Here is a 56,940-nt window from a genome sequence, read left to right as displayed (position 1 = left end):
GCTGGCCTTCCTCAAAGAGCCCGAGCCACCCAAGGGACTGAAAGACGCCTGGTCCAAGCTGCCGATCTTCAGAAAAGTCATCGCCATGGCGCCCAAGGTCGTGAAAGACGCGCCTTGCCAGGAAATCGTCATCGAAGGTGACGACGTTGATCTGGGCATGCTGCCCGTACAAACCTGCTGGCCCGGCGACGTTGGCCCGCTGATTACCTGGGGCCTGACCGTCACCCGTGGTCCGAACAAAGAACGGCAAAACCTGGGCATTTATCGTCAACAGGTCATTGGCCGCAACAAAGTCATCATGCGCTGGTTGAGCCATCGTGGCGGCGCGCTGGACTTCAAGGAATGGTGCATCAAGCATCCGGGCGAACCCTTCCCGGTCTCTGTGGCATTGGGCGCGGACCCGGCAACCATTCTCGGCGCGGTTACGCCGGTCCCCGACAGCCTCTCCGAATACGCTTTCGCCGGTTTGCTGCGCGGCAATCGCACCGAGTTGATCAAGTGCCGTGGCAATAACCTGCAAGTCCCGGCAAGTGCCGAAATCGTCCTGGAAGGCGTGATTCATCCCGGCGAAATGGCCGATGAAGGTCCGTACGGCGACCACACCGGTTATTACAACGAAGTCGACAGCTTCCCGGTCTTCACCGTCGAGCGCATCACCCACCGTATCAAGCCGATCTATCACAGCACCTACACTGGCCGTCCGCCTGACGAACCGGCGATTCTGGGCGTGGCATTGAACGAAGTATTCGTGCCGATCCTCCAAAAGCAGTTCCCGGAGATCACTGACTTCTACCTGCCACCGGAAGGTTGCTCGTACCGCATGGCCGTCGTGACCATGAAGAAGCAGTACCCCGGCCACGCCAAGCGCGTGATGCTAGGCGTGTGGTCGTTTTTGCGACAGTTCATGTACACCAAGTTCGTTATCGTCACGGATGACGACATCAATGCCCGTGACTGGAACGACGTGATCTGGGCCATCACTACGCGCATGGACCCCAAGCGCGACACGGTGATGATCGAAAACACGCCAATCGACTATCTGGATTTCGCCTCGCCGGTTTCCGGGCTGGGCTCGAAGATGGGGCTGGATGCAACGCACAAATGGCCGGGCGAGACCACGCGCGAGTGGGGTCGGGTTATCGTCAAGGACGAAGCCACCACACGTCGGGTCGACGAAATCTGGCATGAGTTGGGAATAGATTGATGCGCGTAACTTTGCAGCCTTCGGGTGCAGTGCTGGAAACGTTGCCAGGCGAGCGGATCCTCGATGCCGCGCAGCGTCTGGGCTACGAATGCCCACAAAGCTGTCGCAACGGCAATTGCCATGTGTGCTCGGCATTGTTGGTGACTGGCCGCGTCAAACAGGCCAACGACGAGCTGACTCACGGCGAAATCTATACCTGCCTGGCTGAACCCCTGGAGGACTGCGAAGTACTCTGGGACGGCGTGCTCGCCCTGGGCGAGTTGCCGGTTCGCACCTTAGCCTGCCAATTGAGCGAATGCACGCCGGTAGGCGGTGATGTCTGGCGTGTCGGCCTGCGTGCGCCTGCGGGCAAGCCGCCGCGTTATCACGCCGGTCAGTATTTGATGATCCACAAGGACAGCGGCGAGAAGTCGGCGTTTTCTCTGGCTTCAGCGCCACACAGCGGCCGCGATCTGGAAATGCATGTGCTGGTTCGTGAAGACAGCGCGCAAGCCTTGATCGAGCAGTTGCAGCGTAATCAGATGGCGCGTGTCGAATTGCCATTTGGTGATACGCATCTTGCAGAGCTGCCTGATGCTCCTCTGGTGCTGATCGCCGCAGGCACGGGCATGGCACAAATGCATAGCCTGATTGAACATTGCCGCGCCAAGGGCTTTGCTCATCCCGTGCATCTGTACTGGGGCGCGCGTCGCCCGGATGATTTCTACGAGATCAAACACTGGGAAGAATGGAAGAAACTCCCCAATCTGTTTCTGCACAAAGTCGTCAGTGATCTGTGTGGCTGGGAAGGCCGCTGCGGCATGCTGCATGAAGCCGTGTGTGAAGACATTGCCGACCTGTCGGGCGTGCATGTTTACGCCAGCGGTTCTCCAGCCATGATCTACGGCACCCTGGACGCTCTGGTCAGCGCCGGCATGGACGCCCATCAGATGCGTGCGGACGTTTTCGCCTACGCGCCACGGCCTTAACAAGCTGCGTTGTCAGAAACGTACACCCACATTGAGCATCGCAGCAGAGGCGCCCAGCAGGATCGCCTCTGCGTTGACCGGGCCCAGCTTCACGCCAACGCCCGGGATGATCACCGGCGCAATACCTAGGCTGTTGAGCGGAATCTTGTCGCGATACTCGCCCTTATACCCCTTCAACAGCCCCCCTGTGATTTTGAAATAGAACGGATAAGCGCTGCTGTCGAAGCGCTTGCCTGCGTAACCGTAGAACGAGCGCTGGCCAAACGAGTTGCGGAATGTCGCCCCGCCATAAACCATCCCGGACGCCTCGTTGTATTCAAGGCCCAGCAAGTCCTGGCGATTGTTGTGCTCCGGGTCTGGGGAAAAATGCTGGGTATACACACTCGTCTGCACCAGCCAGAACCCCTCGTCATTCCCACTTGAGTCCTGGGTTGCTGCCACTCTGGAAGCCATCAGCAATAGCGCCGCAAACACTGCCACCTTCGAAACTTTGCCGACCTTCATACCCTGTTCTTCCGCTGCTTAATCCGTAGCCGGCGTTTATACAGAGCGACGTCCAAAGGCCGTAAGTTGAACGGTCCGAAGTAGTTGTAGGACTTGTCCTTAATTAACGTCCTGCAACCACGACGCCCATCGGAACAGCGGGCGAGACCCGCCTGGATTGGATTGTTAATTGCATCAGTTATGTGCAATGGTTTCAGCAGTGCAAGGTGACCGCAGAGCTGCGCGACCAGTCTGATTAGCAAGTTTTACGTTGGCGAATACCTTTTTTCGCCCATGGCACACGCTCAATTCATCCAGCACTACTTGCTGCAACTGGCAGTCATTCGCCAGGGGGGCCAAATGGGGAATCAAATCAACAGCTTGTCGGCCGCTGTACATGACGGCCTGGGATTGGCCTATCCGCCAGTCATCGATCTCGGGCCACAGCTGACCCGCGAACAACTGATCAGTTCGAGGGACGCAACCATGCAGCGCCACCAAGGTGGCCCGGTGTGGTTGTTCGCTTACGGATCATTAATCTGGCGCCCGGAGTGCACCGCCATTGAACGTCAACGCGGGCGCATTCATGGTTATCACCGTGGCCTGTACCTGTGGTCTCACGAACATCGCGGGACGCCGGAAATGCCGGGCCTTGTATTCGGCCTGGATCGCGGCGGCTCGTGCAGCGGTTTCGCCTATCGCTTGCCGGAAGAAAACCTCGATGAATCGCTGCTCGCTCTCTGGCAAAGGGAAATGCCCTTCCCTTCCTATCGCCCACACTGGTTGAGCTGCCGTCTTGCAGATGGGCGGAGGGTTCAGGCTTTGGGGTTTGTGCTGGAACGACATCTGCCCAGCTATGCGGGCAACCTGCCGGATAACGTGCTTAGCCAGGTGCTGGCCAGCGCCAGCGGTCGCTATGGAACGACACGCGATTACGTCGAACAGACCGCCAACGCCTTGCGCAGCCACGCCATGCCGGATTTGAATCTGGAGGCGCGATTAAGGCGTTGCGGAGCTGATTGCCAAGTGATCTAAAGCATAACCCTGTAGGTGCTGCCGCAGGCTGCGAAGCGGCCAATCATAGATATCGCCATTCGCAGCCTGAGGCAGCTCGTAAAGATTTAGATTAAGCCCTCACTTCACGCGACGTACTCGCCACCTGCTTGTGCCACAACGTCGGCAGCAGGAAGACGATGGACAGCACGCAAGCACCGATCAACAAGACAAACCCGCCATCCCAGCCGAAGTGGTCAACGGTGTAGCCCATTGCCGCACTGGCCGCCACCGAGCCACCCAGGTAACCGAACAAACCGGTAAAGCCCGCAGCGGTACCAGCGGCTTTTTTCGGTACCAGTTCCAGCGCCTGAAGGCCGATCAGCATCACCGGGCCATAGATCAGGAAGCCGATGGAAACAAGCGCGATCATGTCTACCGTCGGGTTGCCTGGCGGATTAAGCCAGTAAACCAGGGTCGCGATGGTCACCAAGACCATGAACACCACACCGGTAAGGCCACGGTTACCCTTGAAGATCTTGTCCGACATCCAGCCGCACAACAGCGTGCCCGGAATACCAGCCCACTCGTACAGGAAGTAAGCCCATGAAGTCTTGTCGACCGAAAAGCCCTTGGCTTCTTTCAGGTAGGTCGGCGCCCAGTCCAATACGCCGTAGCGCAGTAGGTAGACGAACACGTTAGCCAACGCGATATACCAGAGCATTTTGTTACGCAGCACGTATTTGACGAAGATTTCCTTGGCACTGAATTCTTCTTCATGGCTGGCATCGTAGCCTTCAGGGTAATCGTTCTTGTAAAGCTCGATCGGCGGCAAGCCTACCGATTGCGGGGTGTCGCGCATGGTTGCAAAGGCAAACACCGCCACCAGCAGCGCCACAGCAGCCGGCACATAAAACGCCGCGTGCCAGTCGTTGGTCCAGCCCAGACCCAACAGGAACAACGGACCGATCAGACCGCCGCCCACGTTGTGCGCCACGTTCCACACCGACACCACGCCGCCGCGCTCTTTCTGCGACCACCAGTGGACCATGGTCCGCCCGCTTGGCGGCCAGCCCATGCCCTGGGCCCAGCCGTTGATAAACAGCAGGATAAACATAATGGTCACACTGGACGTCGCCCAAGGCGCGAATCCGAACACGAACATCACGCCCGCCGACACCAGCAAGCCAAAAGGCAGGAAGTAACGAGGATTGGAACGGTCGGACACGATGCCCATCAGGAACTTGGACAAGCCGTAAGCAATCGCAATCGCCGACATCGCCACGCCCAGTTGCCCACGGGTGTAGCCCTCATCAATCAGATAAGGCATGGCCAGGGAAAAGTTTTTACGAAGCAGGTAGTAACCCGCATATCCAATGAAAATGCCTGCGAAGATCTGCCAGCGAAGCCGCCGGTAAGTGCTGTCGATTTTCTCTTCAGGCAGGGGCGCCTGATGTGCTGCGGGGCGGAAGAAAGCAAACATCCTGGACTCCATTTATTGTTTTTCTGCGCGAAAGCGAATATTACATTTTCGTTACAGAAAAAAGCAGTGCCTTCTACCTGTGAATTTCAATAAAGAGCGCACCAACGGCCGCAACGTGTTGTTTTCTGAACATTCGGCTCATGTGTAACAAAATGCGCCACGATTAGGACCATTCCTACAACCACATCAGACCCGACAGGCTTCTGGTCCTACAAACTCGCCACGTACCATCGCTCGCACGCTGGGCGATCAGCCCGCGATGAGCATTCGAGGTCCGTGGTGAAATTTTTCGCGTTTATCGTGCTGTGCTGTTTGCCGACGCTCGCCCTGGCGAACGACGCCTTTCTGAGCCTGATGACGGGGCTGAAACCGACTTACCCCCGGGAGCTGCTGAAAAGTGCTCATCCGGGCAAAGTGTTGGTGGAGATGACCATCAATGCCTCGGGCCAGGTCGAGAAAACCCGAATCGTCGAAAGCAGCCACCCGAAGTTTGCCGAAGCCGCGCAACACACCCTGAGCAAGTGGCGCTATCAACCGTGGAGCACAACACAAGGCAGGCCAGAGAAAGTCGACATCACGGTGCCGATTATCTTTGGCGCCCACGGGCTGGAGCCGTTTTCCAAAGAAATCAGCGTAGGGCTGGAAAACACCCGGTGCAGCTACCTCTACCAGGAGGTGGAATTGAGTGAGCGCAATTTTCCGCTGGAACCCTTGAGCAAAGTCGACGTGTTCTGGCAAACACGAAAATACCTCGCCAGCAGTTATGTCACCCATCAGGTAACGAACAAAGCCAAACGCTCAGCCCTGCTCACCGAGTTGGATCAAGCGGTGCCCGCGATTGTTAAAGCCTGCAAACAAAATCCCGATGCCCGATATGGCAATTACCTGCCCCACGAGATTCGCGGCGTTCTGGTGTCGCACCAGTAGGGACGATCTGTTTTTGAAAGAAGGAGCTTCACCATGAAACGCTGGCTGCTTGCACTCTGCTTGAGTGTGTCGTTTTCGGCATTTGCCGATAACGTAACGCTGATTCCTGTTTACACCCCCAAACCGAAATTCCCGCAAGAGCTCAGAGATTCCGGGATCGCTGGTGCAACCCGAATGCAGTTCGTCGTGCATTCCAATGGATCGGTTACCGATATCAAGATTCTGAAAAGCGATAATCCGCTTTTTTCGAAGGCCTCCAAAAAAGCCGTCAGGCAATGGAAGTTCAAGCCTTGGGAAGTCACAGCCGAGCGCCCCGCCAGCGTGGAAGTCGTCGCGCCGATGATCTTCGCCTTCGGCAACCGCACTCAACTGCCGATGGACATCAACGCCGTCCTGAGCAGGCTGCCCTGCACACGGGTCAACGCTCAGGTTGCCGAGCGAAACCGGCATCAACCAGCAAAACAACTCCATGAACTGAGCGTGTTTTCCTACGTATTGCGCTACCTGTCGGAAGGAGTTTTGACCACGCAACTGTCGGAATCCGACCGCATGGCTCTACACATCGAGTTCGCCCAGGCGATCCCGCAAATCGTCGCGCGCTGCGACGCCAGTCCCGGGGCTTTTTATGCGGATCAGATGCCTGAGCGGGTTCGGGCGTTGTTGTAGTGCTGACGACTACGGAGATACAAATGCGTTTTTTACTGCTCGTCTCTACGTTGCTTTTGTCATCACTTGCCCAGGCAACCAACTCCTACCCTAAACCCATCTATTTGCCAGACCCCGATTACCCCGAGGAGATGCTGCGTGACCGGCAAAAAGGTACGGCGACGGTTCGAATATTTATCCACGCCAATGGCACGGTTTCTCTCAGAGAGGTTGTCAAGACTTCTGATCCCCGTCTGGGGACGGCACTGAGTAAAGTCGTCTCAAGCTGGCGCTTCGAACCCTGGACACCTCCAACTGACAAATCCGAAGGCGAGAGCACGCTCATCACGTATCGGTTTAATGGCAGAACTGTAAACAACGCCCATCTAACCCTAAATGTTGATCTGAAAAAACTGCGTTGTAGCCAGCTGAATAACGAACTTATCTGGGGTCGACACCGCCAAGACCCCGCAGAAACAAAAATATTTAACGACACCAAACACTACCTGTTTGAGGGCGCCGTCATCAGCGTGTTTTTCTCTCAGGACGAAAGACAAGCATTAGTCGATGATTTCATCAACGCGATCCCGCAAATAACCGAGCGCTGCAAGGCTGATCCGAAGGCTCATTATGCGGATCAATTGCCTACTCGTGTAAGGGCTTTGTTGTAGATGCAAAAACCCCGCTGTTGCTAGCGGGGTAGCTAAGGATCAACTTAGGTAGTCTGACGCACTACCACACGCATGTTGTCCATGTCATAGACACCCCCTCCTATTTCAGGGGCTACCACATGGTTTATGTCAAATAATCCTGCTTTTCCATTCGCAGAAGTGGGGCGAACAAACGGTGCCTTACCGCTCTTCATGACGACCAAGTCTTCTGCTGAAAACTGTGCGGAAAATTCCGCTTTTTTCGCAACCGCTTTCCAAAAATCCTCCGTGAACAGATCAAAACGCTTGAAGATCTTGCCGCGTAGTTGATCAGCAATTTTGGCGGGAATAGCCGCTCCGCCATCGACCAAACAACGTGTTCGCCAATCGGTGGTCACTGGCTGTCCAGCGCCACTTGTCAAGCCGGCGTATTCCCTACAGCCTTGAACATCACATAGACTGGGTCAATTCCTGTGCTTGGTGGAAATACGACAATGCAGTCATCGAAGTTTAGCTGAGCCGAGTTGTCGATTGTCTCGACCACCGGGGTAGCCACCGGCGCTTTATAACCCGAGGCATTGATCCGGTTGGTCGTAGGAGGCCAGTTGCTTTCGATCTTAGGCAACGAATCTGAAGACCAGTAAACTCTGTTACCGGGAGAGCTTGGGCTGTCAAAATAGTAGGCGTTTTTCGCACGATCCCATTGGGCTGCACGGACGCTTACTTTTGCGGACGGAGACAGCTGATCTACATGCACCACTGCCAGATACGCAAATTCGGTGACTTCCTTCAAGCCCCAATGAACCTTAACGCTTACCCCTGACACCCCCGAGCAAAGACGAAATTTCAAAGGAACATCTGTGCGTTGCCCCGCCATTTCACTCCAGTCAACCCCTTCAATCGGCATCAGCTCCGATAGAGGTGTCGTCAAAGCAAATGGCAACCCGCAACCACGCCGGCTGAATTCAAATGAGAAAATATTCGCCCAGCCTATTGTTTTCCCATCCGCGGCCGGGGTTAACCACGAAAGACCCGCCACTGCCGAACGTATAGATTTTTTCAGATCGATAGCCACCCTTTCAAATGACGCCGACGTTTCTGGAATAGTGGTTAATATACGCGGGGTTGAACCTACATCTTCCAAAGGCACGATAAACGTATTAGCCGCTATGGCTGGCCCAGATTTCAGGATCGTCGCGGCCGAAACAAGCGATTCTTCTAGACGACTCAACACAGCTTCCGCCCGGGGGAAAATAGCGTGCTGACGCTGCTTGAATTGAGCTAATCGCGACTGGTACTTGCCGCCCGCTTCATTCGCTAGCCGGTGAATGGACACTTGTAGATCTTTATGGAGATACGGGCTGGATAATGAGCGTTGAGCGTCTTGCCTAGCAAATTCAAAACCCGACTTATGATAAGCGTGACTTTGAAGCGCAGTAATTAACCAGTGGTCTGCTGCTTCGAGCTGCTCCAGTATTTTTTCAAGATTTGCGTAGGTTTGTTGATCGCTTGCGCGACCGGCCTCTTTCTTCAGGATACTTTCAGCCGAGTTTAACAATGCCTCAAGGCTAACGAATGCGCGATCTACCACTTCGTCAGCCTGACTTGCTTTTGAAATTAAAGCTTGCAGCTTGTTCATATTTGCAGAAGATGCCTTCCAGGCTTGCTCTTGACTGCTAAGCTTCGGGGGTCTTTGCGGAAGCGCGTCATCTTTGAAAGCTGCTTGCCCTTTATTGTTATGCCATTGCTTGACCTGTGAAACAATCACACCCTCTGCAGGGAGATAACTGTCGTATTCACTTAGCTCCGGATAGAAGATCAGATCAGCGCCTTTAGGATGGCCAACAATCGCATCAAAGTGCGAAATCATTCGGTTGTGCGCTTTTTCTGAAACAGCAACTGTTGTGATTTGGCTAACAAAGTCACCAAACTCTGCCTGCGTGTAATCCTGCAACTTTTGTTTAAGTTCCATCTTTACTATTCCATAGCATGGAAAAGGCTGAACCGTCCTTGGGTGAAAGGAGGGTTCAGCTTTTTATTAATCGTGGCCTTTGTCTATTAATCCAAAAGCAATGTAATCAACTTGGGTAGTTTTGAGGTAGTGAAAAACCACTTCGACATTAGGGTACATCGACTGATCGAGCGGGTAAGAATCCCATCCACCGGTCGATCCGGTTGGATGGGGAATTTTTGCCGGACCAGCTGATTTGTACGGTAAACCGAATAAATCATGAACCCCTAATTTATTCATATTAGTATTGTACGGAGTTGGCAACTCCCCCTTGTACTCGTGCTCTTCAGGAAAAAGCTTAACCAGCGTGATGGTGAAGGACTCAAACCTGCCGTCGTCATCACAAAACTTCATACTGATGCCTTTCTCAGGCTCTAAATAAACATCGTCGTCACCAGGAAACACCTCCACAACTTCATCCCCAGGGATCAGTGATTCTGACAACAGATACTCATGGGTTTGACCTAGATGCTTGATCCAGCTTTCAATCGTCGACGCACTCATTCATACCACCCCTGCTCTTTGTTTAACTCATGCAATTCTTCACGGGCTTTCTCGATTTGCGCTTCCTCAAAACCCATTTCCAGCAAACCAGTTTTGATCGCATCAAAATTGCTATTAACAGCAGCCCTCAAGTCCTTCGCGTCCTGCGCCTGTTTTTCCTTCGTGTTTCTACCCTTGTAGGTTTCACTGAATCTTCGGTGAACCTCATGAGGGATTGCAATGCTGGGTCCTCTAGCCAGATAGCCTTCCAACATTTTTCCAGGCATCTCTGGATAAACTCGTACGATGTGCCTCTTCAACGCCTGCTTCGATACGATGTGATCGATATCCAAACCAAGCGCAGCGGCTGCGCCTTCGGCAACCAGAACCCCGGTTCTGCCCCACACTACAGCGCCCGTAGCCATCGTCGCGGCGGGTGCTTGAAGCGTATTTGCGGCTTTGACTAACTCCCGGCGTGACTCTTCATCGACGCGGGTCTTGTGCTTGATTTGCTCTTCGCGCCGCTCCGCATACTGGCGGCGCGACTCATGCAGCGCATCAATTTCCCGCCATCTAACCGCTTGTTCTGCGTGATAAGCAGACAAGGCCCGTGACTTATCACCCAGTGTTTTTATTGATTCCGAAAGTATCCTGGCCTCATGCGCCGCACTGTAGGCATGCTCCCATTTCTCATGTGCTTGTTGGGTGAGTTCCGGGCTGTTAGCGCTGTTTTGAGCCAAGCCATCTTTGTAATCCTGAACCCCTTGCGTCAGCGGGTTACGCCCATTGAACGAGTTGGCCTGAGCTAACTTTGTTTGTAGCTCGGCATTTTTTTGGGCGATCAGCCCTTCGAGTTCGGACTTTTCTTTTGAAACCAAATACAGCTGCCAGCGCTCATTCCCTGGGGAATTGGGCGGTTTTCTAGCAGCCAGTATTTCTGATTCAAGTGCTTGAGCCAGTGTTGCTGCTTTTGAAGCATATGTCTGATCTAACGCAATTATCTTTTCTGGATAGCTTTGACCCAGAGTTTCGATGGACTGCCTGTGAGCAGCTTCGCGCAGTGTTTGTGCATGCGCTTTGGCTTCGGCCTTCGCTCGAGCCTCGGCCTCAGCACGCTGCCGGGCACGTTCGCGCTTCCTCGCCTTGGCGCGTTTCTTGGCTTTCTTGCGACTCGAACCGCCGAAACCGCCACTGAAAAAGCCACTTCCACCGCCCGAACCGAAACCAATATTCCAGTTGCTGCCCGAACCATTGGAGCCTCCTGGCCTACCATCTGGCGCAGGCTTATCCGGTTTATCAGTAACATCAATGGGTGGAAGCTCTAAATATCCTTAAGTATCGCTCATACAGTTTCTCCTTTTCTGTATGGCGACAAGTTACTTAAACTTAAAGCATAAATGAGGTAAATAATTACCGCATGTGCACAGCTATGTAATTATTTAATTCAGCCCTCGGAGACCCGTAAAAATGATATATCTTCATAGAGCAGCAATTAGTAAAAAGTTGTAATGCCCGGCTTAGAACGCAGGGCACCCCCTAATTACTTGATACTAACCACCACCTTCCCCACCGCCCTACGTTTACCCAACGAATCAATCGCCTCACCCGCCTCACTCAACGGATAAACCTGCGAAACCAGCGGCTTTAATTTGCCCTCGTCAAACCAGGCAAACAGTTGCTGGAAGTTGGCGGCGTTGTCTTCGGGTTGTCGTTGGGCGAACGAGCCCCAGAATACGCCGACGACTGAGGCGCCTTTTAGCAGGGCGAGGTTTACGGGGAGTTCGGGGATGCGGCCGCTGGCGAAACCCACGACCAGCAGGCGGCCGTTCCAGGCGATGGAGCGGATGGCCTGGTCGAAAAGGTCGCCGCCGACCGGGTCGTAGATCACGTCGACGCCGTTGCCATTGGTGAGGCGTTTTATTTCGTCTTTTAAGTTGCTCTCGCTGTAGTTGATGAGTTCGTCGGCGCCAGCGTTTTTCGCAACTTCCAGTTTCTCCGCAGAACTGGCGGCGGCGATGACGCGCGCGCCCATGGCTTTGCCGATCTCCACCGCAGCCAAGCCGACGCCGCCGGATGCGCCGAGCACCAGCAGGGTTTCGCCCGGTTGCAGGTGCGCGCGTTGTTTGAGGGCGTGCATTGAGGTGCCGTAGGTCATGCTGAAGGCGGCGGCGGTATTGAAGTCCATGGTTTTGGGCATGGGCAACGCGTTGTAGGCCGGCACCGCGACTTGCTCGGCAAAGCTGCCCCAGCCGGTGAGGGCCATGACGCGATCGCCGACTTTCAGGTGGGTGACTTTCTCGCCGACTTGCGCCACCACGCCGGACGCTTCGCCACCCGGAGAAAACGGGAATGGCGGCTTGAACTGGTATTTGCCTTCGATGATCAGCGTGTCGGGGAAGTTGACGCCAGCGGCGTGGACGTCCAGCAGGATTTCGTTCTTCTTGATCTGCGGACTGGGGATGTCTTCGATCACCAGGGTTTCGGCGGGGCCAAACGCTTTGCACAGCAAGGCTTTCATCGGACTATTCCTTTTGGATTTGTGGCCGATACGTTCAGGTATGTGTATTTTTCGGTCAATCAGCATGACCCGGCCTGATGAGCCTGTATAAGCTAGATGGCTAAACGATGAAGGAGTGGACTGTGAAAGCGTGGATCTTGATGTTGTTGGCCCTGTCGATGCCCGGTATCGCTCTGGCGCAGGAAGAAGCCAAAGAGGGCGAAGCGCCGAAGGCTATTTATGTGTCCCTGACGCCTCCGTTCGTGGGCAACTACGCGCTGGATGGCGGCCCGAAGCTGCGCGTCTATAAAGCCGACATCGCGCTGCGCGTAACCGGTCCGGAAGCTCAGGCGGCAGTGAAACGTAACGACCCGCTGATTCGCAACCAACTGGTGGCGCTGTTCTCCCAGCAAACCGTAGACACCATGAGCAGCGCGGAAGCCAAAGAGAAGATCCGTCAGGAAGCGCTCAAGCAGGTTCAGCAGGTCATGACCGACGAGGAAGGCAAGCCAGTGGTTGAAGATCTGCTGTTCAACAACTTCATCGTTCAGTAAGCGTTAACGCAGCGCCATGATCGCCGACCACTGTTCGGCGGTCACCGGCATGACGGATAAGCGGCTGCCCTTTTGCACGAGGGGCAACTGCTCAAGCGCCGTCTGCTGCTTGAGATAGCCCAGGCTCAGCACTTTCTTGAAGGCCTCGACAAACTCGACGTCGATGGCCGTCCATGGGTTTTTATCTGAATTGGCCTTGGCGTCGAAGTAGTGACTTTGCGGATCCAGTGCTGTCGGGTCGGGGTAGCCAGCCTGGCTGATGCGGCCGATGCCGGCGATTCCAGGCTCTGGGCAACTGGAGTGATAAAAGAAAAACTCGTCGCCGACCTCCATCGTTCGCAGAAAATTACGCGCCTGATAGTTGCGAACACCGTCCCAGCGCGCCTTTCCAAGGCCTTGCAACGAGGTGATGGAAAACTCATCGGGCTCGGATTTCATCAGCCAATAGGCCATTGTTGTTACCCCTGAAAGGTTGAACGGGCAAGTTGTCGGACAGTTTCATGACAAACCGACGGTTGGCTCACATGATCGTTTGCGTGTCTGTGATCGTTGTCGCAGAATGCCGGGATTTTAAGCTCCACGCTGCTGCACGGCCGATACGGAAACCGCTGCTGACAACGTATTGATTCGCCTAAGGAGGGCAATCAATGAAACGCAAACCGGATTTACTTTGGATTTTGGTTATTTTGTTCGGTTTGGGTGTCGTCACTACGGGTTACGCGCAGAGTCTGTGGGCCAACAAGACTGATGCGCCAGTTGAAATTACTCAACAGCAGCAGAAATATCCTTCGAGGCATTGATTTTCTAATACCCGGATCGCTCGAAAAACAATCTTTTGAATTGAAATGCGCTTTTCTGTGGGAGCGGTGCTTGCCCGCGATAAGGTTTAGGCGATCTAACCGAACCGCGCTAGCCTCATCGCGGGCAAGCACCGCTCCCACAGGGGTCATGCGTTTTCCGCGCGACACACCAGATACCAACGCCTGTCCGACACCGTGCCATCCAGCGGCACGTCCCAACTGGCCTGCGCCAGACGCTCGACCTTCTGACATTCATGAGCAAGCCCCAGCAATGTGGGTTTCTGCCAAGCGTTTCTGCGTGATCGATAAGCCAGGCTGCGGTCGTAGAAACCGCCGCCCATGCCCAGCCGCCCGCCTTCATCGTCGAAACCCACCAGCGGCATCAGGATCAGATCCAGCGCCCAGATCTTGCGTTGTTTCGCCGGGTTGATGCGCGGTTCCGGAATACGAAAACGATTAGGTTTGAATTTCTCGCCGGGCATGACGCGCTGAAAGACCATTTTGGTTCGCGGCCAGGCGCTGAGCACCGGCAGGTAGGTCGCCTTGCCTCGACGTTGAGCGGCGCGCAGCAACAGGCGCGGATCGATTTCACCGTCCATGGGCAGGTATAGCGAGATGTGGCGGGCGCGGCGAAATAACGGATGTTGTGCCAGCTGCCTATAGAGGCCGCGGGCGGCTGCGCGCTGCTCGCGGGCGCTCAGGGCGCGACGAGCCTTGCGTAGCTTACGGCGCAATTGCTGACGGGTGAGCGGAACATCACAGGTCATGAGCGCGGGCTGATCCATAAAGGTTGAACCAGATCGAGAGCGCCATGGCGGCGACCTCGTGATGACTGTTGTCGGCCTAGACCGGCAACGAACAGAATTGAGACTCCCCGACGAACCGCTGTCGGTGTAGCCCTTGAACCCGAAAGTTCAAGGTGGAGATTGCAGGAGGTTTTAAGGCTTTCCGTCGAGCGGACATGCACACCAACCCCAACGTGCAACCCCCGTGGTTGTGCGTATCGGCTCAGGGACATGACCGACTGGCAAGCACTCCAGGGAGCGGCGCAAGTATAACGAAACTTGCCGCAAGATTCAGCCCCGAGGTGCATCCGGTGGCGAATCGGCGTCTGTGGCGAGCACAAGATCAACGCGATCGAGCAAATCCCGGACCTGCTCGCGGGTCGAGCCACTGGCCTGCACGTCAGGCAGATCCTGACGATGCAGCAAATCGTGGGTAATGTTCAAAGCCGCCATCACGGCGATGCGGTCGGCACCAATTACTTTGCCGCTGCTGCGGATCTCACGCATCTTGCCGTCCAGATAACGAGCGGCGCTGACCAGATTGGTGCGCTCTTCCTGGGGGCAGATGATGGAATATTCTTTGTCTAGAATCTGTACGGTGACGCTGTTGCCATTGCTCATGAGTCTTGCTCCAGGGCTTTGAGGCGCGAAATCATTGTCTCGACCTTTTGCCGGGCGATTTCGTTTTTTTCAATCAAATGAGCGCGTTCGTCGCGCCACGACTTTTCCTGAGCTAATAGGAGTCCGTTTTGACGTTTTAGTTGCTCGACACGAGTGATCAGTAATTCCAGTCGGGCCATCAACGCTTGCAGGTCGGTGTCTTCCATTGTTTCCCACTGAATACTTTCTGATGAGTGGCACAGGAACTGGCTTTAAGCCATGGCCGCGAATAGACGCCTTGGTGATCTTGCGGTCTGGATAGTCTACGATACAAGGCCTTCATTCTAGACATTGAGCCGATTGGCGACTAGCTACCCATGCCCATTCAGAATTCCCCGTACAAAGCATTCGCCACCCTGCTCAGCAGCAGCGGTCATCCTGTCTCTCCTGCCGAACTGCACGGCCTGTTATTGGGCCGCAGCTGTGCGGGTTCCGGCTTCGATGCCGATGGCTGGTTGATCGATGCGACCGAAATTCTTGGCTCCGCGCCAGAAGACAACGTGCGTCAGGCGTTGATTGGCCTGCAAGAGATGGTCAAAGGCGAGCTCACCAGCGACGACATGACTGTTGTCCTGCTGCTGCCCGGCGACGAAGAGCCACTGGGCGAACGCGCTATCGCGCTGGGCCAATGGTGTCAGGGCTTCCTTGCCGGCTTCGGCTTGACCGCTGGCGACAACGCCATCAGTGGCGAAGCCATGGAAGTGCTGCAGGACTTGGCAGCCATCGCTCAGGTTCAGGACGCTCTGGAAGAGTCCGAAGACGGCGAGAGCGATTACATGGAAGTCATGGAATACCTGCGCGTCGCACCTCTGCTGCTGTTCACCGAATGCAACAAGCCTGCAGCGCCAGCGCCAAAACCTTCCTTGCATTGATTGTTAAGCAACGGCGAAACCGGTCGTGGTCTACGCAGAGCATGACCGGTGCGCTCAAAAGGAAATCCACCTGCCTATGATCCAGATCCCGAAGTCGGAATACGCTCGGCGACGCAAAGCCTTGATGGCGCAGATGGAACCCAACAGCATCGCCATCCTGCCTGCTGCTGCAGTCGCAATTCGAAATCGCGACGTTGAGCATGTCTATCGCCAGGACAGCGACTTCCAGTACCTGAGCGGTTTCCCCGAGCCTGAAGCGGTCGTGGTTTTGATGCCCGGTCGTGAACACGGCGAGTACGTGTTGTTCTGCCGCGAGCGCAATCCCGAGCGTGAGTTATGGGACGGCCTGCGTGCCGGTCAGGAAGGCGCAATTCGGGATTTCGGCGCGGATGATGCGTTCCCGATCAACGATATCGATGAAATCCTGCCGGGTCTGATCGAAGGCCGCGACCGGGTGTACTCGAACATGGGCAGCAACCCGGAGTTCGATCGGCATTTGATGGACTGGATCAACGTGATCCGTTCCAAGGCGCATCTGGGTGCGCAGCCGCCGAATGAATTCGTTGCGCTGGATCATCTGCTTCACGACATGCGGCTGTATAAATCAGCGGCAGAAGTGAAGGTCATGCGTGAAGCGGCGCAGATTTCCGCCCGCGCCCATGTGCGAGCCATGCAAGCCTGCCGTCCCGGCCTGCACGAGTTCAGCCTGGAAGCCGAGCTGGATTACGAATTCCGCAAAGGCGGCGCGAAGATGCCGGCTTATGGTTCCATCGTCGCCTCGGGTCGTAACGCCTGCATCCTGCACTACCAACAGAATGACGCCGTGCTCAAGGACGGTGATGTTGTGCTGATCGATGCCGGTTGCGAGATTGATTGCTATGCCAGCGATATCACTCGCACCTTTCCGGTCAGCGGCAAGTTCTCGCCCGAGCAGAAAGCTATTTACGAGTTGGTGCTCAAATCCCAGGAAGCTGCGTTCGAAGCCATCGGCCCGGACAAACACTGGAATCAGGCCCACGAAGCGACGGTTCGGGTGATCACCACGGGATTAGTGGAACTGGGCCTGTTGCAGGGCGATGTGGACGAACTCATCGCCAACGAGACCTACAAGACTTTTTACATGCACCGCGCTGGCCATTGGCTGGGTATGGATGTGCATGATGTCGGCGACTACAAGGTTGGCGGCGAATGGCGAGTGCTGGAAGTCGGCATGGCGCTGACCGTAGAGCCGGGCATTTATATTTCCCCGGACAACCAGCAGGTCGCCAAGAAATGGCGCGGTATTGGTGTGCGAATCGAGGATGACGTCGTGGTAACCAAACAAGGCTGTGAAATTCTGTCTCGCGATGTACCCAAGTCCGTCGCTGAAATCGAAGCACTGATGGCCGCGGCCCGCAATCAATCGGAATACGCTGCATGAGCCGTTTCAATCTAGCGATCGTCGGTGGTGGTCTGGTCGGCGCAAGCCTGGCGCTGGCCTTGCAGGCTGGGGCTAAAGAACGTGGCTGGAAGATCTTACTGATCGAACCGTTCGCGCCGGGTGATACTTATCAGCCGAGTTACGACGCCCGCTCCTCGGCGCTGTCGTTCGGCGCCCGACAAATCTACGAACGTCTTGGCCTGTGGCAAGCCATTGCCCGCCGCGCCGAGCCGATCCTGCAAATTCAGGTGTCTGACCGCGGGCGCTTCGGTGCCGCGCGTTTGTCAGCACTGGACGAAGGCGTGCCTGCCTTGGGTTATGTGGTGGAAAACGCCTGGCTGGGCCAGTGCCTCTGGCAAGGTCTGGACAAGGATGTGGTCACTTGGCGCGTCCCGGCAGAAGTCAAAAAGATGCAGGCGCTGCCGGATGGCTACCGGCTTTTGCTGGACGACGAAACCGAAGTGGAATGCGATCTTGCCGTGCTGGCTGATGGCGGGCGCTCCAGTCTGCGCGAGCAGTTGGGGATCGGCGTTCGCCAGCGCCCCTACAACCAGAGTGCGTTGATCGCCAACATCACACCGAGCGAAGCCCATTGCGGTCAGGCATTCGAGCGCTTCACTGATGAAGGCCCGATGGCTTTGCTGCCACTGCCGGAGAACCGTTGCGCGCTGGTCTGGACCCGCACCGGCGCTGACACACAGCGCCTGGCCGCCCTGGACGATCGCAGTTTCCTGAGCGAATTGCAGAATGTGTTCGGCTATCGCCTTGGCACTTTGCAGCAGGTCGGCGCGCGGCATGTGTACCCGCTGAACCTGATCGAAGCCGAAGAACAAGTGCGCTCACATCTGGTCGTACTGGGTAACGCGGCTCACAGCCTGCACCCGATAGCCGGTCAGGGTTTCAACCTGTCACTACGTGATGCTCACGCACTTGCGCACACCTTGCTGACCAGCGACACGTTGCCCGGTGATCTGCCGACCTTGCAGCGCTATCGCGAACAGCAGCGTCTGGATCAGCAACTGACCGTGGGCTTTTCCGATCAGGTCACACGCCTGTTCGGCAGTAATCAGCCTCTGGTTGCCGCTGGCCGCAATATCGGTTTGCTGGGACTCGACTTGCTGCCACCGGCCAAACGCTGGTTTGCCCGGCAGGCCATGGGGCTGGGGACTCGGCCCAATGTTTAATCCACTGTTTCGTATTCACCGGCTCACGCCCTCAGCGAGAACGATTTAAAGCATGGAAACCCGCGCAGATCTGCTGATTGTCGGAGCCGGAATGGTCGGTAGCGCCCTGGCGCTGGCACTGCAAGGCAGTGGCCTGAATATCATCGTGGTCGACGGCGGCCCGCTGAGCGTCAAACCGTTTGACACTCAGGCGCCCTTCGAGCCCCGGGTCAGCGCGCTGTCTGCTGCCAGCCAGCGCATCCTGCAACGCCTGAACGTGTGGGATGGCATCGCCAGTCGCCGCGCCAGCCCCTATGGGGAAATGCAGGTCTGGGACGGCAGCGGCACCGGGCAGATCCACTTTTCTGCCGCGAGCGTGCATGCCGATGTGCTCGGTCATATCGTCGAAAACCGGGTGGTTCAGGACGCTTTGCTGGAGCGCCTGCATGATTGCGATGTGGGCTTGCTGGCCAATGCGCGACTGGAGCAGATGCGTCGCTCAGGCGATGACTGGCTGCTGACCCTGGCCGACGGCCGCCAACTGCGTGCGCCGCTAGTTGTGGCCGCAGATGGCGCCAACTCTGCCGTGCGTAAACTCACCGGCACAGCCACTCGCGAATGGGATTACCTGCACCACGCCATCGTCACCAGCGTGCGCACTGAACAATCGCATCACAAAACCGCCTGGCAGCGCTTCACCGATAACGGCCCGCTGGCGTTCCTGCCACTGGAACGCGCTGGCGAGCACTGGTGCTCAATCGTCTGGTCGGTCACCCCCAAAGAGGCCGAGCGCCTTACCGCGCTGGACGATGAGACCTTCTGCCGCGAGCTTGAGCAGGCCTTTGAAGGCCGACTCGGTCCTGTCATAGCAGCCGACCCGCGTCTATGCGTGCCGTTGCGCCAGCGTCACGCCAAGCGCTATGTGGCCGAAGGTCTGGCCCTGATCGGGGATGCCGCACACACCATCCACCCGCTGGCCGGGCAAGGGGTGAATCTGGGCTTCCTTGACGCAGCGGTGCTGGCCGAAGTGCTGTTGTACGCCGCCGAGCGTGGCGAGCGGCTGGCGGATATTCGCGTACTGAGCCGCTTCGAGCGACGCCGCATGCCGCACAACCTGGCGTTGATGGCTGCCATGGAAGGTTTCGAGCGCTTGTTCCAGGCAGATCAACTGCCCTTGCGCTGGCTGCGAAACACGGGGCTGAAGCTGGTTAACCAGATACCGGAAGCCAAGGCGACATTTGTGAGGCAGGCATTGGGGTTGAGTGGGGATTTGCCGGAATTGGCGCGGCTATGACGCGCAAGCTTCATCCTGTGGGAGCGGTGCTTGCCCGCGATAAGGCTGGACGCGGTTCCCTTTAGAATCGCGGCGCCCTTATCGCGGGCAAGCACCGCTCCCACAGATTTCCGCCAAACCGATTTCCTGCTGCAACATTCTGTTACTCGTCCAGCCAGACGTGGCAAATGGGATTCACTACCATTTCGCCTCATTTTTCGAATGCGAGACACTCCCATGCAGGCAAGCAAGCGCCTTCTGGCTGCTTTGACACTGACAGTGCTCGGCACCACCGCCCAGGCTGCCGACGAGGTCGTGGTTTACTCCTCCCGGATTGACGAACTGATCAAGCCTGTCTTCGACGCGTATACCGCCAAGACCGGCGTGAAGGTCAAGTTCATCACCGACAAGGAAGCGCCGCTGATGCAGCGCATCAAGGCCGAAGGCGAGAACGCTACGGCTGACCTGTTGCTCACCGTAGATGCCGGTAATCTTTGGCAGGCTGAACAGATGGGCATTCTGCAGCCTTTCACCTCGCCGGTGATCGATGCCAATATTCCTGCGCAGTACCGCTCCTCTACTCATAGCTGGACGGGCCTGAGCCTGCGCGCGCGAACTATCGCCTATTCCACTGATCGGGTGAAGCCGGCGGACCTGTCGACTTACGAAGCCCTGGCAGGCAAGGACTGGGAAGGTCGCCTGTGCCTGCGCACTGCCAAGAAAGTCTATAACCAGTCGCTGACGGCCACGTTGATTGAAACCCATGGCGCAGAGGCCTCGGAAAAAATCCTCAAGGGCTGGGTCAACAACCTTTCCACTGACGTGTTCTCCGATGACATTGCCGTTCTAGAGGCGATCAACGCCGGGCAATGCGATGTCGGCATCGTCAACACTTACTACTACGGCCGCCTGCACAAGCAGAACCCGGACCTGGCCGTGAAGCTGTTCTGGCCGAACCAGTCGGATCGCGGCGTGCACGTGAACCTGTCCGGTATTGGCCTGACCAAGCATGCGCCGCATCCGGAAGCCGCCAAAGCGATGGTCGAGTGGATGACCGGCCCCGAAGCCCAGGCCATCTTTTCCGGCATCAACCAGGAATTCCCGGCCAACCCGAAAGTCGCCCCTTCCGCTGAAGTCGCGAGCTGGGGTTCGTTCAAGGCTGATACCATCCCGGTCGAAGTGGCTGGCAAGCGCCAGGCCGAAGCCATCCGCATGATGGATCGGGTGGGTTGGAATTGATTCTGTAGCTCAAACGCACTAATGGAACTGAAATGAGGCTTCCTGTGTGAGCGGTGCTTGCCCGCGATAAGGGCACCGCGATTCTAAAGTGAACCGCGTCCAACCTTATCGCGGGCAAGCACCGCTCCCACAGGGATCTCCGCAAGCCTGATCCTTTTGTCGAGACCCAACCTTGGCCCACCCCGCCCAACGCCGCTGGTATCCGCTGGTCTTCGCCATCGCTGCACTGGTGCTGCTGCCGTTGAGCGTTTTGCTGTTGTCCTGGCAAACCATCGATGCGCAAATCTGGGCGCATCTGTGGGAAACCCAGATGACTCGCTTGCTCGGCAATACGCTGACGCTGGTGCTGGGCGTTGGGGTGGGCGTCACGCTGCTCGGCGTCAGTCTTGCCTGGCTCACCAGCCTGTGTGAGTTCCCCGGTCGACGCTGGCTGGATTGGGCCTTGATGCTGCCCTTTGCGATTCCCGCCTACGTGCTGGCCTTTGTCTTCGTCGGTCTGCTGGATTTCGCCGGCCCCGTGCAAACCCTGCTGCGCGAATGGTTCGGCACCGGCTTTCGGTTGCCGCGTGTACGCTCCACAGGCGGCGTGATCATCGTGCTGGTGCTGGTTTTCTATCCCTACGTTTATCTGCTGGCGCGCACAGCGTTTATTGCCCAGGGTAAAGGCTTGATGGAAGCGGCACGAATCCTCGGGCAAACGCCGTTGCAGGCCTTCTGGCGGGTCGCGTTGCCCATGGCTCGCCCGGCGATTGGTGCAGGTGTCGCGTTGGCGTTGATGGAGACCCTGGCGGACTTCGGTGCCGTCGCCGTCTTCAACTTCGACACCTTCACCACCGCCATTTATAAAACCTGGTACGGCTTCTTCAGCCTCTCCAGCGCCGCGCAGCTGGCCAGCCTGTTGTTGCTGGCGGTAATGGTCGTCCTGTATGGCGAACGTCGGGCCAGAGGCGCAAGCAGGGCGACCAACGAACGCCCACGGGTCAAAGCGCTCTATCACCTGCGGGGGTTCAAGGCGCTGGCGGCCAGTTGCTGGTGCGGGCTGGTGTTCATCTGTGCGTTTGCCGTGCCCATGCTGCAGTTGATCATCTGGGTCTGGCAGCGCGGCCGTTTCGATCTGGACGAGCGCTACACCGGACTGATCCTGCACACGCTGTATCTGGGCGGCATGGCGGCGCTGATTACTGTCAGCGTGGCGCTGATCCTGGCCTTCGCCCGTCGCTTGGCACCTACGCCGGGGATAAACGCCGGGGTCGGTTTGGCCAATCTGGGTTATGCCCTGCCCGGTTCGGTGCTGGCGGTCTCGATCATGCTGGCGTTCAGTTATCTGGACCGCGAACTGGTGGTTCCGCTGTCCAGCTGGCTGGGCGGCGCGGGCAAACCCCTGTTGCTGGGCAGCCTGTCGGCATTGTTGCTTGCGTATCTGGTGCGCTTCATTGCGGTGGCCTACGGGCCGCTGGAGAACAGCCTGTCGCGCATTCGCCCTTCCCTTCCTGAAGCAGCGCGAAGCCTGGGTGTCAGTGGGCCGCGATTGTTTTTCAAGGTGTATCTGCCCTTGCTGGTACCCGGCGCTTTGAGCGCAGCGCTGCTGGTCTTCGTCGATGTACTCAAAGAAATGCCCGCCACCCTGCTGATGCGCCCATTCGGCTGGGACACGCTGGCAGTGCGCATCTTTGAAATGACCAGCGAGGGTGAATGGGCCAGAGCTGCCCTGCCGGCTCTGACCTTGGTCCTTGTTGGGTTGTTGCCGGTCATCGGTTTGATCAGGCGTTCCGCGCGCCAAAACGGTTAGGTGCGGGTCTACCGCCGTGCGGCTACAATGCGCCGCAATCGGTGTGGTCTGTCAGACTGTTCGACATGTTGCGATCTGTTCCAAACCCCAATTCACGGGGGCATGTCAGCGTTTTGCCTGTCCACACCTTCGCCACGCCCGGAAGGAGAAACCCATGGGACAGCGTACGCCGCTCTTTGACCTGCACCTCGCGCTGGGCGCGAAGATGGTCGACTTTGGTGGCTGGGATATGCCGCTGCATTACGGCTCGCAGGTCGAGGAACACCATCAGGTGCGCCGGGACTGCGGAGTATTCGATGTCTCTCACATGCATGTGATTGACGTTGCCGGAACGCAGGCAAAAATCTGGCTCCAGCGCCTGCTCGCCAACGATGTCGATCGCCTCAAGGATGTGGGTGGCGCGCTGTACAGCGCCATGCTCGATTCCGACGGCGGGATCATCGACGACATGATTGTCTACCTCACCCTCGACGGTTATCGCCTGGTGGTCAATGCGGCCACGGGTGACAAAGACCTGGCCTGGATGTTCGTGCACCTGAACGACTTCGACGTGAAGCTCACACGACGCACTGATTTGTCGATGCTGGCGATTCAGGGCCCCCACGCCCGGGCAAAGATCGCCGAACTGGTTTCAGCCCCCCGCGCCGAGTTGATCCGCCAGCTCAAGCCGTTTGAAGGCCGTCAAGAAGGTGACTGGTTTATTGCCCGCACGGGTTATACCGGTGAAGATGGCCTGGAAATCATTCTGCCGTCGCAGCAAGCACCCGGTTTTTTCAATGATCTGGTGGGCGCAGGCATTTCGCCCATCGGCCTCGGCGCGCGGGACACCCTGCGACTTGAAGCAGGCATGAATCTGTACGGCCAGGACATCGACGAAAACGTTTCGCCCCTGGCAGCCAACATGGCCTGGACCATTGCCTGGGAACCGGCAGAACGCCAGTTCATCGGTCGTGCGGCCCTGGAAGCCGAACGGGCCAAGGGCGTAACGTCCAAACTGGTCGGTCTGGTACTGGAAGAACGCGGTGTTTTACGCGCTCACCAAGTGGTGCGTATCGCAGAAATTGGCGAAGGAGAGATCACCAGTGGTAGTTTCTCTCCTACGCTAAGCAAATCGATTGCCTTGGCGCGGGTGCCAATCGCAACCGCTGACCGGGCCGAGGTGGAAATCCGCGGCAAATGGTATCCGGTTCGCGTGGTTCGACCCACGTTTGTACGTCATGGCAGAGCTTTGATCTGATTTGATCCAAATAGCCCTGATCTGAATTTTTCTGGCGGGTTTACCGCTGACCCGACATTGAGGATGACTAAATGAGCACTATCCCCGCCGAACTGCGTTTCGCTGAGAGCCACGAATGGGCGAAGAAAGAAGGTGATCTGATCGTCGTCGGTATTTCCGATCACGCTCAAGAAGCGTTGGGTGATGTCGTTTTTGTAGAACTGCCAGAGATCGGCAAAGTATTCGCTGCAGGCGATGCTGCCGGTGTTGTTGAATCGGTGAAGGCCGCTTCGGACATCTACTCGCCAGTGGGCGGTGAAGTGGTTGAAGTCAACGAAGAGCTGGGCGGCCAGCCCGAGCTGTTGAACTCCTCGCCGTACTCGGCCTGGATCTTCAAGGTCAAGCCAAGCGATGTGGATGCAGATCTGGCGAAACTGCTGGACGCTGCTGGCTATAAGAGCGCTATCGGCGAATAAGCCAGACCGTCAGCCATAAAAAATGCCGCTCAATCGAGCGGCATTTTTGTGTGCGGCACTTACTGGTTTTCAGCAACCAGGTTCTTGGTCAGGATGGCGTTGGCCAGGTCCATGTCCGAGGCGTTCAGGCCCGGGTTTTCGCTGCGCACTTGTTGAATGGCAGCTTCCAGGAAAGGACCACGAATGCCGCCGTCGCTGGCGACGAAGCTGCCTGCGTCATCTTGAGCGGCAACGATCAGCTTGTGATCCTTGAAGGTCAGATAGGTCGAACCGGTGGTGGCACCCGAGGAGATAACATCACGCCAGAACCCGGCATCAGCCATTGCTGAACCGACCGGGAGAGAAAGCAGAGCAAACGTGGCGACAGCGAGCTTGAGACGCATGGTGGGGATACTCCAACTATGGATGTTCTGAAACCGTTGGATGCCGGGAGTGTGGTGGTAGTTCCATAGCCTGAATTGCGATAACACCCTGTAGGAGCGACCGGGGTGGCGCTCCACCTTGCCCGCGATAGCGTTCTTTCAGATATCAATCCGGTGCCTGACCCGGCGCTATCGCGGGCAAGCGCGCTCCTACGGTAGTAGTCCGTTAATCAAAGTGCCTCTACTCGCAAAATCGCTCCATCCTGCCCGATCACCCGCACTTGGCTGCCCACCGAGGTATCCGGACCGGTGACGATCCAGACACCATCGCCGACCTTGATCTTGCCTCGCCCCTCAACAATGGCGTCGTGGACGACGAAGGTACGACCAATCAGTTCCTGCCCGCGCATGTTCAGCCCGGGCTGGTCCGAAGGCCGATTCACGGTCCGCTGGCGACGCCACCAATAGACCGCAGTCATGACCGACAGCACCGCAAACAACAGAAACTGCACGGTCCACGCCATGGCGGGAAGCACGAAGGTCAGGACCCCGACCGCTGCCGCCGCCACGCCCATCCACAGCAGATAACCGCCGGCGCCGAACACCTCAAGAATCAACAACACCGTGCCCAGCCCGAGCCAATCCCAGAACGACAGGTTTTGCAGAAATTCCATCAGTCAGCCTCAGGTTTTCTTGGTATCGAAAGTAGCTTTGACGATTTCACCGATCCCGCCCACTGCGCCGATGACCTGGCTGGCTTCGAGGGGCATCAGAATGACTTTGCTGTTGTTGGCTGACGCCAGCTTGCCCAGCGCATCGATGTATTTTTGCGCGACGAAATAGTTGACCGCCTGAACGTTGCCACTGGCGATGGCTTCGGACACCACTTGCGTAGCGCGAGCTTCTGCCTCGGCCTGGCGCTCTCGCGCTTCGGACTCCAGAAACGCAGCCTGTCGACCACCTTCAGCCTCGAGAATCTGTGCCTGCTTCTTGCCCTCGGCGGTCAGGATCGCGGCGGCGCGCAGACCTTCGGCTTCAAGGATTTGCGCTCGCTTGATCCGCTCGGCTTTCATCTGCCCGGACATGGCGGCCATCAGATCTGCAGGCGGGCTGATGTCCTTGATTTCAATCCGGGTGATCTTGATGCCCCACGGCGCGGTGGCTTCATCCACGGTTCGCAGCAGTTTCTCGTTGATGTTGTCACGCTGGCTGAGCATGGCGTCCAGCTCCATGGAGCCGAGCACGGTACGGATGTTGGTTTGCAGCAGGTTGCGGATGGCGTGCTCAAGGTTGTTCACCTCGTAAGCCGCCTGGGCGGTGTTGACCACCTGGAAGAAGCACACCGCGTCGATTTGTACCGTCGCGTTGTCGGAGGTGATGACTTCCTGAGGCGGAATATCCAGCACGCTTTCCATGACATTGATCTTGCGCCCGATGCGATCCATCACTGGCACGATGATGTTCAGGCCCGGCTTGAGGGTGTTGGTGTAGCGGCCGAAACGCTCGACCGTCCATTGATAGCCCTGAGGTACGACCTTGAAGCCCATGAACACAATGGCCACAGCCAAGGCGACGAACAATAAAACCACACTACCGATTTGCATAACTGATCCCTGTTGGTTGCGAATGTTAATCAGCTGGCTATTTAGTCAGAGTTCGGCCGGGAGCGGCGGGTAAATTCATTCTGAATGTTTTTGAACTGTGGGAGCGGTGCTTGCCCGCGATAAGGCTGAACGCGGTTCACTTTAGAATTGCGGCGCCCTTATCGCGGGCAAGCACCGCTCCCACAAGTCCAACACCGAGGTGCGCTTACCGCTGCTCACTCTGCGGCGTAACCCGCAGCACTTCTTCAAGCGTAGTCAGCCCGGCGGCAACTTTCTGGGCGCCGGACAAACGCAGGCTGCGCATGCCTTCCTTGAATGCCTGGCGGCGCATGGCGGTGAGGTCCATGTCAGCGCTTATCAACGCCCGAACGCCATCGGACATCAGCATGATCTCGTACACCCCGGCGCGGCCGCGATAGCCGGTGTCGCGGCATTCGACGCAACCCACCGCCTGATGCGCACCCGCTGGCACCGGTGCCTGCCAAGGGCGTGTCAGGCTCTGCCAGTCAGTTTCATCCAGAGCCACCGGCGCCTTGCAGTGCGAGCACAGGGTTCTGACCAGCCGTTGCGCCATCACCCCCAGAATCGTTGCCTTGAGCAAGTAATGCGGCACACCCAGTTCGAGCATCCGGCTAATGGCGCTCGGCGCGTCGTTGGTGTGCAGCGTGGAAAGCACCAAGTGGCCGGTCAGCGCCGCCTGAATCGCCATTTCGGCTGTCTCCAGATCACGAATCTCGCCGATCATGATGATGTCCGGATCCTGCCGCATCAGCGCGCGCACGCCGCTGGCAAAAGTCAGGTCGATATTGTGCTGGACCTGCATCTGGTTGAAGGCCGGTTCGACCATCTCGATGGGGTCTTCGATGGTGCAAAGGTTGACCTCGGACGTCGCCAGGTTTTTCAACGTGGTGTAGAGCGTGGTGGTCTTGCCGGAACCGGTCGGCCCGGTCACCAGGATGATGCCGTTAGGCTGACGCGTCATGCCTTCCCAGCGGCGCAGGTCATCATTGGAGAAGCCCAACTGGTCGAAGTTTTTCAGCAGCACTTCAGGGTCGAAGATCCGCATCACCATCTTCTCGCCAAACGCCGTAGGCAGGGTCGACAGTCGCAGCTCCACCTCGCCGCCGTCAGGAGTAGTGGTCTTGACCCTGCCGTCCTGAGGTTTGCGTTTTTCCGCGACGTTCATCCGGCCCAGGCTCTTCAGGCGGCTGACAATGGCCATGGTCACTTGCGCTGGGAATTGATAAACGTTGTGCAACACGCCGTCGATGCGAAAGCGCACCGTGCCCTGCTCCCGGCGCGGCTCGATGTGAATATCACTGGCTCGTTGCTGAAAGGCGTACTGGAAAAGCCAGTCGACGATGTTGACGATGTGCGCGTCGTTCGCGTCAGGCTCCTGATCGCTGGCGCCGAGTTTGAGCAACTGTTCAAAGTTGCCCATGTTGCTCATTTTCTGATCAGTCGATGAGGCGCCGCTCACCGACTTCGCCAAGCGAAAAAATTCGACTGCCAAGCGCTGTATGTCAATGGGATTAGCCACCACACGCTTGATCGGCAGCTTGAGCACGTGAGTCAGATCGGCTTCCCAAGACCGAACATACGGCTGCGCACTGGCGATGGTCACGGACTCGCGATCCACCGCCACCGCGAGAATCTTGTGGCGTTGGGCAAAGGCGTAGGACATCAGGGGCGTGACGGACGCGACATTGATCTTCAGCGGGTCGATGCGCATGTAGGGTTGGCCGCTTTGCAGGGCGAGCCACGCCGTGAGGGTTTCCAGATCCAGCCTGCGGCCTGGCCGTGACAGGTCGTCGAACTGCTGCGCCGCGATGAACTCCAGCGGGTGCAGCTTGGCGTTGGCCGCACTGCGGCGCAGGGTCAGCGCCTGCTCGGCGCTGTTCTGATCGAGAATGCTCTGGGCAACCAGATCTCGCAGCAGATCATTCAGATCCAGCCAACGGTCCTGTGATGATGAGGCAAGGACTGACATGCGGATTCCTTTGGACAAGTTGGTTCAGACGAACCAAGAGTAGTCACCAGCATGTCAGTTGTTGCTTAGTCTGCGAACCCAAGGTTTGCGAAATTTTTCGACGGGCTTCAACCCGCTGCCAGAGCGACCGCAGGATTTGCAGTGTGCGGCTGGGCCAACTGTTCGAGCTCCACCGAGCAAACGCTGATCAGGCTGCGCATTTTTTCGCCGATGACTTGCGCCCGGTGCCAGGTCAGATCGCCGATCTCGACGTCGATTCTGAGCATCCCGTCCCGTTGCAAAACATTCACCTGCTGAGGAATGAGGTACTGCATGGCGAACAGATTGAGCACCCGGCACAACGAGTCCGCTTCGGCTTCGATCAGAATCTGATACCGCGCCAGGCAGTGAGCATTGCTGGCCGACCAAGCGTCCGGGCGGTGTGGCAGAGAAGTCACGGCTTCGAGGTTGGGCATACGGGCCTCTTCAATTTCCATCAAGTGCGAGTGAAGAAGATTCTTGCATGCACGAACGGGAATATCTGGTCTATGATCGAGCAAATCCGACATTAATAGAATTGTTATTGCAAGATTCAACTGAGCAGAGAATTGTTTATGCAAACCGAGCTGGATGCCTACGACCGCAAGATTCTGGCCCTGCTGCAAGAAGACGCCTCACTCTCCAGCGCGCAGATCGCTGAAGCGGTGGGTTTGTCGCAATCGCCTTGCTGGCGGCGTATACAGCGCCTGAAGGACGAAGGGGTTATCCGTCGTCAGGTGGCCCTGCTGGACCGCAAGAAGATAGGCCTCAATACGCAGATTTTTGCCGAGGTGAAACTCAACGCCCACGGACGTTCCAACTTCACTGAGTTCACAGAAGCCATTCGCGGCTTCCCGGAAGTCCTGGAGTGCTACGTGCTGATGGGCTCCGTGGATTTCCTGCTGCGCATCGTGACCCCGGACATCGAGGCTTACGAGCGCTTCTTTTTCGAAAAACTGTCGCTGGTGCCGGGGATCCAGGAAGTGAATTCGACGGTGGCGCTATCGGAGATCAAATCCACAACGAGTTTGCCGGTTTGATAATCCTGTTGGAGCGAGGCTTGCCCGCGAATCAGGCAGCGCGGTGTACCTGAGTCACCGAGGCGCCCAGTTCGCGGGCAAGCCTCGCTCCAACAGGATTATCAAGTCGCCCAAATTATTGATCTGGGTTATTGATTTAGCAGGCAAAACGCCACCTTCACAGCTTCGCGTTGGCGTCAGCCGAGGTTCGTGGCACGATGGCGCGGTTATCGACCGAGATTTTCTGATCATGCCGCAATCCAAAGCCAAGAATCTTTCACTGATCGCTGCCATCGACCTGGGCTCGAACAGCTTCCATATGGTGGTTGCCAAAGCCAACATGGGCGATATCCGCATTCTGGAGCGCCTTGGCGAGAAGGTTCAGCTGGCTGCCGGCATTACCGAGGAACGCACCCTCAACGAAGAATCCATGCAACGCGGCCTGGACTGCCTGAAGCGCTTCGCGCAGCTGATCAACGGCATGCCGTTGGGCGCCGTGCGTATCGTTGGCACCAACGCCCTGCGTGAGGCGCGCAACCGTGGCGAATTCATCCGCCGCGCCGAAGAAATCCTCGGCCACCCGGTGGAAGTGATTTCCGGTCGTGAAGAAGCGCGCCTGATCTACCTCGGCGTCTCCCACACTCTGGCCGACACCCCCGGCAAACGCCTGGTGGCTGATATCGGCGGCGGCAGTACCGAGTTCATCATCGGCCAGCGCTTCGAGCCCCTGTTGCGTGAAAGCCTGCAAATGGGTTGCGTCAGCTTCACCCAGCGTTACTTCAAGGACGGCAAGATCACCCCGGCACGCTACGCACAGGCCTACACTGCTGCGCGCCTGGAAATCATGAGCATCGAGCATGCTCTGCACCGCTTGAAGTGGGATGAAGCGATCGGCTCGTCGGGCACCATTCGCGCTATCGGTCTGGCACTCAAGGCCAACGGCCACGGTTCGGGCGAGGTCAACGCCGAAGGGCTGGGCTGGCTCAAGCGCAAGCTGTTCAAGCTGGGCGACGTAGAGAAAATCGACTTTGATGGCATCAAGCCGGATCGTCGGGCGATCTTCCCGGCGGGTCTGGCAATTCTTGAAGCCATCTTTGACGCCCTGGAACTCAAGCGCATGGATCACTGTGAGGGCGCCCTGCGCGAAGGCGTGCTCTACGACCTCATGGGCCGCCATCAACACGAAGACGTCCGTGAGCGCACTCTCAGCTCGCTGATGGAGCGTTATCACGCTGATTTGGAACAGGCCGACCGTGTGGAGCGCAAAGCCCTGCACGCCCTTGGGCAGGTCGCTCAAGCGTGGGACCTGGAAGACGAGAGTTACCGGGAGCTGTTGAGCTGGGCTGCCAAAGTGCATGAGATCGGCCTGGACATCGCCCACTATCACTATCACAAACACGGCGCCTACCTGATCGAGCACTCGGATCTGGCCGGCTTTTCACGGGAAGACCAGCAAATGCTCGCGCTGCTGGTGCGCGGTCATCGCCGTAATATTCCCAAGGACAAGTTCGCCGAGTTCGGCGCAGAAGGCGACAAGCTGATCCGCCTGTGCGTGCTGTTGCGTTTTGCGATCCTGTTCCATCACATCCGTGGCACACAAGAAATGCCGCAGCCGGTTCTCACCGCCAGCGGCAACAATCTTGATGTGGTATTCCCCGATGGCTGGCTGGAAAACAACCAGCTGACCCGGGCCGACTTCGCGCAGGAAGCGGAGTGGCTGACCCGGGTCGGGATCGTCCTCAGCGTACGCTGAGGACCGGATTGCTCAAACGCTCCAACAGAGTCGCCTGCACATTGCGGGCGTTCTGGTTGCCAGTCGGCGAACTGCGCACGTAAGTGCCGTCCGACTGCAGCAGCCAGCTGTGGGTGTTGTCGGTGAGGTACAACTCCAGCTCTCGCTTGACCCGCAAAATCAGCTTTTTGCCTTCCACCGGGAAGCAAGTCTCCACACGCTTGTCGAGGTTGCGCTCCATCCAGTCGGCGCTGGACAGGAACATCTGCTCGTCGCCGCCATTGAGGAAGTAGAACACCCGGGTGTGCTCCAGGAAGCGGCCGATGATCGAGCGCACGTGAATGTTGTGCGAGACTCCGGCGATGCCAGGACGCAGGCAGCACATGCCGCGCACCACCAGATCGATACGCACACCAGACTGACTGGCCTTGTACAGCGCACGGATGATCTTCGGATCGGTCAGTGAGTTGAACTTGGCGATGATGTGCGCCGGTTTGCCCTCGACCGCGAACTGGGTCTCCCGGGCAATCATATCGAGCATGCCCTTCTTCAGCGTGAACGGCGCGTGCAGCAGCTTCTTCATGCGCAGGGTTTTGCCCATGCCGATCAACTGGCTGAACATCTTGCCGACGTCTTCACACAAGGCGTCATCGGAGGTCAGCAGGCTGTAGTCGGTATATAGACGGGCGTTGCCAGCGTGATAGTTGCCGGTCCCCAAATGCGCGTAACGGACGATCTCGCCCGCTTCGCGTCGCAGGATCAACATCATCTTGGCGTGAGTCTTGAAGCCCACCACGCCGTAGATCACGACCGCGCCCGCGGCTTGCAGACGACTGGCCAGTTGCAGGTTGGATTCTTCGTCAAAGCGCGCACGCAGCTCGATCACCGCAGTGACCTCCTTGCCATTGCGTGCCGCGTCCACCAGGGCGTCGACGATTTCCGAGTTAGCACCGCTGCGGTACAGCGTCTGGCGCACGGCCAGGACGTTAGGGTCCTTGGCGGCCTGGCGCAGCAGATCGACGACTGGCGTGAAGGATTCGTAGGGATGCAGCAGCAGAATGTCCTGCTTGCTGATCACGTTGAAAATGTTCTCGCTGTTCTGCAGCAGCTTGGGGATCGCCGGGGTGAACGGCTGATATTGCAGCTCGGGATGGCTATCCAGACCGGTGATGCTGAACAGACGCGTCAGGTTGACCGGGCCATTGACCTGATACAGCTCGGACTCAGACAGGTTGAACTGCTTGAGGAGGTAATCCGACAAGTGTTTAGGGCAGGTATCCGCCACTTCCAGACGCACCGCGTCGCCATAACGACGGGAGAACAATTCGCCTCGCAGCGCGCGGGCCAGGTCTTCCACGTCCTCGGAGTCCAGCGCCAGGTCGGCGTTACGGGTCAGGCGGAACTGGTAGCAGCCCTTGACCTTCATGCCTTGGAACAGGTCGTCGGCGTGAGCGTGGATCATTGACGACAGGAACACGAAGTTGTCGCCGGTGCCGCCGACATCTTCAGGAACCTTGATAACCCTTGGCAGCAGGCGCGGTGCCGGGATGATCGCCAGCCCTGAGTCGCGGCCGAAAGCATCAACACCTTCGAGCTCGACGATGAAGTTCAGGCTCTTGTTCACCAGCAGCGGGAACGGGTGTGTCGGGTCCAGGCCGATCGGGGTGATGATCGGCGCGATCTCGTCACGGAAATAACGACGAACCCAGGCTTTGAGCTTGGCCGTCCAGTGACGACGACGGATGAAGCGCACCTGATGCTTTTCCAGCTCAGGCAGCAGGATGTCATTGAGGATCGCGTACTGGCGATCAACATGGCCATGCACCAGCTCACTGATGCGAGCCAGGGCCTGATGCGGCTGCAGACCATCGGCGCCCGCTTGCTCGCGAGCGAAGGTGATCTGCTTCTTCAGGCCGGCGACACGAATTTCGAAGAACTCATCGAGGTTGCTGGAGAAGATCAGCAGAAATTTCAGCCGCTCCAGCAATGGATAGGATTCATCCAGTGCCTGTTCCAACACGCGAATGTTGAACTTGAGCTGCGACAGTTCGCGATGGATGTACAAGCTGCTGTCGTCCAGGTTCGGTACGACAATCGCCGGCACCGGGTGCGCGGCTTCAATGACAGCGGGTACGACCTCGATGCTGGGTTCGACGACAGGAAGAGTCTCCTGAATGTCGACTTCAACGGTAGCTTCGGTGAGTCCTTCGGTATTCATGAATGTTCCTGTACGGGCTATTGCCCTTTCAACAGTTCTGCAGCTCGGACGGCGAAATAAGTAAGGATGCCGTCAGCACCTGCGCGTTTGAAAGCCGTGAGCGATTCAAGAATGACAGCTTCGTTGAGCCAACCATTCTGAATGGCCGCCATGTGCATCGCGTACTCGCCGCTGACCTGATAAACAAAAGTCGGCACTTTGAACTCATCCTTGACCCGATAAAGGATGTCCAGATAAGGCATGCCCGGTTTGACCATGACCATGTCAGCGCCTTCAGCAAGATCGGCGGCTACTTCATGCAGCGCTTCATTGCTGTTGGCCGGGTCCATTTGATAGGACGCCTTGTTGGCCTTGCCCAGATTCAGCGCCGAACCCACCGCGTCGCGGAACGGCCCGTAATATGCGCTGGCGTACTTGGCCGAGTAGGCCATGATCCGCACATTGACGTGATCGGCCAGCTCCAGCGCTTCGCGGATGGCTTGAATACGACCGTCCATCATGTCCGAAGGAGCCACAACCTGCGCACCGGCGTCAGCGTGGGACAGTGCTTGCTTGACCAGTGCATCGACGGTGATGTCGTTCTGCACGTAGCCGTTTTCGTCGAGGATGCCGTCCTGACCGTGGGTCGTGAAAGGATCCAGTGCCACGTCAGTGATGACGCCCAACTCCGGGAAACGGTCACGCAGTGCGCGGGTGGCGCGTTGGGCAATGCCGTCCGGGTTCCAGGCTTCGGCACCGTCCAGGGACTTTTTCTCAACCGGGGTGACCGGAAACAACGCCAGCGCAGGGATACCCAGCGCGACCCACTTCTGGGCCTCTTCAAGCAAAAGGTCGATGCTCAGACGCTCAACGCCAGGCATCGACGCGATGGTTTCGCGACGGTTTTCACCATCGAGGACAAAAACAGGAAGGATCAGATCATCGACGGTCAAAACGTTTTCACGGACCAGACGACGAGAGAATTCGTCGCGACGATTGCGACGCAAGCGGGTAAGCGGGAACAGGCGATTTGCGGGGGTAAAGCTCACGGCGAGACTCCTGAGCCCGCATACGCGGGCAAGCGCGACAGTTATAAGCCGCCATTATGACCAATGTGTGACAGTCGTGGGGCAGCGTGCGACTCGAGGCCGCAGCTGGGCTTTTGCCATTGTCCTTGTAGGAAAGATTAACGTCGAGACACATTTCCACACTTTCCTGAATGGCTTGGCCGAGTTAGGCTGCGCGTTCATTTCGCCAGCATCCAGACAATGCTCCAGACTTTCTTGCACGAATATGGCTACTTTGCCCTCTTCATCGGCACCTTCTTTGAAGGCGAGACCATTCTGGTTCTTGCCGGATTTCTGGCGTTCCGCGGATATATGGACATCAACCTGGTCGTGGTCGTGGCGTTCTTCGGAAGCTACGCCGGGGATCAGCTCTGGTACTACATGGGGCGCAAGCACGGTCGTAAAATTCTGGCCCGCAAGCCGCGCTGGCAACTCATGGGCGATAAGGCTCTGGGGCATATTCGCAAGCACCCGGATCTGTGGGTCTTGAGCTTCCGCTTTGTCTATGGCTTGCGTACCGTCATGCCTGTGGCCATTGGCCTGTCGGGCTATTCGCCAATTCGATACCTGATCCTCAACGGTATTGGCGCGGCCGTGTGGGCCGCTGCGCTCGGCTCTGCCGCCTACCATTTTGGTGCGGTGCTCGAAGGCATGCTGGGCAACATCAAGAAATACGAGCTGTGGGTCCTCGGTGCGCTCTTGGTGCTGGGCTTTGCGCTCTGGCTGCGTCGGCGCTTCAAGAACGCCCGAATCGCTCGCGAAGAAGCCCTGGCCGCTTCGGCGGCCGCTGCCGAAGCTAGCGCCATGGCCCAGATCCCGGCTGAAATTCCTGCTGACGTGCCGGTCGAGCAGCAGAAACAGAACAATCAATAAACCCCGGACGAGCGCAGTTATCCATTATTGCGCTCGCCGGTGGTTCGCAACGCTCTCCCCGCTCTATCCCCTCAGCAGATTGAATCCCCACCGCCCCCTCTTGTCGGATGCTTGAACAGATCGACAAACTGCCGATCCTGTACAAGGCTTTGGCAGACTGCTGCGCTCGATAGGGAGTACGACCATGCAAAAGAAAGTTGCCGTGATTCTGTCCGGCTGTGGCGTCTATGACGGCGCGGAAATTCATGAAAGTGTGCTGACGCTGCTGCGACTCGATCAACGTGGCGCGCAGGTGCAGTGCTTTGCGCCCAACATCGCGCAACGTCATGTGGTCAATCATCTGACCGGTGAAGAAATGCCGGAGACCCGCAACGTATTGGTGGAGTCTGCACGCATCGCCCGTGGCGCCATTGAGGACATCCGCGAAGCTGACGTTACGCAGTTTGATGCGTTGATCATTCCGGGCGGCTTCGGGGCGGCGAAGAACCTTTCTGACTTCGCCACGGCGGGCGCGGATTGCAAGGTGCAGGCTGAAGTCCTGGCCTTGGCTGAAGCCTTTGCGGTGGCGGGCAAACCCATTGGACTGATTTGCATCTCCCCGGCGCTGGCCCCCAAGATTTATGGCCCCGGCGTGACCTGCACCATCGGCAACGATGCCGAAACCGCCGCCGCCATCACCCGCATGAAAGGTGACCACCAGGCGTGCGAAGTGACCGAGATCATCGAAGACAAAGCCCGAAAGCTAGTCAGCACCCCGGCTTATATGGTTGCGCAGACCATCGGTGAAGCAGCAGCAGGGATCAATAAGCTGGTGGACCGGGTGCTGGAGTTGACGCACGAGGAGTAGCTCGCTCATCGCTTCCACTGCCAACTGTGGCCCCTGTTGAAGCGTGTGGGCGGCGTTCCGACTTGCCCGTGAACCAGTCGACCCGTTTAGGCTTGCACACCGCGTTACCGTTCTTCGCGGGCAAGCCTCGCTCCAACAGACAGAGCGTGGTCTTCATCCTTCAAATAAACGCCACCTGCTCCGTGACTCGTCGCCATCGGCATCCGAGAATGTCGCACAGATACGGCTGCTCGATCAGCGGCAAGCCGCACAGCTGCTCCAGCGCGGGGAGCTGGAGAACTTCTTCGACGGTCAGGCTCAAAGCTCTTCCAGCACGCCAGCGACCATGCGGCGCTTGCCGGTGACTTGAAGCAGCACGATGTAGCAGACCGCCGACGCCGCGATGCCCACCAAGGGCGCAATCCAGGGTGAGAAGTAAGCCAGGGCGGCGCCGATTGCGTACGCCGACAAACCCAGCAGGTTGTAGCGCGGCAGCTTGACGCTGGACAACCCCGGGTATTTGCCGTGATGGCGGTACCAGAAGTCCGCCATGATCACACCACCAATGGGCGGGATGATCGAGCCCAGCAGCACTAGAAACGGGATCAGCATCTCGTACATGCCGCCGATGGCCAATACGATGCCCAGCGCAGCGGCCGCTAAGGTCATGGTCCGGCGCCGCTCGCTGCGCAACAGATGGCAGGCGGCCGCTGACACGTTGTAGATGGTCGGGCCCTGAATGGTCCACAGATTCAGGCAAAGCATGACTACCGCTGCGAACGACAGGCCCTGAAGCATCATGACTTCGACGATATCAGCCTGTTGATAAACCATCGCACACCAGGCGCCCGCCACCACCATCAAGCCATTGCCCAACAGAAACGCAACCACACTGGCGCTCACCGCAACCCGCCCGCTGCGCGACAACCGCGTCCAGTTGGTGGCTTGCGTCGCCCCACTGGCGAAGGTCCCGAACACCATGGTGATGGCCGCTGACAGCGTCATGGTTTCGTGGGGGATCAACGCTGCAAGCCCTTGGAAACCGCCGATGTCGCGGGTAGCGATGTACATGGAAATAATCAACAGCACGAACATCAGCGGCACCGAGACCCGGGACAGTACATCCAGCCCTTTGTAGCCGATGATTGCGGTGATGCTGAACCCCAGGCCGAACAAAACCATCAGTGGCGTGGTGAAGCCTTCCGCCAGACCGAGCATTTTTACCAGCACAATGGCCACCGTCGCCGTGCCCCAGGCGTACCAGCCCAGCTCGGCGAATCCGAGCAGGACATCTGAAAGCCGACTGCCGGACTCGCCAAAGCAGAAACGCCCCATCAACACGGTATTCAGCCCGCTGCGCGATGCGATAAATGCCAGCGCCGCCGCGTAGATTGCCAACAGGCTGTTGCCAATCGTCGCGATCCACAGCATATCGACGAAGTTGAATGCCATACCCAGCTTGGCGCCCGCGAACATGGTCCCGGTGAAGAACGTAAAGCTGAACAACACCATGGAAATCGACAGCAGCCCTTTGCGTCCTTCACGCGGGGCTTCGCTCAGGGGAAACTCGCTGGGTGAGCTCATAGGGTTTTCTCCACATCAACAGGTTGGTATTCGGACTCAATGACAGGCTGGTGCCAGAGCAATAACCAGGCCGTTTCCGGACAACGCTGTGAAGCAGAAAGAAGCGGGCAGAAGTGATATCGGGAAGTGTTCACCCTGCACACTTCTGACCGGTACTTTTACCGAGGACTGTGCAGAGTGATTCATTCTGAGGCGGGCGTGCACCGTTTTAGGGGGCATGGTTCATGGGTAGATTCAGCGGGTGAGACGAGTGAGAATCCGGTCCAGGGTGTTGGCGAAGGCCTGTTTTTCCCGGTCGCCATAAGGAGGTTGACCACCGCCCATCTGGCCCTGTTCACGCAGATCAGTGAACAGATTGCGCACTGCCAGACGGTCGCCCATGTTCTGCGCGTCGAACTCTTTGCCTCGCGGGTCCAGCGCTGCGACGCCGTTTTTCACCAGCCGATCGGCCAGGGGCACGTCGCTGCAGATCACCAGCTCGCCGGGCACCGCGTGTTCGACCAGATAATCATCTGCGGCATCAGGACCGCTGGGCACCACGATCAGTTTGACCAGGCTGTAAGTGGGCTTGATCTGACTCTGCCCAGCGACCAGCACTACCTCGAACTGACGTTTGAGAGCGAACTTGATGACTTGATCCTTGGCTGCCTTGGGGCAGGCGTCGGCATCGATCCAGACGCGCATGGGGGTTCCTCTTTATAAAATTGAGCAGGTCCCTGTAGGAGCTCACGAGCAGCGCGAGGCAGCGATAGCGGTAGTAAGGAAAACCGCTATCGCTGCCTCGCGCTGCTCGTGAGCGCCTACAGATGGTAGGGTCACGCCACCTGCGTTCTACGCTTTTCTGCCAACCAGCTACGGCCATACAACACCGCGATGGCGAGCAAGGCAACGAACTGCGCGCTCAGAGAGTAGGCGTCGGCATGAATACCGAGCCAGTCGAACTCAAAGAACGGCACTGGGCGTGTGCCGAAAATGCCAGCTTCTTGCAGCGCTTTGACGCCATGTCCGGCGAATACCACCGACAACGCACACAGCAGCGCTGCGTTGATGCCGAAAAACAGGGCAAGTGGCAGTTTTGCCGATCCGCGCAGGATGACCCACGCCAGGCCAATCAACAACACCAGCGCCGTGGCGCCGCCCGCCAACACCGCGTTATGCCCAGCGGGACCGGCCTGCAACCACAGGGTTTCGTAGAACAGGATGACTTCGAATAGCTCGCGATAAACCGAGAAGAACGCCAGGATCGCGAAACCGAAGCGCCCGCTACCGCCCACCAGACTGCTCTTGATGTAATCCTGCCAGGCTGCGGCATGACGACGGTCATGCATCCAGACGCCCAGCCACAGCACCATCACACTGGCGAACAATGCAGTCGCGCCTTCGAGCAATTCGCGCTGGGCACCGCTGACATCGATCACATACGCCGCCAGCGCCCAGGTTCCGAGCCCGGCCAGCAGGGCCAGGCCCCAGCCAATATTCACGCTGCGCACCGCCGATTCCTGCCCGGTATTGCGCAGGAAGGCGAGAATCGCGGCCAGGACCAGAATCGCTTCCAGGCCCTCACGCAGCAGAATCAACAAGCCGGAAATGTAGCTCAGCGAAGTACTCAAGCCATCGCTACCCAGCAGGCCTGCGGACTCCTTGAGTTTGCTTTTGGCGAAATCCAGCTTTTGCACAGCCTGCTCAAGCGGCAATCCATCCTGCAAAGACTGCCGATAAGCCATCAGGGCTTTTTCAGTGTCCTTGCGAACATTCGCGTCGACGTTGTCCAGCGAGCTTTCCACCAGCTCGAAACCTTCCAGGTACGCTGCCACAGACAAGTCGTAGGCCTGTTCGTGATCACCCGAGCGATACGCAGCCAGACTCTTGTCCAAGGTCTGGCTGGTGTAATCGAGCAATTGCGCCGGGCCGCGCTGAACCTGCGGCGGCTGGGCACGTTGAGCGCGGAAGGTCACAACTGCCTGCTCGCCTTCAGCGGCGCGCACTTCAGAAGGCGTCTGCCGTGCCAGATCGGCAAGGTTGAATGTCTTGCTCGGTGCCGCAACTGGCTGAGCGCTAAAGCCGGCGATATAAGTGGCGATATCCCAGCGCTGACGGTCGTCCAGCTGATCGGCAAACGCTGGCATATCGGTGCCGGAGATGCCCAGACCAAGGGTGTTGTAGATGTCGTACAGGCTTAACCGATCAAGGCGGGCCACGTCGCGCAGATTGGCTGGCGGCGGCTCCAGGCCAATCCCGGCCGGACCATCGCCAGCCCCCGTGTCGCCATGGCAAACCGAGCAATGCTGAGCGAAAAGCGGTGCACCACGGGCTGGATCGGGCGTGATCACCGGGGCCTGGCTCACTTCATAGGCAACCGCGAGGCGAGCCCCCAATTGACGCGCCTGACGCGCCACAACAGCGCCGTCGTTTTTCTTTGCGACCGCATCGGCGAGACCGGCGACGCCTTTTTCAAGCTCACCTCGCTCCGTGCGCTCAGGCAGTGCAACGACCAGCCCCTGCAGAACCCTCAGAAACTCCACCTGCTCTCGATATTCGGCATCGTCGACAACCTTGCCCTCGGCCACTGTCGACGGGTAATCCGCGCCAATGTAATCGAGCAAATGCAGTGCTTGTGCCGCACCATCGGTGGCGTCGGCCAGCACGTTGAGGCTGCTGGCTGCAAACAATGGCAGGAATAGCCAAGCCAAAAAACGGGAGCGCAGGGACATCAGTAAATCTCAATAGGAATGCGTGGCATTACATTGTTCACTTCGGATTGCCTCTACTCAAGGCCGCGCCCGACATTTGTTACGGAATATTGCGAAAAGCCAATCAAATAACTCGGGGCAGGCCTAGAGATGAGAATAACTATCATCTATAGCGAAAGGCTTACACGGATTGACGGCGATTCGCCCTGTCCTACAATCCGGGTTCTGCGTAAGATTGGATCCAACAGCTGCTGCGCAGGACGCGCACAGGATCAAGGATGATCGGCCATGGCCCGGAGGGCTTACCGACAGGATGTTGGAATGGTTTTGAAGAAAACCCGCCTCGGCGGGTTTTTTGTTGCCTGTCATAAACCCCAGCCGCAACAACCATACCGACGCCCCAAGACAAGTAACAATTAACTTACACATTCGAACATTTCGCTACATGCAGCAGGAATGTAAATTCTATGCAAACTTCAACTCTTCAATCATGAATAACTTGTAATCTACGCGTCTTAAATGCCTCAGATTTCAGGTACTCCACATGAACCGCTTACTCTGGAAGTTAATTCCAAGGTCGCAGCGTGAACTACTACTCGATCGCCTGCCGATTGTTGACAGGCAAGTGGTCAACAAAACGCTGTCTGGCAAGAACCGCTTCCCCGAAGCGTTTGATCTATTGGAGTGTGTGTTCATCCATGTCCCGAAATGCGCTGGAAGCAGCGTGGCCAAAGCCCTATTCGGAAGCACTCCTACCGGGCATATGCCGCTGTACTGGTATGAGAAGCAGTTCAATGAACGCTATGTGAACTACTTCAAGTTCGCGTTTGTACGCGATCCGTTACAAAGAGTACATTCTGCATACAGTTACTTGCTGCAAGAAGCTCAACACCGTGACAAATCAGCACATGAACTGGTCAACCGTTATTCAGATTTCGACGCCTTTGTAGATGATTGGCTGCGCACCGAGAATATATCAAGACAGATACATTTCGCGCCGCAACACTACTTCCTGCAAGACTCCATGGGCCATATCAACCTGGACTTCATCGGGCGTCAGGAAAATATGAGCGCGGACTTCCACAGACTGTGCATTCACTTGCATACAAAAGCTGAACTGCCGCACATCAATCAATCCCCGCGCCCCGCCCATCAGTCCAAAGACTTCTGCTCAGCCGCGACCCGGCGCCGAGTCCGGGAAGTGTATGCGCGCGACTACGAGCTATTCGCCTATGACTAAGCCTGCGCTCAACAATCCCCCGCTACTGGTCGCCCCCGTTTTGTGCGTTGACCAAGCGCAACGTGAAGGCATGAAGAGCCAATTGGCTAGCTGTATCTGGCTGACGGGTTTGTCCGGAGCAGGCAAGTCCACGCTGGCCAACCGGCTGGACAAAGCCCTGCACGAGAACGGGCTGCACAGCTATCTGCTGGATGGCGACCGCCTGCGCCAGGGTCTTTGTCATGATCTGGGTATGACCGACGCCGACCGCCATGAAAATGTTCGACGCATTGCGGAAGTCGCCAGGCTCATGGTGGACGCTGGCCTTATCGTCATTGTTTCGGCGATCTCTCCCTTCAGGGCCGACCGCGATGCGGTGCGGGCGAGCCTTGCTGCGGGTGAGTTCATTGAAGTGCATGTCAGCACGCCGTTGGCCGAATGCGCACGTCGGGACGCAAAGGGTTTGTATCGCGCCGTGCAGGAAGGCCGGATCAAGAACTTCACCGGCATTGATAGCCCATACGAAGCGCCGATCAGTCCCGAGTTCACGGTCGATACCAGCTTCAACGATTGCGAGGCGTTCATTGAGCAAGTGATTGCGCATCAAGTGGACGCAGAGCTGCGGCCCCATCGCTGTGCGACCAAACCAGCTCAATCGCTAACCGTTCGGCCATCGGGGAACAATTGATAGGCAATGGGGCTCACAACTTGCAGGCAACTTAAGCCATCGCAGCTGGCGGCCCGACTGTTAGGGGTCGCTCGGCTTAAAGTCATTCCTGCTGTGAGTACCCCCAATGGAACACCTGTTGCCCCAGAGCTGGCTGGAGGCTGTACCTCTGCCGTGGCTCAAGACCCTGATCGTCGCTGCATTCGCTGTTCTGCTGGCGCTGCTGATCCGCTGGGTGACCCTCAGCGTTTTGCGACGTATCGCCAACTCTTACGTGCTGCCGCAACAACTTATCTATCGCGCAGCCAGCCCAACCTTATGGCTACTGCCTTTGCTCGCGCTGCAGACTGTCTGGACATCCGCTGATGATGATCTGCGACTGATCGATGCGGTTCGGCACGTTAATGGCCTGCTGGTCACCGCCGGATTTACCTGGCTGATCCTGAGCTGCGTCAAGGCTGTCGGCGAGGCAGTTGCCATCCGCAATCCGCTGGACATCGAGGACAACCTGCATGCGCGTCGCATCCAGACGCAAGTCAGAGTCCTGGTGCGCTGCGTCAACGCATTGGTTCTGCTGTTCGGTACCGGGCTCATCCTGATGAGCTTTCCGCCCGTGGCCAAGATCGGTACCAGCTTGCTGGCATCGGCTGGCCTGGCGGGGCTGGCAGCGGGCTTTGCGGCCAAACCTGTGCTGGGCAACCTGATTGCGGGGCTACAAATCGCCATTTCGCAACCTATCCGGCTGGACGACGTTGTCATTGTTGAAGGTGAATGGGGCCGCGTAGAGGAAATCAGCGGGACTTACGTGGTGATCAAGATCTGGGACGAGCGGCGCATGGTAGTACCGCTGCAATACTTCATCGAGAAACCGTTCCAGAACTGGACCCGCGCCACCTCAAGCCTCATCGGCTCAGTGTTCGTCTGGGTGGATTATTCGCTGCCAGTGGAAGAACTGCGGGCCGAAGTGCAACGCATCTGTGAGGATATTCCACATCTATGGGACGGCAGGGTTTGCGTATTGCAGGTCGCCGACACTAACGCCAAGGCCATGCAATTGCGGGTATTGCTCAGCTCGGCAGACTCATCACGTAGCTGGGACGCCCGCTGCCATATGCGCGAGCGGCTGATTGCGTTTATCGCCAAGCAATACCCACAAAGCCTGCCACAGCTACGCACTGAAATTTCCTCGCGCAACGTTCGCCCGGAAATCGACGCCCACGAAACACCGCTTGATATTCCTCGTCAGCCGCCGGTTTAGGAGGTAATAGAGCCTCGCGAACAGTTTGCTCCTACCAGTGATATGCGGGCCCTGTGGGGGATCTATGGTTGCTCGCGAGCGGATGTGAAGACGCCGGACCGGCTTCAACCGGGAAGACGGCATTTCAGACGATAAATATCGGGTAGATGTACTGGCCTCTTCCCGGCTAAAGCCGGTCCCACGTCGTCGCACCAATATTGAGATCACTCCGGTGGGAGCGAGCTTGCTCGCGAAGGGGCCGGACCAGTCACACATACCTTCAAATCCGGACATCGCCTTCGCGAGCAAGGTGGAGCGCCACCCCGGTCGCTCCCACAGGAGACTGCCTTACCACATGCTGCGTGCGAATCCTTACTGCATCCGCATCGCAATCACTTTGCTCATGACCAGCGACAGGAACTCTTCCGGGGTCATTTTCTGGCCATTGAAGTCGACCATGCCATTGGCGTAGGTCAGGCTGGAAACGATGTTGTCGCCTTCCACTTTGCCCACTTGCAGCATGACTGCCATGGCGCCGACCATTTCGCTGGCCGCCTTGGCTTGCTCGGCAATCGCTGCCGGATCCGTCTGCCCGCCCAGGGTGGCTTGCAGGGTAGCAAGGTCGCTGATCATCGGTTTGGACAACACGACTTTGGCATCCAGCAGGCCGATGGCGTTTTTCGCGACTTCCGCCGAAGGCTGATCGGTTGATCCTGGGTTGGCAAGATCCACAGCGATGCGCATGTGGCTTTCGCCGTTGGCGGTTCTCAGGGCGAGTTTTTCAAGTTCGATATGCGGTCTCGCCGCGAGCATTTTGGCAACTTCGGCATTCATCCACTCTTGATCCGTGGGGCTAAGTTGCAGTTCGAATTTGCGATCTTCGGCGATAGCAGCCTGTTGCTGCGGCAGGATCTTGGTCTGGTACAGCTGATACAGGGCCTGGGTCGCCGCCACATCGAAATTGCTGATCTTGAACCCGGATTGCAGCGCGCCCACGTCCTTGCCGTTGTAATTGATCATGCCGACGTTATAGCTCACCTGGGCTGCAAGATTGCCGCCCTCTTCCTGCGCCAGGTTGGTGTTAACCACGTCCGTAAGAACGATCGGCGCCTGTCCTGCAACCTGAGCCAGGACGTGATCGACTTTCAGATTGCTGTGCCCCAGATAGAAACCGGACTTGCCTTTGGTACCACCGCTGTCAAAGCTCAGATTCTTCGCGCCAACGGCGACTTCACCTTCGGGTGAAGTGACGTTGAGCTGCAGATTATCCATCTTGCCGGTCAGCTTCAGTTTCTCGGCATCTGCACTGGCTTCTACATCAACTTCAAGTCCGGAGAAGACGAACTTGCCATCGCTGTCGTTCATTTCCAGCGGCGATAGCAGCAAGGTACCGGCAGCCGCGCGGTCGTAACCGATGCTGGCGTGTCCCGTGACCGGACTTGCGCCTTTGCTCATGGCGAACCATTTTTCGGCGCTCGGGCTTTTTTCCATCGCGAAATTGCTCTGCGCCATGACCGGCAGAAGCTTGAAGCTTTTCAGGCGAGAAAACGGCAGCGGCCCGTGCTCGATATTGTCGACGAACAGGAATTCAGCATCTTTGCCGTCCTGGGACATGTTTTCGTCATGGATGACCACGCGGTATTGGGCGGTGCTGCTAAACACCCGGCGATCGAAAGAAACCAGATCAATGACCATGCTGCTTTCGCTGCCCTTGAGCGAGGCGGCCATTTCCTGATTGGCTTGCTGGATCGAATCGCGTAATACATCTTCGAGTCGGGTGCCGGTGTACCACGCGCCGCCGGTGGCCAGTGCCCCGACAATAATGATGACGCCTGCTGCAATACCTGCTGATTTATTCATGGGTCGACTCGAAGAGATCCGTTTCTGATAAGTGAAATTTTCGTCCCTGAACCTGTAGCGGAATTTCGCTTCAAGGGTCAAAAAGTCGCGAAATATTACCATCGACGGCTTCAAAAAGACCCAAGGCGCTTCCCCAATCTGTGTACGAATGCTCCTTTTCGACAGGGTTTGGGCAGCAGGCGCCGTATTTGGTTGCAGGACCTCCGGATTCAGACATGGGTAGCAATACTCTTCCTACAGAAGTTAGGCTGGTCGCAGGTTTGAAAAAACAGGATTGAAAACGATGACTGAACAGCGAAGCGAACGAGGCCCGATCAAGGCTGTGATTTTCGACATGGACGGGTTGTTGCTGGACACCGAAGGGATTTACACCGAGGTGACCCATCTGATTGCCAGCCGTTATGGCCGCACGTTCGACTGGGCTGTGAAGCAGCACACCATTGGCCGCGGCGCTCGGGATTTTGCCGGGTTCGTGATTCAGGAGCTGGAGCTGCCACTGTCCATCGATGAGTTTCTGGACATCCGTGCGCCGATGCTGGACGAGCGTTTCCCGAAGGCGGCGGCCATGCACGGTGCTGAAGCGTTGGTACGGCATCTGGCGGCGAACAATATTCCCATCGCCGTGGGCACCAGCTCGTCTGTGCACTACTTCCACGCAAAAACCGAAATGCATCGCGCCTGGTTCGAGCTGTTCGAAACCGTCGTGACTGCCGATGATCCGCACGTCACGGCCGCCAAGCCCGCGCCAGACATTTTCCTGGTCGCAGCCCAGCGTCTGGGCGTGGACCCTGCTGACTGCCTGGTGTTCGAAGACTCGCCTTTCGGCGTCACAGCTGCGAAAGCGGCCGGCATGTACGCCGTCGCGGTGCCGGATTCACACATGCCGGTGGAGCAATATGAGCACGCGGACCTGCTGCTCGGCTCACTGGCTGACTTTCCGCTGCAGAGCTGGGGCTTGCCGGGGATGAAGGGCTGATACGCGCTGATACAGCCTGCACTTAGGGTCAGGCTGTTTTCAGTTCCTCCGGGTCGTGTTCTTCGAGCCATGCAGCAAGCGCCGTATTGATGCGGGTTTGCCATCCGCTGCCTGATGCACGGAACGCTTCAATGATTGCTGGATCAAGCCGTAGACTTACCTGCTCTTTAGGCTTGGCAACAGTTGGCCGCCCCCTTTTTGGCTTAAGCATTTCTGCTGCTTGGGCTGGTCCAAAAATTTCACTCAAAACCTCAGCCGCAGGCCGGGCCCGCGCAAAGTCTTCATCCGTCCATTCGGGGTTTTCTTGATCCGTCTGTTCAGGGTCGATTCGTTTGCTCATAGCGTTTTATCTCTCGCCGGTTAGCTTTACGAAGGCTGATGACATGCAGCGCCGGGCCTCTATAGGTGAATATCAGCATATGCAGCCTGTCTGAAATGAACCCTAATGCCTGAAATCTCTTCTCGCCGTAATCATGGCGAAGATCCTCGGCAATTAGCGTGCATGACCAATCGAAGTTCTCGACGATATCGAAAGGCAAGCCACGCAGCTCCCCTTTGCGCTCCAACTTTCTGGGATCGTAGGTTATCTGCATCAATTAACGTATCTACAATAAATAACACACAAGCGATTGGCAACCTCTCGCTCTCCCCCAAAGCATGGAGATGAAACGCAACCGCCAGGTGGTCATTATTTACCGCATGAAACAAACCGTGCGCCGATCAGCACAATCTGTGAGAGCGTCACCGCTGACAACACCATTCGCAGCCTTCGACAGCTCCTACGGAGATGGCTTCAGATCAACCTTCAGCGCCGCTGCAAAAGCCTTGACCAATGGACTGCGAGGCGCGTTGCGGCGCAGGATCATGTTGATGTCTGTACCAATGTTGATCAGATCCGGGCGCAGGGCGCGCAGCAGGCCGTCACGCACCAGGTGCTCGGCAAAATGATCGGGCAGAAAACCAATGAAACGCCCGGTGAGGATCAGCATGGCGACCGCCTCGACCTGAGATGCCGTAGCCGATTGAGCATCGAGGGTCACGAAGTTGGCTTTGTCGCCATGGATCGCATAACGATGATTGACCACTTCATAGCCGCGTAACACATCCACATCGATCTGCGCCGGATCGTTACTGAACAGCGGGTGCTCGCTCGAGCAATAGGCGCTGGATATTTCTTGGTACAACGGGAAGTAATCAAACTCCTCACGGCGCTGGTAAACGGGAACAATGCCCAGGCTCAATCGCCCTTCCACAACCCCACGCTCAATATCGTCGAGCTGGGTAGCATGCAAACGCAGTCTGACTTTCGGCGCTTCATCATGCAGGGTGCGCAGCGCCTTGATCAGCGGCGAGTATTTGTCTTGCAGGGTGTTATCAATCACGCCGATGCTCAAATCACCAATCAATTCATTCTGGGCAGAACTGAGCCGGTCACGAAAACTGTCCACAGAAGCAAACAGGTCAATAGACGCCTGGTAAACCAACCGACCTTCCTCGGTCAGGCAAAAACCTTCACGCCCTCGGGTACACAAGCGCATGCCGAGGCGGATTTCCAAATCGGAAATCTGCTTGCTGATGGCCGCCAGCCCGACATTCAGCTCATTCTGGGCGGCGCTGAAACCGCCCGCCTCGACCACAGCCTTGAACACCCTCAATAGCTTGAAATCCAGGCCACTAAGCGAGAGCGCAGGCCGATTTCCCGGCGCGGAGGGCAAGTTGGCGGAATTGGAAAGTGGCGTTTCCATAAAACTGATTGACCTCATTTGCCATATTCAACAGGCTCTAACCTCAAGCACGAATATAGCCGAGCGCAATAATGACCATACCCACTGCGGCTTGGCAACCGCCACATAATTATCTAACGCAGTGCAATTGCCTGATTTAAATAGGATAAAACCTGCCATATTGCTCAGACGTACGCATGGGTGAGCCGTGTAGAAAACAGTGCGTACCCATTCCAAAACCCATTACCCATATGCTTCTCGACGGCCTAGGGAGAGTCACCGTGCAAAACATCGTCAAAGCCGTCAATGTGCATAAGTTCTACGATAGTTTTCACGCCCTCAACGATATCAACCTGGAAGTCGAGCAAGGCGAAGTATTGTGCGTGATAGGCCCGTCAGGTTCGGGCAAGAGCACCTTGCTGCGCTGCGTCAATCAGCTTGAGCGCGTCGACAAGGGAGGCTTGTGGGTCGATGGCGAGCTGGTGGGTTATCGCATCGTCGGCAACAGGCTGCATGAACTGACGGACGTACAGATCGCCCGCCAACGGCTTGCCACTGGCATGGTGTTCCAGCGCTTCAACCTCTTCCCGCATATGACGGTACTGCAAAATATCGTCGAAGGCCCCTGCCAGGTGCTTAAGCGCTCACCCAAGGAAGCCCACGAGCACGCCCTTGAATTACTCGCACGGGTTGGCCTGGCGGAGAAGCGCGATGCCTATCCGATCGAGCTGTCCGGCGGCCAGCAGCAACGTGTCGCCATTGCCCGGGCGTTGGCCATGCGCCCCCGGCTGATGTTGTTCGATGAACCCACATCAGCGCTTGATCCGGAGCTGGTCGGTGAGGTCCTGTCGGTCATGCGCGACCTGGCGCACTCAGGCATGACCATGATGGTAGTCACGCATGAGTTGGGATTCGCCCGTGAAGTGTCCAACCGAATCGTGTTCATGGACGGCGGCCAGATCGTCGAAAGCGGCAGCCCGGAAGACATCCTCTTGAGCCCGCAGAACCCTCGCACGCAAAGCTTCATTTCTGCAGTGCGCAACTGACAACAACAAGGACATAGCACCGCGTGGCCACGTACTCGCTTGTCATACGCCGCCTGCTGATCTGCTCCCTGACGATCGTTGTCAGCCGTGCGATCACCAGCCCGTTATTGACCCTGTTTCTGAGCACCCGACTGGGCCTGGATCAGCAGGATGTCGGTTTACTGATGGGCATTGCTGTGTTCCTGGCGACACTGCTCGGGCTATATGGCGGCTACATTATTGATAGGCTGGAGAAGCGCAAACTGCTGATCGTGGCGATGCTTTCCAGCGCCATCGGCTTTGCCCTGCTGACATTGGCCCACGACGTGTATCTGACCACCCTGACCCTGGTGGTCACCGAAGCCGCATCGGCGTTGTTCCTCATCGGCTCCAAGGCAATCATCAGTGAAAATCTGCCGATTGGCCTGCGGGCCAAAGTATTTTCCCTCCGCTATACGCTGACCAACATTGGTTATGCGACAGGCCCGATGCTCGGCGTGATCATTGCCGGTTATTTCCCCTTGGCACCGTTCCTGATCGCCAGTGCCATCGCGTTCGGCAGCGTCTTTCTCATGATCGGCATTGCCCCGACCCAGCGTGATGGGCACTCCAAGCCCCAAAGCTTCTTCGACACCCTGCGCACTCTGAAAAGCGACCGCATTCTGGTTCTGTTCACCGGGGGCAGCCTGTTGAGCACTATCGTTCACGGCCGCTTCACGCTGTATTTGTCACAGTTCCTGCTGGTGACACAGGCACCTCAAGATGCGTTAAAAATCCTCTCCGCGGTGCTGGCCTGCAACGCTCTGACAGTGATCCTCATGCAGTACCAGATCGGACGATGGCTCAAGCGGGAGCAGATGCATTACTGGATTGCCTTGGGCGTCGGGTTTTTCGTCTGTGGCCTGATCGGCTTCAGTTTTTCCAGCAGCCTGATGGCGTGGTGTATCGCGATGTTCATTTTCACCCTGGGTGAAATGATTATTTACCCCGCCGAGTATTTGTTCGTCGATACCATAGCGCCCGAAGCATTGCGCGGCAGTTACTACGGCGCACAGAACCTCGCTGCTTTCGGTGGGGCGCTGAGCCCGGTGATCTGTGGCTATCTACTTATCCATACCCCTGCGATAACGATGTTCTATGTCTTGGCCGGACTCACGATGCTGGGAGGCACGCTATGCTTCATCAGCGCTCGCACGGCCATGCCTCAGTCATCAGAGACCAATTGAGGCTTTATCTGGACATCCATCGTCGAGGGCAAAGGTCAACGGTCCAATCAAGAGTACTTATGAAGAACAAAGGCTATGCGCACTCCAACTAAACAAAGTGTCCTGAGCACTATCATCGGTGATGAAACGCCTGCGGCCCACAGGGCACGTGCAGTGATTGAAGAGACACTGCGCACCGCCATTATTGACGGCCGATTGCCTGCCGGAACCCCATTGCGTCAGCAGGAACTGGCCACGCTGTTCAACGTCAGCCGCATGCCGGTGCGCGAAGCGTTGCGCCAACTCGAAGCGCAGTCTCTGGTGCACGTCGAAATACACAAGGGTGCGGTAGTCGCGCCCCTGATCGGAGAAGACGCGGTTGAAGCCTATGCCTTGCGCATCCTTCACGAGTGCGAAGCGCTACGACTGTCCATCCCGTTACTTGACGACGACGATCTGGCGCAAGCCCGACACTACATCGAGAGGATGGAGGTGGAAACCGATTACACCGAAATGGGCAGGCTGAACCGCCAGTTTCATATGTGTCTGTACGCCAAAGCCGGGAACAAGCGTCTGATGGGGCTGGTTGAGCTGGGTCTGAATGAAGAGGAACGCTTTCTGCGTTTTAACCTGGCAAAAATGGGCCTGGGCAAACTGGCTCAGGATGACCATTGGGAACTGCTCAGGCTTGCCCAAGCCAGAAAGGTGGAAGAAACCGTCAACGCTCTGATCGTGCATCTCAACCGCGGTGTGCAGGCAGTCACTCGCTATCTGGACTCCCTGGCGGCCAACACAGCATCCACGACAAATCATAAAGAGCCCGATAACGCCTGATAGCGTCTGGCTCGACCTTTCCGGCGAGCCTAGCCTGAACCATCAACAGCACGGCTGCTCAGCCAGCTACTCTCACCCGCCAGCTTTATCTTTCTTTCCTCGTTTCTTATCGCGGTTTGTCCTATTCACGCAGGTCCAGTCTGCCGGTTTAATGAGTCAAACTCGCCAAGACAACGTCAGCGCAGGACAAGTTGATACGGGCGACCGTCCGTTAGCCAGCCACCAGAAAGTTATACCCACATAGAAAAGGAGTTCGTGCACGGGCAATAGAAGTGGATGGCATTAACTTCCATCACTGCCCCTTGAAATACAAAATTATTGATTATTCAGTTTCAAAGCAACGCTGAGCGAGGCATGAGCTCATTATTTATAATTCCGACCCCCATCCGTTGGAAGAGTTGCTTACAGCCCTATAAAACATCGACAAGAAGTTTTATATCGACGCACTCAACCTCAGTTTCTCCAAACTTAAAATAATTAAAAAATAGTTTGCACCACAACTTGATCCTGATCTAAGTTTTAGCTCGTGCACTGCATCGCCCCACGAAACCGGATGCCGAGCCCTGCTCACCAAGGGCGACTGGTTGCCAGGAGCATGTGCAGCCCTGGCGTCGGCCAGCCAGCTAAAGATGCTGACTTACAGCCTGTTTCAGGCGCAGGGGCCATCGGTCCATGCTGACTTCAACAGACAGATCTTCGATGTAACACCCGGAACTAAACCTAGTAGTCAGATCAATACCTACCACAGGTTAAAATATTTAAACGAGGGATCGCCATGTATTACCAGGACTCATTATTGTTACGCAAGAAAACCGAACTAGGAAACCATCCGGTCTTCGCGGAGATTGATACGCTGGAGGTACTTAAACGGTTTATGGAAACCCATGTATTCGCCGTATGGGACTTCATGTCGCTGACCAAACGGCTGCAACAGGAACTGACCTGCACGCAGCTGCCTTGGCTACCGCCAAAGGACGCAGCCGCCGCCCGATTGATCAACGAAATCGTGCTGGGAGAGGAGTCTGACGACAAGCGGGGCGAAGGCCATTACAGCCATTTTGAACTGTACCTGGACGCCATGCGGGAGATCGGAGCCAGCACCGCACAGGTGGAGCGCTTTGTTTCGCTTCAGGCGCAAGGGATGCATTACACGACCGCGCTACGGAGCATCGATGCGGGCGAGCCTGCATCCGGATTCGTCAGTCACACGCTGGATACTGCCCTGAACGCTCCTGCGCATTGTGTGGCTGCCGCTTTTTTGCACGGGCGCGAGAGTGTCATCCCACTGATGTTCCAACGCATCCTTGATGACTGGGGCATCACAAACCATCAAGCCCCCACTTTCCGCTATTACCTGCAACGCCACATTGACGTCGACGCGGGCGAACATGGCCCTGCAGCGCAACAGCTGGTTGCACGGTTAGTCGCTGGAGACGAGCAACGAGCGCGCGAAGCCTGCCAGGCCGCCATTGCCGCAGTCGAGAGCCGTATCACATTGTGGGACAAGCTTCGCGTCAGCATGCGCGGTCAGACTCACACATCCACATGTACCTCCCTATCTACCCCGATTGCCGGGCTGTGAACCGACAAGGACGCCGTCATGAAAGCCGAAGAATATGTGTCGTTCGTCGACGCCTGGGAAGACCGCGCTGCCATCCGTACGCGGCCTCGGCGCATGGTTGAAGACGATGACAAACTCATATACCCGCTCAGCCGCCAGCCCTTGGTGCTGAGCGAAACCTTCACACGTGAATGCCCGCATCTGCGCGACTATGCCTTGGTGCAGAGCCTCTACAAGTTCATCAATGATGTGGTGATCTTCGAGACTGAAATCGTCGACAAGACCGCCCGCAGCATCGCCAAGAACAGGTTCGCAATCCCCTTCCCGTTTGCCTGTCGCTTTGACGCAATGACCGTCGTGGTCGATGAGGACTATCACGCGTTGGTCGCCATGGACTTCATGCAGCAGACCATTGGCCTTACGGGCATTGAACCCATTGCCCTGCCTAGGGAAATCGAGCTCAGCCGTGCCATTCCTGCGGCGCTGGCGCTTGCCCCGGATCACCTGCGCAGTGCGGTGGAACTGATTTGCGTCGCCATCGCTGAAAACACGGTGACCAATGATGTTGCCGCATTCGCCAAAGATGGTTCGGTTAAAACGTCCATCAAGGGGCTGATGGCCGACCATTTACTGGACGAAGGCCGTCACTCCGGCTTCTGGGCGCGGTTAGTGCGTATCTACTGGCACGGCGCCCCGGAACAGGATCGCCATTGCATTGCCCAGATCATGCCGGTGTTCATTGCTCACTATCTGACCAATGAGATCCAGAACGGCTTCGATTTCGTCCTGATTGACCACCTGCAAACATCGCCCTTGGTCAAGCAGGCCTTGAAAGACGAAACCCGCGCAGTGAGCTTCCCGATCAACCACCATCATCCGTTGATTGGCAACATTGTGAGGTTCTTCAAAACCAGCTCGATGCTCGATTCGCCCTGTATTCAAACGGCCCTTGCGAGCTATCTGCCGACACAGGAGGTGCGGCCATGAGACGCCTGGAGATTGTGCTCATCGGTCACAGTCTGGCCCTGAGTGAACTGGCAGAGGAACTGCAATGCCACGGCCATCACCTGCAGCGGCTGACTGATCAAATGGAGCTGGATGGCGTTTCGATCACGGAAACTGCGCTGTTGATAGACGACGGTACGCTGGAAATCACAGCTTCTGGCCATGACCGGCTGGCCTTGCGGGTGGGTATGAGCAACGGGGCAGAAAAGGAACTGCCATCTCTGGAGATTCTTTGCTGGTACGGCTCAAAGACTGCACAGCATTTGATCGCTCGTCACGTACTGCCCAATGAGCCTTCTGGAAATGGCCGCATGCTGCGCGACGCGGCAATGACCGCTGTTATCAGCATGGCTGCATCGCAGGTCAGCCGCGCGTCTCGGGACTCGGGCTATCTCGCCTCGGCCCTCACTGTCGACCCGCCAAGAAGCGCACATCAGTACGGCTTGCAGGCTATCGACCATTTGATGTTTGAGCATCGTTTTAATAAAACCGAGACACCGGCGCTGCTCGAAATATCAAGGTTGCCCCTGATTGTTCGTCTGGATGAGAGTCTGCGCCGACATGGCGACCGCGTTGCGCTGAACTTCGGAGATCAACGCATCAGCTACCACGAGCTGTACGCGCACAGCGTTGCGATCCAGCATTGGTTGCTGCCATTGGTAGCGGAGCATGACGCGAGCTCGCCGATAGTCATCGGGATCTGCATGCCCAAGTCTGCGGCGCTGTTTGCGGGGATTCTGGCAATCATGGGCTGCGGTGCAACTTATTTGCCCTTGGACCCCAGCCAACCTCTGCAGCGTCAGCAATACATTTTGCAAAACTCAGGGGCGATAGTCCTGCTGCACGACGGATCGCATCCGCTGGCGAGTGCCGAGTTCCCTGCGCTGGACATCAGCCGTATTGATCTGCGCCTGTCAGATCAAAGTCTGTTGCAAGCCAGGGTGGAGAGTGAGGCCGCCTGTATGGCGCTTTACACCTCGGGCACTACCGGGCAACCCAAGGGCGTATTGCTCAGCCAACGCAATCTGAGCCACTTCACCGCTTGGTATGCCGAGTATGCGGGGCTATCGGAGCACAGCCGGGTACTGCAATTCTCCACGCTGAGCTTTGACTCGTCGGTGATTGATATCTTCCCGACATGGCTTGTCGGCGCGGAACTGGTGGTTGCCAACGAGGACCAGCGTCGCGATCCGTCACAGCTGGTGGAGTTGATTCATCAGGGCATCAGCCATGCTTTTCTGCCACCTGCCCTGTTGAGCATATTGCCACTGGACCGACCTCTGGGACTTGAGCAGTTGATGACCGGCGGTGACGTCTGTGAGCCCGACGTTATCGAGCGACTGGCTGGCACCTGTCGCTTCCATAATCTTTATGGACCCACTGAAACCACTGTGCTGATCACTGCCCGACAATTTCAAGTCGGTAACAGCAACCGCAACTTGGGCGGCCCGATTGCCAACAGCCAGGTGCTGATCCTCGATGAACAATTGCAACCTGTGCCGGAAAACACACCGGGAGAGCTGTATATCATCGGTCCCGGGGTCGGGCTGGGCTATTTGAACAATCCTGCTCTGACTGCCGAGCGTTACGTGGACCTTACGCTTGGCGGAGCAAAACGGGTTCGCGCGTATCGAAGTGGCGATATCGGCAGATGGACTCCGCTGGGCATTGAGTTGTGTGGTCGGCGCGACAATCAGGTGAAGATTCGCGGCTTTCGGGTTGAACCTGAAGAAATTGAACATTGCCTGCGTAACAGCCACCTGTATCGACAAGTCGCAGTAGTGATCAATGCTCAGCAACAGGTCCTCGCCTTCGTGGCTCAGCCAACGGCTCCTGAGGACCAACATCCCAGCCATGTATTACGCGAGTATGCCGAACGGCTGCTGCCCGAATATATGCAGCCGATTGCTTATACCTTGCTGCCGGCAATGCCGTTTTCCAGTAACGGCAAGCTTGATAGAAAGTCGTTACTCGAGATACCGGTCGCGGTGATCGACGAAAAATCGCGACGCGAGCCTGCAACTGAAAGTGAGCGGCAGCTTGTAGATCTATGGGCTGAACTGTTGGAATTTTCCCCTGACGTTATTTCTACAGACGAGAGCTTTTTCAATCTGGGCGGCCACTCGATTCTGCTATCGCGGATGTTGCTGGCCATCCGCGAGCGGTTTGGTCGCAGCATTCCCATCAATCGCTTCATAGAGGCACCCACCGTATTGACACTGGCGAGCTTGATAGACGAGACAAATGTCGCAGGCAGTGTCAGCCCTCAAGCGCTACTGGATGCCAATAGTAAACTCGCGCTAAAGGTATTGCCTGCTAACCAGTTAGGGGACGTCAGCAAGGTAATTGTCACTGGAGCCAACGGGTTTCTCGGGGTTCATATCGTCGAGGCGCTCCTGGAACATGGGGCAACGGAAGTGGCTTGCCTGATCCGTGGCAGTAACGGGAAAACGGCAGAGCAGCGTTTGCGGGAGTCGCTGAAAGAGAACCGCCTGGACCATCTCGATCTGAGCCGGGTGACGGTATATCCCGCAGACATTAGCCAGCCGCGCCTGGGGTTGAGTAATGAAGTGTATGAACGTTTGAATCTGGAGTTCGGCGTTCTGGTACATAACGCTGCCAACGTGAATCACGTGCAGGACTACGAAACACTGGCTCGTGATAACGTCGCGCCGATCCTGGAGTGCCTTCAACTGTGTGAAGGGCGGCGCAAAAAGATATTCAACTTCGTTTCAACCCTGTCAGCTTCCAGCGCTGTGGCAAGCGATGGTTATGTCCTGGAACAGCCGGCTGCGGCCACCCCCCCTATCTACATAAAAAATGGCTATAACCTGACCAAATGGGTGGCCGAGCGCATTCTTCGCCGTGCTGTAGAGCTGGGCGTGCAGGTCAAAGTAATACGCTGCCCATTGAGGGCTAGGGTTTACCCGGGCCCTCAATGGAGTGCGACAACGCACTATGTTTTCGAGCGGACAAACAAAACCCCCGACCGCGTCAGCGATCGGGGGTTTTGGGATTCAATCTTGACGATGACCTACTCTCACATGGGGAAACCCCACACTACCATCGGCGAT

General features: G+C 57.2%; 56 protein-coding genes and 1 other RNA gene (1 of these 57 only partly in view). 30 read left to right on the top strand and 27 right to left on the bottom strand.

Features of this window, described 5'->3' with window-relative positions; all coding sequences use genetic code 11:
* A protein-coding gene (gene ubiD, locus IV01_RS23490; protein ID WP_032625120.1) for a 4-hydroxy-3-polyprenylbenzoate decarboxylase crosses the window boundary here: on the top strand, positions 1 to 1,204 show its 3' portion. 263 nt of this gene lie to the left of the window's left edge; 1,204 of the gene's 1,467 nt are visible here — the last part of the coding sequence; its start codon lies off the left edge, out of view; its stop codon occupies positions 1,202 to 1,204.
* Positions 1,204 to 2,172 carry a CDP-6-deoxy-delta-3,4-glucoseen reductase gene (locus IV01_RS23495; RefSeq protein WP_032625119.1) on the top strand — a complete coding sequence of 323 codons (969 nt, stop codon included), beginning with the start codon at positions 1,204 to 1,206 and terminating at the stop codon, positions 2,170 to 2,172. Before ubiD ends, IV01_RS23495 begins: the two co-directional genes overlap by 1 nt.
* A gap of 12 nt (positions 2,173 to 2,184) precedes the next feature.
* Here IV01_RS23495 and IV01_RS23500 read toward each other — a convergent pair whose 3' ends face one another.
* Positions 2,185 to 2,625: a hypothetical protein gene (locus tag IV01_RS23500; protein WP_032625287.1), complete on the bottom strand. Its 441-nt coding sequence runs from the start codon at positions 2,623 to 2,625 to the stop codon at positions 2,185 to 2,187.
* Between the two features lie 390 nt (positions 2,626 to 3,015).
* Between IV01_RS23500 and IV01_RS23505 the strand changes: the two genes are divergently transcribed.
* Entirely contained in the window at positions 3,016 to 3,690 is a 675-nt protein-coding gene (locus tag IV01_RS23505) for a gamma-glutamylcyclotransferase (protein WP_032625285.1), read from the top strand.
* Between the two features lie 91 nt (positions 3,691 to 3,781).
* Here the strand turns inward: IV01_RS23505 and glpT are convergent, their stop codons facing one another.
* The gene (glpT, locus tag IV01_RS23510) at positions 3,782 to 5,131 is read right to left on the bottom strand and encodes a glycerol-3-phosphate transporter (RefSeq protein ID WP_032625116.1); all 1,350 of its coding nucleotides are present in this window, start codon (positions 5,129 to 5,131) and stop codon (positions 3,782 to 3,784) included.
* A gap of 279 nt (positions 5,132 to 5,410) precedes the next feature.
* On the opposite strand from glpT, the gene IV01_RS23515 reads away from it, so the two are divergent.
* Genes IV01_RS23515 through IV01_RS23520 form a run of 3 tightly spaced genes read left to right on the top strand, consistent with a single transcriptional unit; the run spans position 5,411 to position 7,374 of the window.
* Positions 5,411 to 6,058 carry an energy transducer TonB gene (locus IV01_RS23515; protein ID WP_050507254.1) on the top strand — a complete coding sequence of 216 codons (648 nt, stop codon included), beginning with the start codon at positions 5,411 to 5,413 and terminating at the stop codon, positions 6,056 to 6,058.
* A 33-nt stretch (positions 6,059 to 6,091) separates the two neighbouring features.
* Positions 6,092 to 6,724: an energy transducer TonB gene (locus IV01_RS25810; protein ID WP_050507253.1), complete on the top strand. Its 633-nt coding sequence runs from the start codon at positions 6,092 to 6,094 to the stop codon at positions 6,722 to 6,724.
* Between the two features lie 23 nt (positions 6,725 to 6,747).
* A complete protein-coding gene (locus tag IV01_RS23520; RefSeq protein ID WP_032625114.1) occupies positions 6,748 to 7,374 on the top strand; it encodes an energy transducer TonB family protein in 627 nt (208 codons plus the stop codon).
* A gap of 44 nt (positions 7,375 to 7,418) precedes the next feature.
* Here IV01_RS23520 and IV01_RS0124455 read toward each other — a convergent pair whose 3' ends face one another.
* From IV01_RS0124455 to IV01_RS23535, 5 genes are all read right to left on the bottom strand, one after another.
* Positions 7,419 to 7,751 carry an HNH endonuclease gene (locus tag IV01_RS0124455; protein WP_154232165.1) on the bottom strand — a complete coding sequence of 111 codons (333 nt, stop codon included), beginning with the start codon at positions 7,749 to 7,751 and terminating at the stop codon, positions 7,419 to 7,421.
* Between the two features lie 20 nt (positions 7,752 to 7,771).
* Positions 7,772 to 9,325 carry a bacteriocin immunity protein gene (locus IV01_RS23525; RefSeq protein WP_032625109.1) on the bottom strand — a complete coding sequence of 518 codons (1,554 nt, stop codon included), beginning with the start codon at positions 9,323 to 9,325 and terminating at the stop codon, positions 7,772 to 7,774.
* 66 nt (positions 9,326 to 9,391) lie between these two features.
* The gene (locus IV01_RS23530; protein WP_032625107.1) at positions 9,392 to 9,868 is read right to left on the bottom strand and encodes a DUF6392 family protein; all 477 of its coding nucleotides are present in this window, start codon (positions 9,866 to 9,868) and stop codon (positions 9,392 to 9,394) included.
* Positions 9,865 to 10,725 (bottom strand): hypothetical protein, encoded by an 861-nt coding sequence (locus tag IV01_RS25805; protein WP_050507252.1) that lies wholly within the window; start codon positions 10,723 to 10,725, stop codon positions 9,865 to 9,867. The genes IV01_RS23530 and IV01_RS25805 overlap by 4 nt, the downstream gene beginning before the upstream one ends.
* Positions 10,726 to 11,387: 662 nt before the next feature.
* Positions 11,388 to 12,365, bottom strand: a complete 978-nt coding sequence (locus IV01_RS23535; RefSeq protein ID WP_032625106.1) for an NADPH:quinone oxidoreductase family protein — start codon at positions 12,363 to 12,365, stop codon at positions 11,388 to 11,390.
* A 122-nt stretch (positions 12,366 to 12,487) separates the two neighbouring features.
* Between IV01_RS23535 and IV01_RS23540 the strand changes: the two genes are divergently transcribed.
* Entirely contained in the window at positions 12,488 to 12,898 is a 411-nt protein-coding gene (locus tag IV01_RS23540) for a flagellar basal body-associated protein FliL (RefSeq protein WP_032625104.1), read from the top strand.
* 3 nt (positions 12,899 to 12,901) lie between these two features.
* On the opposite strand, the gene IV01_RS23545 is transcribed toward IV01_RS23540, so the two are convergent.
* Positions 12,902 to 13,351 carry an EVE domain-containing protein gene (locus tag IV01_RS23545; protein ID WP_032625103.1) on the bottom strand — a complete coding sequence of 150 codons (450 nt, stop codon included), beginning with the start codon at positions 13,349 to 13,351 and terminating at the stop codon, positions 12,902 to 12,904.
* 194 nt (positions 13,352 to 13,545) lie between these two features.
* Between IV01_RS23545 and IV01_RS0124445 the strand changes: the two genes are divergently transcribed.
* On the top strand, positions 13,546 to 13,698 hold the full coding sequence (locus tag IV01_RS0124445; protein ID WP_032625101.1) for a hypothetical protein: 153 nt from the start codon (positions 13,546 to 13,548) through the stop codon (positions 13,696 to 13,698).
* 146 nt (positions 13,699 to 13,844) lie between these two features.
* Here IV01_RS0124445 and IV01_RS23550 read toward each other — a convergent pair whose 3' ends face one another.
* From IV01_RS23550 to IV01_RS23560, 4 genes are all read right to left on the bottom strand, one after another.
* A complete protein-coding gene (locus tag IV01_RS23550) occupies positions 13,845 to 14,465 on the bottom strand; it encodes a 5-formyltetrahydrofolate cyclo-ligase (RefSeq protein WP_032625278.1) in 621 nt (206 codons plus the stop codon).
* Between the two features lie 100 nt (positions 14,466 to 14,565).
* Positions 14,566 to 14,744, bottom strand: a non-coding RNA gene (ssrS, locus tag IV01_RS26070) — 6S RNA.
* A 30-nt stretch (positions 14,745 to 14,774) separates the two neighbouring features.
* On the bottom strand, positions 14,775 to 15,104 hold the full coding sequence (locus IV01_RS23555) for a cell division protein ZapA (RefSeq protein WP_032625099.1): 330 nt from the start codon (positions 15,102 to 15,104) through the stop codon (positions 14,775 to 14,777).
* Entirely contained in the window at positions 15,101 to 15,310 is a 210-nt protein-coding gene (locus tag IV01_RS23560) for a TIGR02449 family protein (RefSeq protein WP_032625098.1), read from the bottom strand. Before IV01_RS23560 ends, IV01_RS23555 begins: the two co-directional genes overlap by 4 nt.
* 150 nt (positions 15,311 to 15,460) lie before the next feature.
* Here IV01_RS23560 and IV01_RS23565 point away from each other — a divergent pair, with 150 nt between their 5' ends.
* From IV01_RS23565 to gcvH, 8 genes are all read left to right on the top strand, one after another.
* Complete coding sequence (locus tag IV01_RS23565) at positions 15,461 to 16,015, top strand: YecA family protein (protein ID WP_032625096.1); 555 nt, start codon at positions 15,461 to 15,463, stop codon at positions 16,013 to 16,015.
* Between the two features lie 76 nt (positions 16,016 to 16,091).
* A complete protein-coding gene (gene pepP, locus IV01_RS23570) occupies positions 16,092 to 17,435 on the top strand; it encodes a Xaa-Pro aminopeptidase (RefSeq protein ID WP_032625094.1) in 1,344 nt (447 codons plus the stop codon).
* The gene (gene ubiH, locus IV01_RS23575) at positions 17,432 to 18,619 is read left to right on the top strand and encodes a 2-octaprenyl-6-methoxyphenyl hydroxylase (protein WP_032625092.1); all 1,188 of its coding nucleotides are present in this window, start codon (positions 17,432 to 17,434) and stop codon (positions 18,617 to 18,619) included. The genes pepP and ubiH overlap by 4 nt, the downstream gene beginning before the upstream one ends.
* 52 nt (positions 18,620 to 18,671) lie before the next feature.
* On the top strand, positions 18,672 to 19,892 hold the full coding sequence (locus tag IV01_RS23580) for a 2-octaprenyl-3-methyl-6-methoxy-1,4-benzoquinol hydroxylase (protein ID WP_032625090.1): 1,221 nt from the start codon (positions 18,672 to 18,674) through the stop codon (positions 19,890 to 19,892).
* Positions 19,893 to 20,108: 216 nt separating this feature from the next.
* Complete coding sequence (locus IV01_RS23585) at positions 20,109 to 21,110, top strand: extracellular solute-binding protein (RefSeq protein WP_032625089.1); 1,002 nt, start codon at positions 20,109 to 20,111, stop codon at positions 21,108 to 21,110.
* A gap of 172 nt (positions 21,111 to 21,282) precedes the next feature.
* Positions 21,283 to 22,899 (top strand): ABC transporter permease, encoded by a 1,617-nt coding sequence (locus tag IV01_RS23590; RefSeq protein WP_032625087.1) that lies wholly within the window; start codon positions 21,283 to 21,285, stop codon positions 22,897 to 22,899.
* Between the two features lie 154 nt (positions 22,900 to 23,053).
* Complete coding sequence (gcvT, locus tag IV01_RS23595) at positions 23,054 to 24,136, top strand: glycine cleavage system aminomethyltransferase GcvT (RefSeq protein ID WP_032625085.1); 1,083 nt, start codon at positions 23,054 to 23,056, stop codon at positions 24,134 to 24,136.
* 71 nt (positions 24,137 to 24,207) lie between these two features.
* The gene (gene gcvH, locus IV01_RS23600) at positions 24,208 to 24,591 is read left to right on the top strand and encodes a glycine cleavage system protein GcvH (RefSeq protein ID WP_032625083.1); all 384 of its coding nucleotides are present in this window, start codon (positions 24,208 to 24,210) and stop codon (positions 24,589 to 24,591) included.
* Between the two features lie 59 nt (positions 24,592 to 24,650).
* Here the strand turns inward: gcvH and IV01_RS23605 are convergent, their stop codons facing one another.
* The 5 genes from IV01_RS23605 to IV01_RS23625 form a co-directional block, all read right to left on the bottom strand.
* Positions 24,651 to 24,974: a DUF2388 domain-containing protein gene (locus tag IV01_RS23605; protein WP_032625080.1), complete on the bottom strand. Its 324-nt coding sequence runs from the start codon at positions 24,972 to 24,974 to the stop codon at positions 24,651 to 24,653.
* 209 nt (positions 24,975 to 25,183) lie between these two features.
* Positions 25,184 to 25,630 (bottom strand): NfeD family protein, encoded by a 447-nt coding sequence (locus IV01_RS23610; RefSeq protein WP_032625079.1) that lies wholly within the window; start codon positions 25,628 to 25,630, stop codon positions 25,184 to 25,186.
* Between the two features lie 6 nt (positions 25,631 to 25,636).
* Complete coding sequence (locus tag IV01_RS23615; RefSeq protein ID WP_032625077.1) at positions 25,637 to 26,557, bottom strand: SPFH domain-containing protein; 921 nt, start codon at positions 26,555 to 26,557, stop codon at positions 25,637 to 25,639.
* A gap of 205 nt (positions 26,558 to 26,762) precedes the next feature.
* Positions 26,763 to 28,547, bottom strand: coding sequence for a GspE/PulE family protein (locus IV01_RS23620; RefSeq protein ID WP_032625075.1), 1,785 nt, complete (start codon positions 28,545 to 28,547; stop codon positions 26,763 to 26,765).
* A 107-nt stretch (positions 28,548 to 28,654) separates the two neighbouring features.
* A complete protein-coding gene (locus tag IV01_RS23625) occupies positions 28,655 to 29,002 on the bottom strand; it encodes a hypothetical protein (protein WP_032625277.1) in 348 nt (115 codons plus the stop codon).
* A 138-nt stretch (positions 29,003 to 29,140) separates the two neighbouring features.
* Between IV01_RS23625 and IV01_RS23630 the strand changes: the two genes are divergently transcribed.
* Together IV01_RS23630 and ppx are read left to right on the top strand one after the other, a co-directional pair.
* A complete protein-coding gene (locus tag IV01_RS23630; RefSeq protein ID WP_032625074.1) occupies positions 29,141 to 29,605 on the top strand; it encodes an Lrp/AsnC family transcriptional regulator in 465 nt (154 codons plus the stop codon).
* Positions 29,606 to 29,834: 229 nt separating this feature from the next.
* Entirely contained in the window at positions 29,835 to 31,337 is a 1,503-nt protein-coding gene (ppx, locus tag IV01_RS23635; protein WP_032625275.1) for an exopolyphosphatase, read from the top strand.
* Here the strand turns inward: ppx and ppk1 are convergent.
* Positions 31,324 to 33,534 (bottom strand): polyphosphate kinase 1, encoded by a 2,211-nt coding sequence (gene ppk1, locus IV01_RS23640; protein WP_032625072.1) that lies wholly within the window; start codon positions 33,532 to 33,534, stop codon positions 31,324 to 31,326. The two genes, ppx and ppk1, sit on opposite strands and share 14 nt — an antisense overlap.
* Positions 33,535 to 33,551: 17 nt before the next feature.
* Complete coding sequence (gene hemB / locus IV01_RS23645) at positions 33,552 to 34,562, bottom strand: porphobilinogen synthase (protein WP_032625071.1); 1,011 nt, start codon at positions 34,560 to 34,562, stop codon at positions 33,552 to 33,554.
* Between the two features lie 219 nt (positions 34,563 to 34,781).
* Between hemB and IV01_RS23650 the strand changes: the two genes are divergently transcribed.
* Both IV01_RS23650 and elbB read left to right on the top strand, forming a co-directional pair.
* The gene (locus IV01_RS23650) at positions 34,782 to 35,453 is read left to right on the top strand and encodes a DedA family protein (protein WP_032625069.1); all 672 of its coding nucleotides are present in this window, start codon (positions 34,782 to 34,784) and stop codon (positions 35,451 to 35,453) included.
* Positions 35,454 to 35,637: 184 nt separating this feature from the next.
* Entirely contained in the window at positions 35,638 to 36,300 is a 663-nt protein-coding gene (elbB, locus tag IV01_RS23655; RefSeq protein ID WP_032625067.1) for an isoprenoid biosynthesis glyoxalase ElbB, read from the top strand.
* Positions 36,301 to 36,460: 160 nt separating this feature from the next.
* Here the strand turns inward: elbB and IV01_RS26600 are convergent, their stop codons facing one another.
* The 4 genes from IV01_RS26600 to IV01_RS23670 form a co-directional block, all read right to left on the bottom strand.
* On the bottom strand, positions 36,461 to 36,601 hold the full coding sequence (locus IV01_RS26600) for a hypothetical protein (protein WP_154232164.1): 141 nt from the start codon (positions 36,599 to 36,601) through the stop codon (positions 36,461 to 36,463).
* Positions 36,598 to 37,863, bottom strand: a complete 1,266-nt coding sequence (gene codB / locus IV01_RS23660) for a cytosine permease (RefSeq protein WP_032625065.1) — start codon at positions 37,861 to 37,863, stop codon at positions 36,598 to 36,600. The genes IV01_RS26600 and codB overlap by 4 nt, the downstream gene beginning before the upstream one ends.
* A gap of 234 nt (positions 37,864 to 38,097) precedes the next feature.
* Entirely contained in the window at positions 38,098 to 38,547 is a 450-nt protein-coding gene (locus IV01_RS23665; RefSeq protein WP_032625064.1) for a YaiI/YqxD family protein, read from the bottom strand.
* A gap of 131 nt (positions 38,548 to 38,678) precedes the next feature.
* Positions 38,679 to 40,574: a cytochrome c/FTR1 family iron permease gene (locus IV01_RS23670; protein WP_032625062.1), complete on the bottom strand. Its 1,896-nt coding sequence runs from the start codon at positions 40,572 to 40,574 to the stop codon at positions 38,679 to 38,681.
* A 523-nt stretch (positions 40,575 to 41,097) separates the two neighbouring features.
* Here IV01_RS23670 and IV01_RS23675 point away from each other — a divergent pair.
* From IV01_RS23675 to IV01_RS23680, 3 genes are all read left to right on the top strand, one after another.
* Positions 41,098 to 41,793 carry a sulfotransferase family 2 domain-containing protein gene (locus tag IV01_RS23675; protein WP_032625060.1) on the top strand — a complete coding sequence of 232 codons (696 nt, stop codon included), beginning with the start codon at positions 41,098 to 41,100 and terminating at the stop codon, positions 41,791 to 41,793.
* Positions 41,786 to 42,460, top strand: a complete 675-nt coding sequence (gene cysC / locus IV01_RS0124440; RefSeq protein WP_080290180.1) for an adenylyl-sulfate kinase — start codon at positions 41,786 to 41,788, stop codon at positions 42,458 to 42,460. The genes IV01_RS23675 and cysC overlap by 8 nt, the downstream gene beginning before the upstream one ends.
* A 106-nt stretch (positions 42,461 to 42,566) precedes the next feature.
* Entirely contained in the window at positions 42,567 to 43,697 is a 1,131-nt protein-coding gene (locus tag IV01_RS23680; protein ID WP_032625057.1) for a mechanosensitive ion channel family protein, read from the top strand.
* A 351-nt stretch (positions 43,698 to 44,048) separates the two neighbouring features.
* Here IV01_RS23680 and IV01_RS23685 read toward each other — a convergent pair whose 3' ends face one another.
* Positions 44,049 to 45,536: a YdgA family protein gene (locus tag IV01_RS23685; protein ID WP_032625055.1), complete on the bottom strand. Its 1,488-nt coding sequence runs from the start codon at positions 45,534 to 45,536 to the stop codon at positions 44,049 to 44,051.
* A gap of 283 nt (positions 45,537 to 45,819) precedes the next feature.
* Here IV01_RS23685 and IV01_RS23690 point away from each other — a divergent pair, with 283 nt between their 5' ends.
* Positions 45,820 to 46,512, top strand: a complete 693-nt coding sequence (locus tag IV01_RS23690; RefSeq protein ID WP_032625053.1) for an HAD-IA family hydrolase — start codon at positions 45,820 to 45,822, stop codon at positions 46,510 to 46,512.
* A gap of 28 nt (positions 46,513 to 46,540) precedes the next feature.
* Here the strand turns inward: IV01_RS23690 and IV01_RS26065 are convergent, their stop codons facing one another.
* From IV01_RS26065 to IV01_RS23700, 3 genes are all read right to left on the bottom strand, one after another.
* Positions 46,541 to 46,852: a BrnA antitoxin family protein gene (locus IV01_RS26065; protein WP_080290179.1), complete on the bottom strand. Its 312-nt coding sequence runs from the start codon at positions 46,850 to 46,852 to the stop codon at positions 46,541 to 46,543.
* The gene (locus IV01_RS23695) at positions 46,830 to 47,105 is read right to left on the bottom strand and encodes a BrnT family toxin (protein ID WP_032625051.1); all 276 of its coding nucleotides are present in this window, start codon (positions 47,103 to 47,105) and stop codon (positions 46,830 to 46,832) included. Before IV01_RS23695 ends, IV01_RS26065 begins: the two co-directional genes overlap by 23 nt.
* A gap of 186 nt (positions 47,106 to 47,291) precedes the next feature.
* The gene (locus IV01_RS23700) at positions 47,292 to 48,257 is read right to left on the bottom strand and encodes a LysR family transcriptional regulator (protein ID WP_032625049.1); all 966 of its coding nucleotides are present in this window, start codon (positions 48,255 to 48,257) and stop codon (positions 47,292 to 47,294) included.
* A 260-nt stretch (positions 48,258 to 48,517) separates the two neighbouring features.
* Between IV01_RS23700 and IV01_RS23705 the strand changes: the two genes are divergently transcribed.
* From IV01_RS23705 to IV01_RS0124430, 6 genes are all read left to right on the top strand, one after another.
* Positions 48,518 to 49,282, top strand: coding sequence for an amino acid ABC transporter ATP-binding protein (locus IV01_RS23705; RefSeq protein WP_050507250.1), 765 nt, complete (start codon positions 48,518 to 48,520; stop codon positions 49,280 to 49,282).
* Positions 49,283 to 49,305: 23 nt separating this feature from the next.
* Positions 49,306 to 50,487, top strand: a complete 1,182-nt coding sequence (locus tag IV01_RS23710) for an MFS transporter (RefSeq protein WP_032625047.1) — start codon at positions 49,306 to 49,308, stop codon at positions 50,485 to 50,487.
* 75 nt (positions 50,488 to 50,562) lie between these two features.
* Complete coding sequence (locus IV01_RS23715) at positions 50,563 to 51,300, top strand: GntR family transcriptional regulator (RefSeq protein ID WP_032625045.1); 738 nt, start codon at positions 50,563 to 50,565, stop codon at positions 51,298 to 51,300.
* 775 nt (positions 51,301 to 52,075) lie between these two features.
* The gene (locus IV01_RS0124435) at positions 52,076 to 52,882 is read left to right on the top strand and encodes a DUF3050 domain-containing protein (RefSeq protein WP_050507249.1); all 807 of its coding nucleotides are present in this window, start codon (positions 52,076 to 52,078) and stop codon (positions 52,880 to 52,882) included.
* 18 nt (positions 52,883 to 52,900) lie between these two features.
* Positions 52,901 to 53,848: a diiron oxygenase gene (locus IV01_RS23720; protein ID WP_032625043.1), complete on the top strand. Its 948-nt coding sequence runs from the start codon at positions 52,901 to 52,903 to the stop codon at positions 53,846 to 53,848.
* A partial coding sequence (locus IV01_RS0124430) for an amino acid adenylation domain-containing protein (RefSeq protein WP_050507248.1) occupies positions 53,845 to 56,940 on the top strand: 3,096 nt, incomplete at its 3' end. The genes IV01_RS23720 and IV01_RS0124430, both read left to right, overlap by 4 nt.

Origin of the sequence: Pseudomonas syringae (assembly GCF_000737245.1) — a bacterium.
Taxonomy (GTDB): domain Bacteria; phylum Pseudomonadota; class Gammaproteobacteria; order Pseudomonadales; family Pseudomonadaceae; genus Aquipseudomonas; species Aquipseudomonas syringae_J.
The sequence above is the reverse complement of the archived record's forward strand: the minus strand, read 5'-3'. Positions and strand labels throughout refer to the sequence as shown.

Coding starts and splice junctions, on each gene's coding strand:
- IV01_RS25810 (WP_050507253.1), top strand. CDS start 6,092: ATGAAACGCTGGCTGCTTGCACTCTGCTTGAGTGTGTCGTTTTCGGCA.
- IV01_RS23665 (WP_032625064.1), bottom strand. CDS start 38,547: ATGCGCGTCTGGATCGATGCCGACGCCTGCCCCAAGGCAGCCAAGGAT.
- glpT (WP_032625116.1), bottom strand. CDS start 5,131: ATGTTTGCTTTCTTCCGCCCCGCAGCACATCAGGCGCCCCTGCCTGAA.
- elbB (WP_032625067.1), top strand. CDS start 35,638: ATGCAAAAGAAAGTTGCCGTGATTCTGTCCGGCTGTGGCGTCTATGAC.
- IV01_RS23680 (WP_032625057.1), top strand. CDS start 42,567: ATGGAACACCTGTTGCCCCAGAGCTGGCTGGAGGCTGTACCTCTGCCG.
- IV01_RS23685 (WP_032625055.1), bottom strand. CDS start 45,536: ATGAATAAATCAGCAGGTATTGCAGCAGGCGTCATCATTATTGTCGGG.
- IV01_RS23690 (WP_032625053.1), top strand. CDS start 45,820: ATGACTGAACAGCGAAGCGAACGAGGCCCGATCAAGGCTGTGATTTTC.
- IV01_RS23630 (WP_032625074.1), top strand. CDS start 29,141: ATGCAAACCGAGCTGGATGCCTACGACCGCAAGATTCTGGCCCTGCTG.
- IV01_RS23605 (WP_032625080.1), bottom strand. CDS start 24,974: ATGCGTCTCAAGCTCGCTGTCGCCACGTTTGCTCTGCTTTCTCTCCCG.
- IV01_RS26065 (WP_080290179.1), bottom strand. CDS start 46,852: ATGAGCAAACGAATCGACCCTGAACAGACGGATCAAGAAAACCCCGAA.
- IV01_RS0124445 (WP_032625101.1), top strand. CDS start 13,546: ATGAAACGCAAACCGGATTTACTTTGGATTTTGGTTATTTTGTTCGGT.
- IV01_RS23520 (WP_032625114.1), top strand. CDS start 6,748: ATGCGTTTTTTACTGCTCGTCTCTACGTTGCTTTTGTCATCACTTGCC.
- cysC (WP_080290180.1), top strand. CDS start 41,786: ATGACTAAGCCTGCGCTCAACAATCCCCCGCTACTGGTCGCCCCCGTT.
- IV01_RS23535 (WP_032625106.1), bottom strand. CDS start 12,365: ATGAAAGCCTTGCTGTGCAAAGCGTTTGGCCCCGCCGAAACCCTGGTG.
- IV01_RS23580 (WP_032625090.1), top strand. CDS start 18,672: ATGGAAACCCGCGCAGATCTGCTGATTGTCGGAGCCGGAATGGTCGGT.
- IV01_RS23720 (WP_032625043.1), top strand. CDS start 52,901: ATGAAAGCCGAAGAATATGTGTCGTTCGTCGACGCCTGGGAAGACCGC.
- codB (WP_032625065.1), bottom strand. CDS start 37,863: ATGAGCTCACCCAGCGAGTTTCCCCTGAGCGAAGCCCCGCGTGAAGGA.
- IV01_RS23545 (WP_032625103.1), bottom strand. CDS start 13,351: ATGGCCTATTGGCTGATGAAATCCGAGCCCGATGAGTTTTCCATCACC.
- IV01_RS23550 (WP_032625278.1), bottom strand. CDS start 14,465: ATGACCTGTGATGTTCCGCTCACCCGTCAGCAATTGCGCCGTAAGCTA.
- IV01_RS23625 (WP_032625277.1), bottom strand. CDS start 29,002: ATGCCCAACCTCGAAGCCGTGACTTCTCTGCCACACCGCCCGGACGCT.
- IV01_RS23675 (WP_032625060.1), top strand. CDS start 41,098: ATGAACCGCTTACTCTGGAAGTTAATTCCAAGGTCGCAGCGTGAACTA.
- gcvT (WP_032625085.1), top strand. CDS start 23,054: ATGGGACAGCGTACGCCGCTCTTTGACCTGCACCTCGCGCTGGGCGCG.
- IV01_RS23500 (WP_032625287.1), bottom strand. CDS start 2,625: ATGGCTTCCAGAGTGGCAGCAACCCAGGACTCAAGTGGGAATGACGAG.
- IV01_RS23695 (WP_032625051.1), bottom strand. CDS start 47,105: ATGCAGATAACCTACGATCCCAGAAAGTTGGAGCGCAAAGGGGAGCTG.
- gcvH (WP_032625083.1), top strand. CDS start 24,208: ATGAGCACTATCCCCGCCGAACTGCGTTTCGCTGAGAGCCACGAATGG.
- IV01_RS23565 (WP_032625096.1), top strand. CDS start 15,461: ATGCCCATTCAGAATTCCCCGTACAAAGCATTCGCCACCCTGCTCAGC.
- IV01_RS23650 (WP_032625069.1), top strand. CDS start 34,782: ATGCTCCAGACTTTCTTGCACGAATATGGCTACTTTGCCCTCTTCATC.
- IV01_RS23615 (WP_032625077.1), bottom strand. CDS start 26,557: ATGCAAATCGGTAGTGTGGTTTTATTGTTCGTCGCCTTGGCTGTGGCC.
- IV01_RS23585 (WP_032625089.1), top strand. CDS start 20,109: ATGCAGGCAAGCAAGCGCCTTCTGGCTGCTTTGACACTGACAGTGCTC.
- ubiH (WP_032625092.1), top strand. CDS start 17,432: ATGAGCCGTTTCAATCTAGCGATCGTCGGTGGTGGTCTGGTCGGCGCA.
- ppk1 (WP_032625072.1), bottom strand. CDS start 33,534: ATGAATACCGAAGGACTCACCGAAGCTACCGTTGAAGTCGACATTCAG.
- ppx (WP_032625275.1), top strand. CDS start 29,835: ATGCCGCAATCCAAAGCCAAGAATCTTTCACTGATCGCTGCCATCGAC.
- IV01_RS23505 (WP_032625285.1), top strand. CDS start 3,016: ATGGGGAATCAAATCAACAGCTTGTCGGCCGCTGTACATGACGGCCTG.
- pepP (WP_032625094.1), top strand. CDS start 16,092: ATGATCCAGATCCCGAAGTCGGAATACGCTCGGCGACGCAAAGCCTTG.
- IV01_RS23495 (WP_032625119.1), top strand. CDS start 1,204: ATGCGCGTAACTTTGCAGCCTTCGGGTGCAGTGCTGGAAACGTTGCCA.
- IV01_RS23525 (WP_032625109.1), bottom strand. CDS start 9,325: ATGGAACTTAAACAAAAGTTGCAGGATTACACGCAGGCAGAGTTTGGT.
- IV01_RS23555 (WP_032625099.1), bottom strand. CDS start 15,104: ATGAGCAATGGCAACAGCGTCACCGTACAGATTCTAGACAAAGAATAT.
- IV01_RS23715 (WP_032625045.1), top strand. CDS start 50,563: ATGCGCACTCCAACTAAACAAAGTGTCCTGAGCACTATCATCGGTGAT.
- IV01_RS23560 (WP_032625098.1), bottom strand. CDS start 15,310: ATGGAAGACACCGACCTGCAAGCGTTGATGGCCCGACTGGAATTACTG.
- IV01_RS23700 (WP_032625049.1), bottom strand. CDS start 48,257: ATGGAAACGCCACTTTCCAATTCCGCCAACTTGCCCTCCGCGCCGGGA.
- IV01_RS23620 (WP_032625075.1), bottom strand. CDS start 28,547: ATGTCAGTCCTTGCCTCATCATCACAGGACCGTTGGCTGGATCTGAAT.
- IV01_RS23670 (WP_032625062.1), bottom strand. CDS start 40,574: ATGTCCCTGCGCTCCCGTTTTTTGGCTTGGCTATTCCTGCCATTGTTT.
- IV01_RS0124435 (WP_050507249.1), top strand. CDS start 52,076: ATGTATTACCAGGACTCATTATTGTTACGCAAGAAAACCGAACTAGGA.
- IV01_RS23530 (WP_032625107.1), bottom strand. CDS start 9,868: ATGAGTGCGTCGACGATTGAAAGCTGGATCAAGCATCTAGGTCAAACC.